The following is a 57,671-nucleotide window of genomic DNA, read 5'->3' as shown; positions in this document are numbered from 1 at the left end:
TGTGCAGTTTTTGCAAATATAACAGTGTTTCTTTATCTGATGATGTAGGAAGTTCATATATCGACTGATACTCCTCTGGTCCTTTACCAGTGATGAGAATCCACTCACCCATCCTGGCATTATCCCAGGCATTTCTGATCGCCAGGGTCCTGTCTGCAATGACTCTTCCTTTATTCATGCCAAAGCGTTCATTCAATTCCTTTAATTCACTGGCCATCTCTTTTTCAGAAATTCCGTTCAGGTCATCGAAGGTCAAGGTGAATTCATCACTCATTGCGGCTGACGCTTTGACCATATGCTCTCTTTTGGTTTTGTCGCGCTCTCCGCGGAAGCCGAATATATGCTTTATCTTAACTGCTTCATGCTCTTGGGCTGCTTGAAGACAGTATTCAATCGCATCCTTTGTATGTGCATAGTCGACAATGAAAGTAGCACCTTCAGGATGGGAGATCATTTCGAACCTTCCAGGCACGCCAGGGAAAGTTTTTAGCGCCTCAGCAATCATATCAGGACTTATACCGATTTTCACAGCTGTCAAAAAGGCCATTGCTGCGTTATAGACATTGTGGAGACCAGGTGATGGGAAAGTCAAAGGATAAGTGATTCCTCCCATTTTAATCTCAAATCTGGTTTCCCCATTCAATTTTATGTCCTCGATTTTCAAATCATGGGAGTCATCATAGCCCATTGAATATACAGGAATTCCTTTAGCTGATAATATACCAGTCAGCTTGTCTCCCCACTCTCCAAGCCTGCTTACAACCGCCGAACCATCTTTTTTCATGTAATTATACATCAATGTTTTTGCCTCGAAATAGTCCTCAATTGTCGGATGGTAGTCAAGGTGGTCATGGGATAAATTCGTGAACAAACCATAATCCAGCTCCAGCCCCTCAATTCTGTATTGCTTCAGGGCATGTGATGACACTTCCAGAACAACAAACTCATCATTGCTTTTCGAAATCAGCTCCTGTATTTGCAAAGCATCCGGAGTGGTATTGGAAGGCTTGTACACCTCATCATTTATAATATAAGACACAGTGCCGAGCAGCGAGCAGCCTTTGCCTGCAAACTCAAGAATATGCTTTAAAATATAGGAAACGGTCGTTTTTCCATTTGTCCCCGTAATCCCAATCACAGTATGCTTCCTCGACGGATGTTGATAAAATGCGCTCGCTGCCCTTCCGAGTGCCAGCCTGCTGTCAAAAACCTGAATATACGGGACAGAAAGATTAAGATCATTTTCCCCTATAACGGCTGCTGCACCATTGTCTATGGCTTCATCAATAAACTTGTGCCCATCTATTTGAAACCCTGTAATTGCTACAAATAAATCTCCTGGCTTCACTTTACGAGAATCCATCTGAATTCCAGACAATTCAGGGTCAGCATCATTCATATATTTTTTTAAACTGCCGCCGAGTGCTTCAAGCACCTTGCTTAATCTCATTTCCAAAACTCCCTTTTTAACATACCTATAAATTCCACATCCGGAATTAGAAATGTATATATTATGTCTCTTTTTATATTCCCCCAATTCATAAAACTATGCCTCGTAAATGATACAAGAAATTCTATTTTAAAAAATGAGTAAAAAGAAATAGAAAAAAAGGCCGGCAATTTAGCCAGCCTTTTACTATTCTCGTGGTTTTTCACTTGGAAAACTGGGACAAATATTTAAAATTCAGCCTGCTATGCTGTTGTAGCATAAATGCCGAGGTAGTAGAGCCTTTTTTCCGAAGTGTATTCAGGGCTTTGACCATTTCCTCAGCTGTACCAATCCCTATACCATGTCCATAATATAATCCATTTCCAAGGACAACTGCATTTTCTCCGCGCCAAATAGGTTTATCAAAATCCGGATTCATGAAATAAACGACATCGCCGGGGATAAACTCATTCCCTTCTAAAGTGATGATGGCCAAATCAGGGTCATAATTCCAATTCCAAACGAGCAGTCCCCTGAATAAATAGTTGAAATCCGACAACCTTATAGAATCCAGGACAGCTTTGTAAAAAATGACAACCATTGCCGTGGAGCACTCAAAAGCATACTCCTGACCATTTTCAAAAATATCATTGATTGCGTCAGAAGGGCGTACATTTGGATTTAACAGATAGCCCATGGGTCCTTTCGTCCAATAAACTGGATTGAATCTTGAATATTTGAAGGAAGTAAAAGCTACAGAAGCATCCTTAAGCTTTAATGCCGCTTCAATGATATTCCCGCGAAGCTTTATTTCAAAAAGAAGCTGAAAGGTTGTGTCATACTCGAACATTGTCAGGCTATTGTCTAGTTGGTCGTATATTTCCTTCTGTTTCCCAGACAGATTCTGCAGCATCTGGCCGCTTGCACCATCTGGAAACCGGATGATGATCATCACACTCCCCCTCCATATTCCCTTAGTTACGCATACATTCTAACTATATGAAGGTGAATGGCTGAAAAGACATTGGAGTGAATTTCAAAAATATAGTTCTGGATTATTTGGGCAATGACTCCACCAGGGTGGCAACGTTTGTTTTAATTATCAATAAAAGGGTATTTTTATTATTATCACAGCGACAAGGAGGCTTTATTATGACAGAAAAGAATCAAAATAAAAACGATGGTTCAGTTGAACAGGAAAATAAGAAGGCACACAACAAGGATATTGAGCCTCAAAGGGATCCAGTAAAACCTCAGGAAGAATCAAAAACTGACAGATAACCTTGAGCTAGTACGTAAATAAAGGGAGAGGTGATCACCGTGGGAAAAGAAAATAAGAAGAACATTCCAGTTGATAATACCCAAAACATGGACAATCCTGAGCAATATGAAACAACGACGAAAAGTCTTCATGACAAGTTCAAAAGTGAATTGACTGTTGATCCTATTCCGATGGAGGATCTTAATCAGGAAAAACATGAAGAAAAGGATGGCCATCACTCAAAGGATTCATCCTCAAGCGAAAAGAAATACAATGTAGATATCGACAACGAATTATAATAATCGCCCTGGTAATCCCAGGGCCTTTTTTGGTTTATGCAGCTTTAGAAAGAGAATATTAAAAACAGGTACAAAAAAAGGAGGAATCCATATGGATAGTCAAAAATTGAAAGAAAAAATCACTCAGGTTCTCGGTGAATCAAAGGTTGGCACGCTGGCGACAGTAGTGGATAACAAGCCGCACTCCCGCTACATGACTTTTTTCCACGAGGACTTGACAATGTACACACCGACAAGCAAAGAAACGTACAAAGCCGAAGAGATTGAACGAAACCCAAATGTCCATATCCTGCTTGGATATGAAGGAGAAGGGATGGGCGATGCCTATATCGAGGTCCAGGGAAAAGCCTCAATCCGTGAAGAACAGTCACTTAAGGAAAAATTCTGGAATGATAAGATGAGTAAATGGATTGAGAGTCCTAATGATCCCGACTTCATTATTCTGGAAGTCAAACCAGAAACCATTCGGTTGATGAACGATACCGGAGAACCCGAAACAATGAATTTATAATTAAGCGCTTTTCTCAAGCAATGTTGCTATTGAATACAAAATAGCATTGAATGACCTGTTTTTCTTCGCAAAGTTAACTTTAATGTGAGAAAAGAGCATGCAAACTCAATACCGACATGCAAAATGGCCTTATATACGTTAAAATCGGCTTTAGGATTTTAACAACAAGGTTTACGAAAACAACCTATAATTATTTTCAGGGGATGGAGCTATTCCATCTCCTCCTTTTTTGGATTATCTGTCAAACTTTTGTTGAATTTAAATAATAAATGCGTATTGATATAAAAATTGAAATATCGTACTCTATTGGTAGATAATATTTGTGAAATAATTCACAAAACAATACAACTGGAATTTTTTTATTTTTTTACCCCGACATGTGAATATTTTCACAATAATAACAAGAAAGAGGGAACAACGATGCAAACTCCAAAAATAGTCATTCTAGGTGCGGGATATGGCGGCCTCATAACCAGCAGACAGCTTGAGAAGAACCTGCGGAACGGCGAAGCTGATATTACTTTGATCAATAAACATGACTATCACTATATTTCTACTCAACTTCATAAGACTGGTGCGGGCACTGCCTTGGACGAAAAAATCACCTTACATATACCTGAACTTTTAAAGACAGATAAAATAAAATTCAAAAAAGGAGCTGTACACGGTGTAGACTTTACTGAAAAGAAAGTACAGCTGGAGTCTGGTGAATTTATTGATTATGACTACCTGATGATTGGTCTTGGTTTTGATGTGAGTACGTTCGGAATTCCTGGAGTGGAAGTAAATGCTTTTAAAATCAAAAGCTTCAGGAGCACGAAGGCCATATACAACCATATGCTCAGACAGTTCGCTGCGTATAAGGAGGATTACGACCCTTCAAGATTGACTTTTGCTGTAGCCGGTGCCGGTTTTACGGGAATCGAAATGATTGGCGAACTTGTAGAAGCCTTGCCCAAGCTTTGCCTTAAATATGATATCCCTAGGTCGGCAGCGAGAATAATCAATATAGAAGCTTCACCAACAGTTCTCCCAGGATTTGATAAGGAGGCCATTGATTTTACAGAAAGCTATTTAAGAAAGAATGGCGTTGAATTGATGACCTCAACGAAGATTCTTGAATGTTCTCCAACTTCCATCACATTGGACAACGGCGAAGAACTTCCGTCAAGGACATTGATATGGTCTGGCGGCGTCCGCGGCAATACCCTGCTTGAAAAGCTGGATTTACCCATTTCGAAGGGCCGCATCATCATTGATAAGTTTTTGCGGGTAAAAGGAATGGAAAATGTCTTTTGCATCGGGGACGCTGCACTGTTCTTGAAAGATGACGGAACCCCACTCCCTCCGACTGCCCAGGTGGCCATTCAACAGGCAGAGGTGTGCGGACCAAATCTAGTCGCTATCTTGAGAGGTAAGCAGCTTAAAGCATTCGAATATCACCACAAAGGTACAGTTGCTTCCATCGGCAACAAAGCAGCAGTGGGCAAAGTCTTCGGCCTGAAAATCAGCGGGGTATTCGCTGCCTTAATGAAGCAGGTAATCGAAGCCCGCTACCTCTTTGTACTTGGCGGACCTAGATTGGTCATCAAGCAATTCCTTAAGGTTGGCAATCCACATTCAGAGTTGGCTATTTCCAAACAAAAATAATTGCTTTTCAATAAATCATTGCAACCTTAAAAGCATCGGTGCCCAAAGGCCCGATGCTTTTTCTAATTTTGCGATGCTGTCAGCGCGTCTTCCGGCGGGCGCTTTCCGCGTTTCAGGTCATTGATTGTCAGGTCAAAACGCATTTCCAGGTGGGGATAATCCTTAAAGTGTTTCCAGTCTCCTCCCCACGTAAATCCGAGCTCTTTGGCAATGCCTACTACTTCCATCCAATCAGATTTCCCATTTTCATTTCCATCATAAGTAGTATCCCAAAGGGCTTTTCCTTGTTTATTCAATAAAGCGAAATCGATTGCCAGGCCAAAATTATGATATGAGTCCCCGCCTTTAGCGTGTGTCACTATTTGTCCTTCTTTTGATCTTCCCTTTTCATATAATTGATTCTGTTCCTCAAAACTCCGGAACCCATCGGTCACCAGGACCCTGATCCCTTTCTCTGCTGCCTTCTGGATCAGCACATCCTTATTTTTCTGGACAACTGGATGCAGGTCCTGCGGCAAAGGAACATTTTCATTGATTTCAGGCTTGGTTAGGAATTGATAATATAGCAGGAGCGCAGCCAAAATCAGCAGGAAAGTGATGGATGCGTTCCCAAGCAGTTTTATTTTCACGAAAAAATTCCTTTCAGCTTTTCTTTTAATCTATTATATTACGAATTTATTGCATACTTGGTTTCATGGAAGTTTTTTGAAAACCGAGAAAAACCCGGCAATGTTTTTTGCCAGGCATTATATTATTATTGAAGCAATTTTTCGCATTTCAGAGAGCTATTCGAACGTGTAACTTTCTAAAATACGGTCGGCGATCAGTTTGTAGCCTTTATCATTTAAATGCAGCGAGTCACTGAAATACTGTTTTTTATCTCTTCCTTTGAACAGGTCATTGGTTGGAATGAAAACAACCTGTTTTTCGCTTATAGAGGCTTTCCTTATTTCCTTATTCCAATCATCAACCACCGCTTCAATTTCAACGCTGTCGGGATAGGGATTATAGAGGCCAAGCATCAGGATCGGTGCTTTCTCGTTTCCTTCCGTCAAAATATTGAGAATCGCATTCAGGTTTTGCAAATATACGTCCTGCCCTTTCTCTATTTTTTCAGGCTTCAGATTTTCTAAATTACCACCATTGCTATTGATCAAGTCATTCGTCCCGATGAAAAGAATAAAATAGTCTGCTTCATCAAGCTTCCCTCTCATACTGACATTAGATAGCTGGGTAAGGATTCCAGAAGATTCAAGACCATAAATGGCTTCATTGTCAAAGTTATAATCCTCTTTGTGTTGGTAATTCAACTTGGTTTGCAGCGTATCGATATAGCCGGAGCCTTTTTGATCACCATAACCATAGGTGAGCGAATCGCCGAATGCAAGAACCAGCCTGTCTTCTTCCTCTTTTTCAGGATTGACCATACTGAAAGCAGCCAGCATGGCGATTATAATGATAAGAGATGAGATGAGTAATGTATTTTTCTTCATGTTGTACCTCTTCCCTAAGTCTTTATACCTTATTACCCAGGATGAAATGAACATGAAACAAGAAGAATCCACCATTAAACTTCTTCTTGCTAATGCTTCGCCAACGTGTTATATTTATCAAGCGATGAGCTGAATTGTGTAAGCCGACAGACGCTCCTTTATGGAAATGCACGATGTGGCGTGCAGTCAGTCGCCTCAATACGCAGAAAAGACGCCTTTAAGGCGTCTTTTCTTATTATTCTGGAATTTATTTTCTATCCTTATAGCCGTCACGATACATACCTGATGGATTATTGTAGCCGTCACGGTCTAAATCAGTCGAATTCTTAAGTGAATCACGATTGCGGTCACGGTCTGCTTCATTGACGAGACGATCGTCATCAGCCTCCAGATGAGCCTCCTCATGCTTTACACTTTCCACGACTTGTTCAGTATCTGTCACTTCTCGCTTACCGATGACAAGCTCTTCAGAAACAACCGGTTTTTTTGTAACCTCTACCTTCTCTTCCATGATTGGTACACGGATTGTTTCATCATCATCCATCGCAGCATCAGTTGCGGAAGCAGTCTCATTCACATTACGTCTTTCCACGTAAACTTCCTCACGAGTGACAGGGATGTTAACCTTCTGCTGCTCTTCTACTACTTCCTTGTGAATTTCAACTTCACCTGCCTGTACCCTTTCCTTGGATACATCCAGCTGCTCTTCTCTTAACCTTAATGTCTGCTGGTCCGTATCATCATACGTTCCTGTTACTTCTGATGTATCCGTAACATAGCCTGTTTCTTCTACATCAAGTCCAGATGCAGTCGTTTCAGCTAAAAGAATGATACGTCCGTTTCGCACATCCTCTTCATATTCTCTTGCAGCATCATCCGTTAAGCCAGCACCAACCAGACGGTCAGAAACTGAAGGCTCATTGCCGCCAAGATTTCTGTCACCATCAAAGGCTGTCATCAAGCTTTGCCAGAAGCCGCCTTCCTTACGGTCGTCAGTATCCGTTCCGATATTTTCAGTCGTTACGCCCGTTCTGCTTTCAAGTGCAGTAGTAACATCGTTCGTATCACCAATGATTGAGAAATCCTGAACGGCATAGCCGTTGTTTTTATATTCTTCAATTGCTTCAATAAGTTCTGTTTGATTATCATAAACTCCAACTACTTTTTTAGCCATTTTAAATTCCTCCATTTCAATTTGTGATTCATCCGGTTGCCCCGGTAATGTATTCTTACCCGTCTTGGACATACACTCAAACTACATAGGACTTGCCAAAATTAGCCACGGATTTTATCGGATAAAAAAAAGCCGGAATCAGTCCGGCTTTTCGTCTTCGGTAATTTTCATAACCTCTAAATAGGCAATGTGGTATTCGTCAATTTCGATAATCTTGAAAATAAATCCTCCTTCTTCTATTTCATCCCCAATCTTGGCATCAATGTTCTTTGTCATGAACCATCCGCCTATGGTGTCTACATCTTCTTCTGATATATCGATGCCTAGCAGGTCATTTACTTCGTCTATAAGTACTCTGGAGCTGAACAGATAATGATTTTCATTCACTTTTCTGACTTCGGCGATTTCATCCACGTCAAACTCATCACGGATGTCGCCAACAATCTCTTCTAGAATGTCCTCGACTGTCACAAGTCCAGATGTTCCGCCATATTCATCAATCAAGATGGCCATATGAATTCGTTCCTTCTGCATTTTCACGAGCAAATCATGGATAGGGATTGTTTCAATCACACGAATGACAGGTTTAAGAAACGAAGACAAAATCGATTCTCTTTGCAGATCCTTTTGTGTTAACTTCGCAGTCAGGATTTCCTTGATATTAATCATCCCTACTATATTATCTTTCTCTCCATCAATTACTGGATACCTTGTATATTTCTCTTTTTGAATCACATCTATAATTGTTTCAATATCATCTGAAATATCAAAGGTAGCAATTTCAGTCCGCGGTACCATGATTTCTTTGGCAATCCGCTCATCAAACTCAAATATATTATTCACATAGTTCAGTTCGTTTTGATTGATTTCACCGCTTTCATAACTCTCTGATAAAAGAATTCGGAGCTCTTCTTCAGAGTGGGCAATTTCATGCTCAGAAGCAGACTTTAAACCAAACAGTCCTACGAGAAGCCTGGCTGAACCATTCAATAACCAGATAAAAGGGTACATAATCTTATAAAACCAGATAATTGGTTTGGAAAAAGCGAGGGTAATGGCTTCTGCTTTTTGGATTGCGACAGTTTTTGGAGCCAACTCCCCGACTACAACATGCAAAAAAGTGATTGAAACAAAGGCGATTCCGAACGATAATATACCAGATAATGACGGATTCAAATGAAAATTCTCAAAAACAGGATGGAGCATTTCTTCAACCGTCGGCTCCCCAAGCCACCCAAGGCCTAAAGCTGTAATCGTAATGCCGAGCTGGCAGGCCGATAGATATTCATCGAGATGAGTGACCACGTGCTTTCCGGATTGCGCTCCTTTCCTTCCTTCAGAGATTAGCTGGTCAATTCTTGAGCTCCTGACTTTAACGATGGCAAACTCTGTCGCTACGAAAAAACCAGTTAATGCGATCAATAAAACAACTAAAAGCAAATTAGTAATAACCAATGGGGAAGCCCTACATATGTAAGGCAGTCACCTCCTAGAAAACATTTACACCATTAAAAATGGATTGATGGGCAAAGGGATGTCCCTTCTGCACCTTTTGTCCATTTTTTAAATTATACCCTTATACTAAACAGCTAACGCATTATAAAGGAAAAACGTGAATCACTCAGCCCTTATTATTGGTAATCGGGCAAAGATTATTAAGGAACAGGCTTTTTTTACATTGATTATTGCTTTTCGAACACAATTGCCTACATTACTTTCAGAAGTTAATGGGCCATAATCGCAAAAGGAAAAAAACAGAAGTACAACCCATCTGCACTTAGAAACAGATGAATCATACTTCAGGTCACATGTCACTATGATACCTTTTTGACAGTTTCCGCAGTCTTATCATTGGACAGGAACCAGCCTGCCGCAGCAATTCCTGCAAGCACTGCATAGAATGTTAGTTTCCATTCTGTTGAATGGGCAAACTCAGGATCCATTGAATATCTGTCAAATAAAAATATCCGACTAATATAGTGCTTTTTCCTTAACTAATTTCGAAAATTGCCGAAAATAACAATAATATGAGAACGATAATCAAGGTCTTTCTTAAGAAGACTATACCCAGTTGTTCTCTAAAAAACAATTCGCCTAGAAGATCAGAGGGAGTGGACAAATTGCTTTTCAAGAAGAAAACGAAAACCGCAAAAAAAGCAGGAACAAAAAAGAAATCAAGCAATAAAATTTCCAACAAGAATATGAGTCTAAAACTAAAGATTGTTTCTTTAAGCATAATCTCAATGCTCCTCCTCGCATTGGCTACTACTATCTATGCTCAATACACTATAAGAACGAGTAATCTAGAATCGATGGAAGCAGAGCTTAACACGATTTCTAGCTTGTTGTCGGACCAGATTTCAGCAGGAAAAGCGCAAACCATCATTGCGAACCCTTCAAAAAACAATCCCGGTGTAACCTCAATGCAGAAACAAATGGACCAAATACTAAAAGAAAATCCATTGATACATAATCTTTATTTGGTCACAATGGAAGGCAATAAACTTTCAATCCCGACTATGAACTCGGCCATGATGACGGCGGAGTTAACATATGGTTCACATTATACAGGCGGCAAGGAATTTGATCTGGCAGCGCTTGAAGCTTTTAAGGAAAATAAACGGACAACTACTGAAATATACAAGTCGCCTACCGGCTCAAAAATGACGGGCTTCGCACCTATCACAGATATGGCAGGAAAAACAATTGCCCTTTATGGGGTCGAATTCGATGTATCTCAGGTAAATAAAAAGATTAATGCCGAGGTTGCTGGAATTTGGATCCTCGCTCTTATAATCCTGGTCCTCTCAAGTGCCGCTATGTATCTCCTGGTGTCCAGGCTCATCAAGCCACTGAATAAAATCAGGGTTTTAACAGCAAACATCGCAAAAGGCGACTTATCGCAAGAAGATATCATCGTAAAATCTAAAGATGAAATCGGAGCTTTGGCTGATAGTATCAATACAATGACTGGCTCACTAAGAACTCTGGTTTCACAGGTGCAAACAAGCTCAAGGGAAGTTTCAAGCGAAACAGTTGGATTATCCACGATAGCCTCCAGTTCGGTGGAAGCAATCAGGGAATTGACTGCAGCTAACCAGCAGGCAGCAGCAAGCACACAGGAACAGAACGCAAATATTGAAGAGATGCAGGCGACATTAGAAGAAATCAATGCAGGCATCGAAGAAATCAACGCATCTGCTCAGCAGGCAAGCTATATCGCTAAAAACTCCACGGTTTCTTCCAAGGAAGGAACCGTCAGAATCGATGAGATGCTTGAAGGACTAGAAGCCGTAGATGAAAATACAAACCTGCTGGCTGATATTATTACGGTGCTTGAAAAACAATCAGAGAAAATCACGCAATTCGTTAAAATCATCAATACCATCTCTGACCAGACAAACCTGTTGGCATTGAATGCTGCTATTGAAGCTGCCAGGGCTGGAGAACACGGCAAGGGATTTGCTGTTGTTGCAAACGAGGTTCGGAAGCTCGCCGAGGAAAGCGCGAAATCAGCTGCCACTATCATTTCCATTGTTGGCGAGAATGTCCAAAACACCCGTACTGCCGTAGACTACATCACAAAAACCAAAGAAGCAGTACAGTACAATAAAAACCTTTCTGCGAACGCAAAAAAAACACTAAATGAAATTTATGAAACAACATTGGAGATCGAGGATAACTCCAATAATATTGCATCTGCTATTGAACAGCAGGTTATCGCAATTGAACAAATAACCAACTCGCTTGATACAGTCTCACAGGCTTCCCAGCAGATTGCCGCAGGTACCGGCCAGACAGACCAGTCCACACAGGACCAGCTCAGAATCGCAGAGAATGTAAACGAGACGACAAAAATCCTCCAGCGGACAGCAACGGAGTTAGAAAATTTGACAGGGAATTTTAAGCTATAGGCCCCTGGAAGAACTTGTTGGAATCCCAAACAAAATAGTAAAACACTATAAAACACTAATTTAAAAAGGATGCCCGCGGGCATCCTTTTTATCTTTTCCTGAATCCTTCTTCTTCTAAATATTGTTTAGCCTCATTATAAGAAAGGAATGTACCATCAAGATTCAGGCCAGCATACACATTCCACATATCATCCTCATGAACAACAATCAGGGTATGATTTTCTGAATTGATCCAGCGTTCTTCTTCATTGTCCTCTATTATGGCTGCTTCAACGGTACTGTTGCCTGAGAGGGATTCTATTGATTTTTTAATGATCGATTTAAGCTCTTCCTCAGTAAAATCACGGATATTTACCATGCCCTTGGCATCAGCCTCATATCCTTCTAAAAATTCTCCATAGACAAATCCATTCCCATTAGGATGAAGATGATATACAACATTTTTCTTTTCATAAATGCTATCTGCAAAATGAAAGTTCACACGGCCTAAAGAGACATTTTTTCGTTCAAGTTCAGAAAATGATTCAATGATTGCAAGTTTTTGTTCAAAAGTCAGCATAATTGCCTCCATATTAATCCTAAATTTTTCGATTCTGTTCATTATAACATTTGAAAGATCTTAACAAAAAATTCACAAGCATTTTGTATGTTACAAAAACAGATTTAAGATATACTTAAGTTACTTAAGGAAGTGATCCAATGAAAACGGTAAGCGCAATTAAATCCAAAAAGAAAATTATGCTGATGAAAAAATTACTTGAAAACCACTCTGCCAGGGATTACTGTTTATTTTTGCTCGGGATCAATACTGGAATTAAACTTCCAGAATTACTATGTCTGCGTGTCCACGATGTCTGCAGCAAGGATGGTGAAATAACAGAGTTTCTTACCATTCCTTCTTATAACAATCCTCCTGTTTACTTAAATGCCTCCATACGGCGGTCCCTAAAAAATTACTTAAATGAAAATTCTTTTATTGATTCAGACTATCTCTTTAAATCCAGAAAAACTGGCAATCCAATTACAAGACAACAAGCATACAGGATCATTAATACAGCAGCAAAAAATGCCGGAATTGATGAACCGGTGGGAATGACCACTCTCAGGAAAACATTTGGCTACCACGCCTACTTACAGGGTGTCGCAATTTCACTAATCCAAAAAAGACTTAAACATGCCTCTCCATCAGAAACGAAGCATTTTATTGGAGTAGGCCAGGAAACAGTCCCAGTTAAGATAAATATCAATTTATAAGGGGGAGTTTTTATTGCCAGAACATATTATTAGTACGGACTCTTTTATTATGCTATTAGCTTTCTTGTTAATTGTGGGAGTCTTGACGACGAGATTTTCAACCAGGTTGGGCGTACCCTCCCTCATCTTATTTATTATGGTTGGGATGGTGATGGGAAGTGATGTCCTTGGAATCATCTACTTCGACAATGCATCATTGACGCAGAAGATCGGAGTAATTGCGCTCATCATCATTTTGTTTGAAGGAGGCCTGCAGACAAATTGGAAGGATGTCAGGCCAGTGATCGTCCCTTCTTTATCATTGGCGACAATTGGAGTTTTAATAACCTCCGGGATTATAGCAGCAGCTGCTAAAGTGATCCTTGGCCTTGGCTGGATTGAGTCCATACTATTCGGTGCGATCGTTGGTTCTACTGACGCCGCTGCAGTGTTTGCAGTTTTGAAAGACCATAATATTTCTCCAAAACTCGGTTCCACTCTTGAAGCAGAATCGGGTTCCAATGATCCAATGGCAGTATTTTTAACAGTCGCCATGATTGAACTGATTACCATTCCAGATACAAGTATCCTGACCTTGATTGGCGATTTCTTTCTGCAAATGGGGCTTGGTTTGCTGATGGGGCTCATCTTTGGAAAGATAGCTGTAAAATCATTGAATTCCATCAATCTGGATTCCAGCGGGCTGTACCCTGTATTTGCGACCGCTTTTGCATTGCTGACATATGGGATTACAGCATACATTAACGGCAGCGGGCTTTTGGCTGTATATATTGCAGCCATTATCATCGGGAATGCTGAAATTGCCTACCGCCATTCTATTTTCCGTTTTTCAGAGGGTTTTGCCTGGATGATGCAAATTCTAATGTTCGTCATCCTTGGACTCCTTGTATTTCCCTCAGAACTTTTTACTCCTTCTATTTTAATCCAGGGGATTTTGGTTTCCTTAATCTTGATTTTAGTAGCAAGGCCTGTTGCGGTGTTTATCTCAACGATTAACATGAAGTATTCCAAAAAAGAGCGGATCTTCCTTTCTTGGGCGGGATTGAAAGGCGCCGTACCTATTATCCTTGCCACCTTCCCTTTACTTGCTGGTATTGAGGACAGCCATCAGATCTTCAATGTTGTCTTCTTCGTCGTACTGACAAGCGCGCTGATCCAGGGAGCTACCATACCCATGCTGGCCAACAAACTGGGGTTGAACGGTCCTAAAAAAACGACACCGATGCAGTCTCTTGAGCTGATTTCACTCGGAAAAGCAGATGCTGAAATGATTGAATATGAAATGGAAAGCGATAGTGCAATTGTCGGGAAAACCTTGATGGAGATTCCCTTTCCGGAAGGGACACTTGTGAATGCGCTTATCCGCCATGGCAAGCTGATTGCACCTACCGGGAATACTGTCATTATGGCTGGAGATTTCCTTTACATTCTGTCTGGGCGAAAAAACAAGCTGAAACTGAAGAAACTTTTGAAGGAAAAATCAATCTATAAACAAGATACTTTAGAACTTAAATAACGCCAGGATATTGGTCAGCAACAGTCTCTTCTGCTGAAAAATGAGAATAAAAATAAAACCAGTGAGAACTCTCACTGGTTTTATTAGTTATGACCTTAATTTTTCCAGAAACATTGTCTGCATTTCTCTTAATATCAGCTTATATTGGTAATCTTCAAGTATGGTAGCCTGCAATGTGACCCCGTTCACCATCGCCCAAAAGATGTCTGCGTAGGTTGCAGGATCAAGATTTTTTTTAAATTCACCTGCTGTCTGGCCATCTTTAATGATTCCTGTCAGCAAAGAAACAAAGAAATTCCTGTAACGCTCAGTCAACATTTCTTTTAATTTCGGATTCCGTGTTGAGTACAGCCGGAACTCATAATGGACAATCGCATGCCCTCTGTTTTTTTCTTCATTTGGGTCATTGTCGAGGTAAGCTTCAATCAGATAATTGAGTTTCTCCAGCGATGTCTCTCGCTCAGCAATCGCTTTTGCAAATTTACTTCCCGAGTTATTTGTTTGTCCTTCCATCAAGGCAAGATAGATTTCATCCTTGCTTTTGAAGTAATTATAAATCGCGCCCTTGCTCAGGCCGGAACGAGCCACAATTTCATCAACAGTGGATGCTTCAAATCCCTTTTCGGCAAAACAAACATGGGCACTCTGCAAAATTTCCTGACGCTTCTTTTCCTTATATTCCTCTGAAACAATTGGCGTCATATGTTTTACCCCATTTTCTCACTGGAATTATAGTTTGTATACCTTGCTATATTTCTCTTCCAGGTACTGTACCAGATAATCCGCATTCAATTCTTCGCCGGTAGCTTTAACAATCAGTTCATTTGGAGTATACAGCATGCCATACTGATGGATATTCTCCCTTAACCAGTCCTGGATCACTGCAAAATTGCCCTGTTTAATACTTTCATAGAAACCAGGTAAATCTTTCTTCACTTTGTGCAGAATTTGTGCTGCATACAGGTTCCCAAGGGAGTATGACGGGAAGTACCCCAGCCCTCCGAATGACCAGTGGATATCCTGAAGAACCCCTTCACTGTCAGTTGATGGTGTAATGCCGAGATAATCATTGATTTTCGCGTTCCAGATTCCAGGCAGATCTTTTGCCTCTATTTCCCCGGCAATCAATGCCTTCTCAATTTCATAGCGAACCATGATGTGAAGGTTATAAGTGAGCTCATCTGCCTCCACCCGGATGAAGGATGGCTGGACTGCATTCGTGGCACGGTAGAAATCATCCAATTCCACATTTCCTAGTTGTTCCGGAAAATGTTCCTGCAGCTTCGGATAGAAATACTTCCAGAATTCCTCGCTGCGTCCCACCATGTTTTCAAGAAAACGTGACTGGGATTCATGGATTCCAAAAGAAGCTCCTTCCTGAAGGACTGAATCCTGGAATTTAGGATTGATATTTTGTTCATAAATACCGTGTCCTGCTTCATGAATCGTTCCGAAAATAGCAGTGCGGACATTATTCTCAAGGTATCTCGTCGTAATCCTCACATCTCCCGTATTCACAGTTTGCGCAAAAGGATGGACTGTTTCATCCAGCCTCCCAGCTTCCATATCGAAGCCGATCAGCGGCAAAATGTAACGATTGAATTCTTTTTGCTTTTCTACTGAATAGGGCTGTTCAAATATCTCTACTGGCGGCTTGTATGATGACTCTTGAATCCTTCTAAGTAAATCAGAGCTAGATTCTCTTAATTTAACAAACAATGGATCGAGCTTTTCAACTGTAAGGCCAGGTTCAAACTCATCTAGCAGCGCATCATATGGATGGTTGTCATAACCGTAAATCTCTATAGCTTTCCTTTTAAACTCTACAATCTTCTCAAGGTACGGAAGATATCTTTCAAAATCATTATTCTCCCTGGCCTCTTCCCAGGCATCATTTGCTTTTGATGTAAGCACTGAGAAATCTTTAATCATTTCAGCCGGGATCCTTTTTGAACGGTTATAAAATTTCAGCCGTTCACGAACCCTGGCTTTTGCAGCTTCATCTAGTTGCTCATCTGCTTCCGGCGTCGTGAGTGTGCTTAATAGCTCCCCCATTTCCTCAGAAACAGTCAGCTTGAACGCTTCCGTTCTAAGTGTTCCGTTCGCATTTGCAAATATGGACCGTCCTTTTTTTGGTGAAATCACTTTTTGGTCCCAGCTTAACAAACCTAAAATACTATTAAAATGTGAAATCTTTTCATCTAATTCATTGAACTTTTCGAGCGCAGACATGATTGATTGATTCACTATCTTTTGTTCCATGTCATTTCCCCCTTTTTCCTGCGTTTTACCAAATGGATTCATCTTATATAAAGATGGTTTCAAGTTGAATCGTGTTGGCTGCCTTTACATTTAAATAAACTATCCAGTCGGTTTATTATATTCTATATTACATTATTTTTTCAATTATCACAAAATTATTAATAAATTATTTCTAAATTTTGCAACCTTTCATAACTTAGCTACGTCAAAGTTAAAGAAAAATTTTCCAAAGGGAGAGCATATGAAAAAGATCATTCATTACCCATTTTTATTTTTGACCTCCATTGCGGGTCTAATATTTTTCATGGCATTTCCCAGGCTTTTTGACTTCCGTCCATCAGGGAGTGCACATCTTGGTGTCCATTTATCCGGCTTTATAAAAGCAATTGAAGCTACTGCATTGCAATTTTTCAAGCCTGAAAGCTGGAAAGTATTAGAGGGCTGGTATCAAGAAACAGTCATTGACCGCTATACATATTCTCTTGAACTTATTTTCTTTAGTCTGCTTTTCACTATTCTTATAGGGAGTGTGGTCGCCTATCTATTTATGAATCTTCCTTATAAACAGCGTATCAGAGTGAAGAATATCCTGAATTTCTTTGAGGGGATTCCGGATTTGCTGGTTATATTCATGATGCAAATGTTTTTGTTCATGCTTAACAGAGAGTTCAATATTCGCCCTGTCACTATGTATGGACTTGCAGGCAAAGAGCCAATTATCTTTCCGATGATCATTAATTCTCTCCTTCCATCCTTATTTTTTGCTCAATACCTGATCAAGGTCATGGAAGAAGAATTTGAAAAACACTACATCCTTTTAGGCCAGGCAAAAGGGTTATCTAAGCTGCAGATTCTTTTTTCACACTTAACAAGGAATATCGTGACGGTAGTCTCAATCCACTTTAAGACCATCATCTTTATGGTTTTGACAAACCTGGTGCTCGTTGAACACATGTTTGTTCTTGATGGGTACATTCAGGAGCTTAATAAACTGCTGCAGATTAATAGTACTTCTCCCGTGAGTATCTTCTTTTATGTGGGAGTTTTCATGCTTCCTGTCATTCTTGTGGAGAGATTCGTTTCGTTGATCGGCAAAAAGTTCGGAAGCGTTCGGGGGATGGATATATGAGAAGGTTTAAGAGAATTTTCCCGTCTGCGGTATCGTCGATTGCCACTAAAGTAAGCGAAGGCTTAACCAGGCTTGTCAGGGAGACAAAAGAACTGAGTCCCCAGAAAGCAAAAAGGGGATTATTTCTTTTTCTGAAATCTGTCCTGAAGATGATCGTAAAAATAAGTAACTATATCAATAATCATAGACATCGGAATATGCTGGTTGGTTCAGCGATACTTGTTACATTATTCCTGATTAGCTGGAATACAGAACTGATGCCTGAGAGCAATGAGCCGCTGATTTTCGATGAGGATGGAAACTTTGTCGCTGCTCCTCCTGCTCCTCCGTCGTTAATCTTTCCGCTCGGGACAGATTTGGGTGCACGAAGCATGGTTAACCTTGTTCTCGTTGGAGTGAAATATACTCTTGGCGCTATATTGGGAATCACACTTTCGCGCCTTTTGATTGGCACAATACTAGCGCTTGTAACGACATTATTCTATCCAGGCTTTAAACGGTATTTCACTGCTTTCTTTTGGCCATTCAGATATATCCCTCAATTGCTTGTCGCGATTATCCTGATGCTTCCAGTGGCAGCATCACCAACCGGATACTCAGCAATGGTCATTTTGGAATACCAATTGATTATCATGATGCTGGTCGGTCTTCCCAGCGTCTATTACTACATCCTGGATATGATGGATGAAATCGAGAAACAGCCTTATGTGCTAAGTTCAATACTGATGGGCGGAAGCAAGTTTCACACCTTAAAAAAGCATGTATGGCCCAATGTCAAATCTCATTTGTTGTTATTGACTACACAGCAAATCTTATCAATCTTACAGCTGTTAACGTTTCTAGGAATTTTTTCATTGTATTTAGGCGGCCCTCACCCGACCGCTTTGACCGATACACCACGGCTGATTTACCGAACTATCACTAACGAACTAGCAGGAATGGCGGGTCAAAACTTCTGGCTGATCAGAAGAGCACCTTGGATGGCCTACAGTCCGATCCTGATCATTGCTTTTATCGCCATTATCGTGAATTGGATGAAAAAAGGGGTCGAGGATCATTTAGCCGGGGTGGTGCCAGTAAAACATAGGGTGGCTGCCGAGCAGGATGTCAAAGCAGAGGCCGGCCGATCCAAAAATTTTGTACTAGTCGGCGTGCCAAAGCAGCCTGAGGCAGATTATGAAAAGAAGAAGTATGTTAGTGACTTTATTCGTGAAAAACTCAGGATGGCCCGTGGGTACTTGCTCCGTTACAAAGTTTACCGGATCATTGACAAGCTTGCGATCAGGACTTCTGAACATATTTCAGAATACCCTAAGCCTGCATTTACCGCGTTATTGACGGTATCCTTCGTGCTATGGGCTGGTGTATTTTCATATGCGGAGTTTTTCGAAGATGAAAATACGAAGAAAGAGGAAACTAATGTTGATGCATCAACTGAACCAAAAGAGGCTAAAGACTTATTTAGCTACAGCTATACCAACAAAGAGCATGTGCCGGTCAAATATAAGGCCGACCTGACTTATCAGGATGAAGAAGCCACACTGCAGGGAACACTGAAAGTCGCAACAACCAATACAACCGGTGCCGATCAGGATAAAATCTATTTCCACCTGTACCCTAACCAATTTAAAGAACCGATTGATGGTCCGGATTGGGAATTCGTTCGCGGTCCTTCACCAACACCTGGCTGGATCGATATTCAAGACATTAAAGTAAATAATCAAAAAGCTGATTTTAAAGTTGAAGGAACTATACTAGAAGTACAAATGGATAAGTGGGAAGCTAAGGCTATTGCCGAACTGGACATTCAATTCAACTTCCAGCTGCCATCGAATTACAGCAATGCAAGCTATGATTATGCAGCAGTCTGGCTCGGCAACTTCCTGCCCAAGCAGGCAGTATATGATAAAAACGGCTGGAATCTGGATCCGTATACACCAATCGGCTACCCTTTTTATAGCGAAACCGCTGACTATGATGTTACTTTGAACGCTGCTGCTAAATACGAGATTCTTTCGAATGCAGAAGAACATAATGCTAGTATTGAAAACACAGGTGAAAGTCAGAAATATCACGTCAACCTGGATAATGTCCGTGATTTTTCAATCGTCTTATTGGATAAACAATATTATCAAACTGAAAGATTCATGAACCAGAATGAAACGCTTGTGAACGTATGGTACCGCCCTTCCACTGACAAACAGCAGACCGCAAACAGGAACGCAATGGGCGCCGGTCAATCGATTGATTATTTTGAGGAGTTTTTCGATTCAACATTACCTTATAAGGAACTCGATATTATCCGAACCGGTGAAGGCAACCCACAAATGGCTTACCAGGGAATGATCTTCACAGCTGGATATAATTTTTCTGATAGCAGCTTTACTTCTCTCAGCATGACAGACGGCGTGATCCGCCAATGGCTGTCAGGATTGGTCGGAAGCCAGGGATATAAGGAACCATGGGTAAATGAAAGTCTCGTAAGCTATTCATTTAAAACCTATATGGGTGAAAAAGGCTACATGGCCAAGAGCTCCGCAGAAGATCAACTAAAACAGCAGGAAGAGATTGCAAGGATCCAAAAAGAAGGCCAGTATTTAAGCAGCCCATTAAGCGAATTTAAAAACCTTAATGACTATATCGTTATGATGAATCTGCATGGCTACAATTTGTACGCTGAGCTGGACTATTTAGTCGAGGGAGGAAAAGTGAATAAAGCTTTGAAGACATATGTCAACGAGTATACAAATAAAAATGCCTCCGGACATGATGTAATCACCATCTTTGAAAAGGCAGGCCACCCAGAGGCCAAAGGTTATTTCGAGGGGTGGCTGAAACCTGAGGTAATAGAATAGTTTAGATTTCGCCTGAGCTGCTTTGATAGTGAGCTCAGGCGATTTTACTGATTTAGTTGTATCTCTGAAAATGTTGCTGAAGTGTCAGCCGTGGTATTGCTTTAAGAATATCCGGATGAACTTGGCGGGTTTGGCCGGGTATTCAACTACCTCATACAAAAATGGAGTGGAGTTCAGAACTTATAGCTACTTCAGACAAAATCGTGGCTTTGCCTCCCTGTTTTGTCCGAACCTTGACCTACTTCGGACAAAATCGTGGCTTTGGCTACCTGTTTTGTCCGAACCTGCTCCTACTTCAGACAAAATTACGGCTGCGCTTCCTTGTTTTGTCCGAACTTGCACCTACTTCGGACAAAATTACGGCTTTGGCTCCCTCTTTTGTCCGAACTTGCACCTACTTCAGACAAAATTACGGCTGCGCTTCCCTGTTTTGTCCGAACCTGCTCCTACTTCAGACAAAATCGTGGCTTTGCCTCCCTGTTTTGTCCGAACCTTGACCTACTTCGGACAAAATCGTGGCTTTGGCTACCTGTTTTGTCCGAACCTGGATCTACTTCAGACAAAATCGTGGCTTTGGCTACCTGTTTTGTCCGAACTTGCACCTACTTCAGACAAAATTGTTGCATTGCCTCCCTCTTTTGTCCGAACCTGGACCTACTTCAGACAAAATTATGGCTGCGCTTCCTTGTTTTGTCCGAACCTGCTCCTACTTCAGACAAAATCGTGGCTTTGCCTCCCTGTTTTGTCCGAACCTTGACCTACTTCGGACAAAATTACGGCTTTGGCTCCCTCTTTTGTCCGAACTTGCACCTACTTCAGACAAAATTACGGCTGCACTTCCCTGTTTTGTCCGAACCTGTAGCTACTTCAGACAAAATCGTGGCTTTGGCTACCTGTTTTGTCCGAACCTGCACCTGCTTCAGACAAAATTACGGCTGCACTTCCCTGTTTTGTCCGAACCTGTAGCTACTTCAGACAAAATCGTGGCTTTGGCTACCTGTTTTGTCCGAACCTGCACCTACTTCAGACAAAATTACGGCTGCACTTCCCTGTTTTGTCCGAACCTGCACCTACTTCAGACAAAATCGTGGCTTTGCCTCCCTGTTTTGTCCGAACCTGCACCTGCTTCAGACAAAATTACGGCTGCGCTTCCTTGTTTTGTCCGAACTTGTAGCTACTTCAGACAAAATCGTTGCTTTGCCTCCCTGTTTTGTACGAACCTGGACCTACTTCAGACAAAATTACGGCTTTGGCTCCCTCTTTTGTCCGAACTTGCACCTACTTCAGACAAAATTACGGCTGCGCTTCCTTGTTTTGTCCGAACCTGCACCTACTTCAGACAAAATCGTGGCTTTGGCTCCCTGTTTTGTCCGAACCCCATCCCTCCTCTTTGCTGCTAGTGTGCCTTTTAGAGAATATCTCGATCATTTCATTCGTAATAAGTATCCGATGTATTCCCGACTGCTTTATAGTACTTCTTTAACACTCTGGTTATCCTTCTTTTATTTATCGTCCTGTTGCACCATTCGTAGATGCTTTGTGTCGTTATTTTTCTTTCAGGAAACAATAGCCTGAATTCCTCTATGTTCTGTACGATTGCTTGTTCCACTCGTTCGGAGTTCCCACACCTGCCACAGACTAAACCCTGCATTTCAATGGAAGTATTAAACGACCCACACTCCCTGCAATGCATGCCCTTTTCCAATTGTTCATAATCGTATTCATGTAAAGTGGTATACGGATTTTTATCATGGTGTAATGAAAGCAATTTTTGGGCGAGTATTTTATGATTCTCGTCCATCTTGGAAGGTGCATCGTTAAGTTCTTTTAAAAAGCGATTAATTTGGGTTGGTAAAATGATTGGCAGGTCCATCGGGGCTTGATAAAGGGTGAATTCTGGGTTGTTGAAAACGACTGAAGCCTGGACGAGGTAATTTAATTTGAGGTTTTGAAGCAGTTGGCGAAAGAGCGTCTCGCTTCGCTTTAATTGTATGACTGGATTTTTGTATTCTTTGCCACTCGCCACGGAGTAGAATTTGTCTGATTCCAGGTAAAAATCACCTTCGTGATATTTCACATCCAATAGATGGATCAATCCCCCAGAGATTATTACCTTATCAATTTGGAAATAAGAATGATTTACCTGTAGCAGTAGGTCATCTATAATATACCTTTCCTCAGAGAGGTTTTCAGTCAGCCGATCAAATTCAACCTCCCCTCTATACCCCTTTTCCAAATTCGCAAGATGAAATTTATCCTTTGCAGAGAACTCCATTCGCATGTTCAGATAGCGCATTACAACTAATTCCTTCGATTCACTTCTTTTTTTAAGTAACATAGTCCACTTCCTTCCTTTAAGCTTATTCTAATCCAAACTGCCTTCGTTTTTTGTGAATATTTTGTTAACTTTTTCAGTTTCCTATCTCGCTTCAACGCAGGGACCTAATATACTTCCAGATTACAAGCGATATCAATCGTTAATTTTTAAGTTAAAAGGCGTTATCAATCGTTAACTCCTAAATAAAATACCGTCTCATTCGTTGTTATGCCCCCTGAATGTAAATGCAAAAACCCGCCTGAAATTGGTTTTAAACCGTTCCGTTTTGAGGTGCATTTTAATTAAATGACATACAAATTGGCACAGGAATTGACCTGTGCCGTTTTCCTTTTATACAAAGGTTTTATGGGCTTTTATAGAAAAATGACAGTTGAAATGACATAATAAAATTACTAGACAATGATTGTTGTCAACTTAGAATTCACTGTCAGATAAAGTGTCAGTTGGGGTGTCAATTCAGATGACACTTTAAGAGAAATAAACACATATACTTTGTTTAAGTCTATGCGGAGTTAGAGGAGGATAATATGTTTATTAATACAATTAGAAAGGCTCTTACAACGGATTCAGGAATGCATTGTGTTTGGGATTTTTCGAGTTTTGCAAGTGTTAAAGATTTTGATTCGTGGGAGGAACAACTTCTCGAAGACAGAGATATTTTGGAGCATATTAGAAGAGGTAGTTTGGTGCCGATCAATATTAATTCAGATGGTGCTTTTGAATTCGAAATGAGAATAGGTACCATAGAGTCCCATCAACAACTAACTGAACGCGAAAGAAAGTATCTTACAGTTTCCTCTGAAAAATACCGCCTTGTTAGCAATGGTTCAGTATGTATTAGTGGGATAGAATATGTTTGCAATAACCTAGATGAAAACATTGGAGAGTTGCGCATTCCAAGAGGAACTTACAGTGCAACCGTTCATTTGATTGCTTGGGATGATGAACCTAACATGAAGAAGGCTGATGGAACCCCTAAAAATGAAGCTTTGCCAGACTTTGTGATTATTGTAAATCCTGAAATAGACGGAGAATCATATAGGGTAGATATTAATACCTTTCCAGCATCAAATTAATAGTGTCAAAAAAACCATAAAAACAAAAAATGGCGTGTGAAAACTGTTGTCAGTTTACACGCCATTTTTGTTGTCCTTTATAGGATATGCACCTCAAATCGGAACGGTTTAAATTGGTTTCCAGACGGGTTTCCCTTCTATTCTTCCTGCTTTATTACAGCTTCAATCCTGTTTTCAGGCTTGTTTTCGCGAATCTCATCTGTCAATGCATCGATACTGTGTCTTACATTTGCTTTTCCTGAGAAGTTTTCGATTAAGTCTTTCACATCGATTCCTGATGAAGCTTTAAGGGTCTCTTGAAGTGTTGCCATTAAATTAGTCGCATAGCCTGTGACCTTGTTTGCTCCGCCATTAGAGTCACTGCCGCCAGTATCGACAACGGTGATCTTATCAATGTTTCCAAGTGGTGCGGCAACTTGCTTCGCGTATTCAGGAAGCATTTTCAAGATCATGTCGAGAATTGCGGCCTGGCCGAACTGTTCGAACGCTTCGGCGATTTTTTCCTTTGCTTCTGCTTCGGCAAGACCTTTCAGGCGGATGATTTCAGCTTCTGATTCACCCTTCGCCTTTTCTGCTTCCGCTTTCGCAAGACCATCCATACGGACTTTTTCTGCCTCCGCTTTAGCCATTGCTTCAATACGGTATTTATTTGCATCTGCTTCAGCGATTTGCTTCGCCTTATCTGCTGCTGCGGATTGCTCGACAGCATAACGGTCCGCATCGGCTTTCTTCTTGACCTCGGAATCATACTGGCGCTCACGGCGCAGAATTTCTTTTTCCTCGAGCTCGATTTGCTTTTGACGCTCGATGATTTTGACCTGCATTTCCTGTTCGGTAACTTCTTGCTGCGTACGCGCCATTTCCAAATCATAAGCCTGGTCAGCTCTCGCCTTGGCACTATCCTGCTCGCGGCGGTATTCAGCAACTTTCAAACCATTAATTTTTTCTGCTTCGGCGATTTCAGTCGCGCGTTCAAATTCAGCCTTTTTCGCTTCTTTATCTGCTTCCGCTTTCTTGATACGTGTTTCTTTTTCCGCGTCTGCAGTGGCGATGTCAGCGTCACGCTTTACCTGGGCAATACGAGGTTTACCAAGGGAATCAAGGTACCCATTTTTATCACGCACATCCTTAATCGTGAATGACACTATGACAAGTCCCATTTTTGCAAGATCCTGTGAAGCAACACGCTGAACTTCCTGCGAGAACTTATCACGGTTCTTATAGATTTCTTCTACAGTCATCGATCCTAAAATCGAACGCAGATGCCCTTCTAATACTTCCTTTGCTTCATTCTCGCGGTCTTCTTTTGACTTTCCAAGGAATTGCTCAGCAGCAGTAGCAATTTCACTGATGGAACCTCCGATTTTAATAATCGCCGTTCCATCTGCCATGACTGGAACACCCTGTTCTGTGTACACTTCAGGTGTAGTGACTTCAAGCTTGCTTGAGAGCAGGCTGAGCGGACGGGATTGCTGGAATACCGGGAAGATGAACGTGCCGCCTCCACGAATAATTTTTATCCTGTTGCTCGACTCATCCGTATGAACATTGCGGCTGCCAAGGAAGCTGCCGGTAACAATCAAAGCTTCATCTGGTCCAGCCGTTTTATACTTGGTGATGAAAACGGCTATCATAGCGATAACAAGGAATACAACAAAACCAATAACTATAAACATAAGATCCATACCTTTTCCCCCTAAATATAAGTCTCTAACTCTTCATACAACTTGACCTGCAGGACTCCATCTTCAATATCGATAATCAATACTTTTTTTCCATAAGGTATTTCTGTTTTTGTAAAACTGACTGCCGGCTTAGAGATACGGCCGCTGATATTCTCAATCATGACTTCACCATAGCCGTCGCCCGGAATACCAGTGATGACGGTTCCGATTCTCCCTCTTAAATCACTCTCTTTGTACACGAGGGATTCCTCGGCATTGGATAGTGGAATCAGCACAAAAACATTCAGCAAAGTTACTAGAATAAGAGCAATAATTGCAGAAGCAGCCGCAATCAGAACACTGTGCAGCTTTGTAAAAACTTCACCTAAATACCCACCTGCTGTAAAAATCGCAACAAAGGAAAAAATTAATGTTGGATTCACAATAGGAATTGCTTCTGTCAGTCCCTCAAGAGCATCACCAAAAAACAAATAAAGAATCGTGACCGCACCTGAGATGACCAGTCCATAAAAATAGATTGTTTCTAATGGCAGGCCAAACAGCTCCATTTTCCTCACCCCTTGCTAAAATCGTACAAAGCATCCTCCTTATTCCAATTATTTCTTGATATGTAATACGTTTGTCATAAGTTTTAGTTTCAAAAGTTTTAAAATATTTTGTAGAAAAATAGCGCAGACATTATTAGGGCCTTATACTAGCTCATCAATAATTTTTTACTTATTAAAGTTTGATTAATACAGAAGCAAATTATATAACTAAGTCTGCTGATTCTTTTTCCTCATTACCTTGTGTAAAAATGAATTCATTATAAAAGTTAGCATTGGTTGTTGATATATATGGTGATAGCCATAGGAATCCTACTCCGAGCGTGAAAATCGCGATAAATACCCAGCCAATGAAACTCAAGTTCATCAGAAAGAACTTCCATTTATAACCTTTCATCCTCTTTTTGCTCTCCGTTATTGCTTCCAGCGCTGAATATTCCGGATTGTCCTTTAACAAGAAGAACGATTGTGAGTAGGAAATGCCTTTTATCAGTCCAGGAATAAATAATAACAACATCCATAACATTGTAAAAATGCCCACCAGGATAGCTGTTCCAATAACTTTCAGGGATAGTTCCCAGTCTTTATAAACAGCGAACACCTGTGAAATCTTTGGGTCATTCCACCTGGCAATCACAAGATAAAACCAATAACTCGCAGCCGACAGAGGAATAAATAGTAAAGAAAAAAAGATGTTGGTCAGGGAGGCTATACCCGAAGTTTCTGTCTGGTTGGCCCAAGTCATGAATCCTCCGCTAGCGACTATTTCAGCAATCATCGGTACAAAGGTCGTTATCAAAAATACCAGGAACGTTAGGAGCACTGCTATGCCCCACTTCCCTTTTAATGCTTCCAGAGATTTCTTTTTTAATTGATTAATAGTTAAGTCCATTCATTATCCCCCTTCATTCAATAAGTCTATCGGTAATAATCCCCAAATATAAAGTACTTTCCATTATATTCCCTATTTTTTCAATACATACATAGAAGATTGATGTTGGGATACAAAAAAACGCTGCCAGTTTGCAGCGTTTCAAGTTTATCATTTGTCATTATGAAAAAAAGTGGAAGCCCAGCGGTAATTTAAAACCAAGATAAAGCAATATGGCCAAGACAAGAGAAAACTGAATCCATAAATGTTTAACACTTTCATTTCTCTTACCCTTTACAAGGATCATTTCAAGTACGGCAATCATCCACATTCCTAATGCTGTCTTCAAAATATATAAAAATGAAATCTGATATAATTCAAAAATGAGCATAAGGCCAGTTCCTAGTGTCACAATGTAGACCACCCGGAGAATCATATGCAAAACCTTCGTGTTCTTGTCTTTCTGTTTCAAAAATCTAATTACTATGAATATTATAAGGGCTAACACCCATGCGGTAATATGAGTGTGGATCATTTGTTACTTCCTTTCTCTTTATGCTTTAAAGCGATAGCCCGCACCCCAAATGGTTTCAATATATTCAGGATTGGATGGATCAATTTCGATTTTTTCTCTTATTTTTCGAATATGAACAGTTACAGTTGAGATTTCACCCATGCTGTCATACCCCCAAATCCGATCGAACAGGTGATCCTTGCTAAAAACCTGATTAGGGTTAGTCGCCAGGAATGTCAGTACATCAAATTCTTTTGTCGTAAAAACAGTCTTCCGATTGTTTACATACACCCTGCGGTCTGACCGGTCAATATGCAGTCCACGAATATAGATATCCGTATGTGCCGGTTCGCGATGCTTTGCCACCAGCCTTTCATATCTGGCTAAATGGGCTTTGACTCTCGCAATCAATTCATTTGGACTAAAAGGTTTGACCACATAATCATCAGCCCCCAATCCAAAGGCCCTGATTTTATCAATGTCCTCTTTTCTTGAAGTCACGAGCATGATTGGAACATCCTTCGTTTTTCTGATTGTTTTGCACACTTCAAAACCATCTATATTTGGAAGCATGACATCAAGCAGTATTAAATCATATTCATTGGCCAAGGCCATCTGCATGCCTTTATCACCGGCATTTGCTATATCAGCTGTGAAACCATTGATCTCTAAGTAATCCCGTTCAAGTTCAGCTATACTCATTTCATCTTCAACGATAAGGATTCTTTTCATGATCTCACATACCTTTCCAAAGAAATAATGATTTTTGTCCCGAAACTGCTTTCAGCCTTGATGGTGCCTCCATGTTCATCAATGATCATGCCAGCGATAGACAATCCAAGACCGCTGCCGCCTGTTTGTTTGTTACGAGATCCCTCTTCCCGGTAAAATTGCTGAAAGATGAATGGGAGTGACTCATTACTGATTCCTGGACCGTTATCAGCCAGTTCAAGGATGACTTCATTTTGATCTTGATAAAGAGAAATGATGATTGCTCTCTCTTCCTTATCCATGTATTTAAGACTATTATCAATGATATTTGAAAACACTCTTTTCAACTTTTCACGGTCGATGCTCACCTGATATGATTCCGCAGCGTTACATTCAAAAAATAGCTTCACATTCTTCTTTTCCAGATCAAAAGCCAGTTCCTCAAGATAATCTATCAAATAATCCCTTAAATCGACTTCCTCAAAATCAAAAGACAGTTTTTTTAAATCAAGTTTTGAATAAAGAAATAATTCATTGATCAAAGAATCCATATCAATTGATTTCTGGTGGATCGTTTGAAGATAGCGCTCCAGTTTTTCAGGAGAGTTTGTAACTCCATCCCGAATCCCTTCTACATACCCTTTAATGGATGTGATCGGCGTTTTAAGGTCATGAGTGATATGCGCTATTAATTCCTTCCGATTCTTTTCATATTGGGCTTGCACCTCTGCAGATTCTTTCAGCTGCTTTCTCATCTCTTCGAAGTCTGCACTCAACTGAGCAAGTTCATCTCTGCCATTTACGATAATGGTATGGTCAAGATCTCCCTCTTTGATTTTCTTGGCTGCTTCCTTCAACTGTTCAATTGGCTGGATGATGCTCTTGGATACACAATAGGTTAGTAATCCGTTCGTTATAATAAGGATTAGTATCAGCATGACAAAAAGAATTGGATAAAATGTACGCATCAGCCTGGTGAGTGGGCTGGCGTCCTTTATTAAAAATAACGAAGCACTCCCTTGTTCAGGAATGTAAAAATCATGCTGTCTCAGATAATAACTATCATTCCTGATTTTTTCGATATTACGGGAGGTTGAGGATACTCCATATCCAGGAAGATCAGAAGCAGACAGGTGAGCAGTTTTATTTGATGAATAAATGATCTTATTTCCCTGACGCAAGACAGTGAAAATACCATCTTGTTCTAATTCAGCAGATATATCTGATAAATACTCAACACTAGCCAGCCCTTTTGGATCAACAAAGGATTTTTCCTTCAATTGACCAAATAGCTTTGCATCCTCGCTGGTCGTTTCTTTATAACCATGACTTTCCGGCATCAGGTCACTGACCTCGCGGATATCACCAAGGAATAGAAACATTAGAAGCAAGCCCGCCAGAAAAAAAAGAATCATAGGCACAAAGATCATAGCCAGATAGGATAATATCAGTCGATATTTAATAGTCATGTTAACACCTTCACTATAGTTCCTTTGTTTTAAACATATAATAGCCGACAGTCAAAAACAATGAACTGAAGGAGAACAAATAGATGAAAGATTGCCCAAGCCATAAAACATTCACATTTCCAAGCCACTGCTGATACCAGTCCATATAAGCTGTTGGAAAAAGATGCAAGAACTTTGGAAAGGCAAATGGCAATACAGCCATTAAACCATACAGAAAAATACAGCTTGCCAATGAGGCAGGACCGTTCTTAAACCACTGGGAAATGAATGCAGCGAAAGAAACGATCGCCCCCAATGGTATAATTGAAACAAGCAAAGAGATGAATAGTATACCTGCCTCGTTCCAAACAATCGTTTTTTCCAGAGCAATGGAAGTGATTAGAGAAGAGACCCAAACTACTAGCAACTGCATATAAGTCAGCACCGTTATAGCTGAAGCTTTGGAAAGGTATATCTCCATTCGGGTTATTGGCCTGACTTGAAACAATGATCCTTTTTCCCATTCTCCTGCAAATAGTTCCGAACTGGACATAAAGATAAACAGTGGAAGAACGACAAGCAGGAAACTATTTATAATAAAAAAATTGACGCTAAGAGAAGTCAAGGTGATCATATCATTTGCCTGGATTCTTATGGATGCAACTCCTATTAATATTGGCAGGATTGCCGCAAGTACAAAATAATATTGTACACTTCTCTTTGCAATAAGTTTATCGATTTCATTACGAGTATTGCTAGCAAATTCCCGCAATACGAACGCCTCCTATCTTTTCGACATAGAGGTCTTCAATAGATTTTCCTGCCGGTATTAAATCTTTTTCAATAATACACTGTAGCTCCCCGTCGATCAGGATGCCAAAATGGGTGCAGAATTTATCAAGCTCAGCGGTGAGATGGCTGGATATAAGGAAAGTGACTCCTGTTTCCGACAGCTCTTGAACAACATTCCTGAAAATGATCATCCCATCTATATCAAGACCATTTGCGGGTTCATCGAGAACAATCAGCTTAGGATTTGGAAGCAGGGCGGCAGCTAACCCTAGGCGCTGAAGCATTCCCATTGAGTAAGATGATGCCTTTTCATGTTTATATTGGCTCAAGCCTACTGAATGCAATACTTCATCTATTCGGGAAAGGGGCATCTCCGGATAAAACCTGATGATCATTTTCAGGTTCTGCCAGGCGGTCATATGTGAATAAATGCTCCCGGAACCTATATTTGCTCCTACATCCCTGATCGCAGACTTAAAGTCTTCTTCAAGATCCCTGCCAAAAATCATTATTTTACCAGAATCAGGTTTTAGAAGACCAGTTATAGCCTTCAGCAAAGTAGTCTTGCCAGCACCATTGGGACCAATCAGGCCAAAGACGTTGCCTTCTTTAATCGAGAAGTTGACTTCGTTTATTCCACGCCCATTTTTAAACCTTTTGCCAATATCGGACACTTTAAGAACTGTTTCCATACATCTCACCTTCTGCAGCAAGTTATTAATGATGTGCTTTTCCGTGTTTCACTTCTTCAATGGTCAAATTCGTTAGGTCAAGCGTCCCTACTTTGGTTGAATTCACATTTTTCAGGTCCAGGCTGATTGCTAAACTTACTTGATGGACTTTTCCTTGTTCATCCTTGCCTGTCACTAACACTTTTACATCTTGTGCATCTACAAAGTTCTGGGTGCTTATTCTAGCTTTGACATCGGCTGACTTAATGACAATATCTTCTTTTAACTCAGGAAACTTCATTTTCACATCATGAAAGCTTGATTCCATAAATTCCGTACGGTCATTCATCATGGCAGCATGCTTAAGCATTAAGGACGTAACAACATTGGCTGCCATTGGTATTTCAGATTCTGACAGGTTAAGGATTACTTCCTTGGAACCACTTTTGCCATCTTTGACAATCATCTTTTGCTGAAGGTCTTTTGTCAGGACATCCACCAGCTTTTCCAGGTCTTCCTTGAGTTCCAGCCTGTCTGACCCTGTTCCATGAACCCGGCCATTTGATGTCATTGAATACACTTTATTTTCGTTGTCCTTTTTTACCAGGAATTTCCCGTCTTGTCGATATATCTCATAAGATCTTGCGGTTTCACCATTCGAAACAGTGGTTCTTCCTTCCATTGTTTTTCCAAGACGGTTTGTCATGAGTGTCGTGTCTGAACTATAAATTTCCTTGCTATTTTCCATTAGGTCCATACTGAATTCCGTCGTCGTGCTTTCCAATTGATGTGTTTTCTTTAAAGCATCTTTGTACAACTCATACCCTGACGTATTCGCCGAAATCGAATACACACTGCCGAGCATGACTGCCCCGCTAATTCCTATTACAGCCAGCGCCTTCATGTTCATTTCTTTAACCTCCTCAAAATCGTTAAATCATCTTACAAGCAAAGGGTAACCATTAATTCTAAACTGTTTCTAAACTAATTCTTAAATTTTTCTTAAATCACAATTAAGCTTAAAGAAAACACAGGCGCTTGGGGAGGATACACAAATGAGTGAACAAGTTTCATGCGTTCTTACCATTACAAAAAAAACGGAGTCTCCATCATGGAGGCTCCGGCTAACTTCGTCATTTTACTTTTCCTTTGTATCCTTGCTCGCTGCCTTCTCTAATCTCCTGAATCTCCTTAAATCTGCCGGTCTTATTGGCAGCGGTTCTTTTTTCAGCAGTTTAAGAATCGCGAACATCAGCAGCAGAAGCAAGACTGTAAAGGGAAGTGCGGCAATCAATGAAGCGGTTTGCAATGCTTCGAGCCCGCCAGCGTATAGCAACACGGCAGATATGGCTGCCATTAGTGAACCCCAGACGATTTTCGCGAATCTTGGAGGGTTCAAACTTCCTGATGTCGTCATACTTGCAAGAATATAGGTAGCTGAGTCTGCGGACGTGACCAGGAAGGTGAAAATCAAAATGATCGATAAGATCGATAAAATTGACGTCATGGGCAGAACTTCAAAAGTCTTGAATAAAGCAGAGGTTAAATCTTCGTTTACTGCTGCAGCAATCCCTGTATCGTAATTCAGGTCATTCCATAAAGCAGTTCCACCGAAGGCTGCAATCCAGAGGCAGGCAATTACAGGCGGAATCACCATGACTCCAAAAATATACTCCCTGATTGTCCTTCCCTTTGAAACACGGGCAACGAACGCTCCAACAAAAGGAGACCATGCAATCGCCCATGCCCAATAAAAGATTGTCCAATCCCTTGTCCAGGTACCTTCCTGATATGGCTGAAGCCTAAGGCTGTATTGGATGAAATTTGCGAAATAGTCACCAATTGCCAGTGTAAAGCTTTCCATGATAAAAACTGTAGGACCAGCAATCAATACGAATAACAAAAGCACAATCGCAATCCCGAGATTCAAGTTGCTGAGCATTGCAATCCCTTTATCAAGCCCGGTTGAAGATGAAATCATATAGGCAATGAAAATGACTAAAATAATGATCATTTGAATGCCAATCGAGTTTCCAGTATCGAACACAGCGTTCAAACCGCCATTCATCTGCAGGACACCAAGCCCGACAGACGTTGCGATCCCCATTACAGTTGCCACTACGGCCAGTGTATCTATTGTATTTTTAACAGCGGGTTTTGTGCCGGTAATCGGCTCAAGAGCTGTAGATACCAACCCGTTTCTTTGTTTGCGGAACTGAAGGAATCCGATTACTAACCCCACAATTGCAAAAACCGACCATTGGCTGACTCCCCAGTGGAAGAATGAGTAGCCCATTGCGACTCTGGCTGCATTCCTTGATTCTCCTTCTATATCAGCAAATGGAGTGTTGAAAAAGTGGCTCATTGGTTCAGCAATTCCCCAGAAAACGAGCCCGGCTCCAAAACCGGCTGAGAAAAGCATGCCAATCCAGGTAAAGAAAGAAAACTCAGGCCGTTCCCCTTCACCGCCAAGCCTGATGGCACCATATTTACTGACAGCCAGTCCTATTAAGAACAAAACAATAATAAATACTGCTAGCAAGTAGAACCAGCCAAAATTAACAGTTGTAAAACTAAACAACTCTCCAGCCACTGCACCAAACTTCTTTGGCACAATAGCCCCAACTACGACGAACAACAAAATCACCGCAGCTGACACAGAAAAAACAAAGTTTGATAAAATATTCTTGATCATGTCAGCCTCCAATAAATATGCATTTTTTCAGATATGTAAATAAATTTCATGTACGTTCAGGGTAAGTAAGTAGATTGGAAAAGGGGATGAAAGCATGTCTTGAAATATTGCCATGTAATTATTCTGCAATCTTTTTCCCTCAATTATCCATCGTGAAACACGTTTTACGTTTCTTTCACCGCAAAACTAAGCCTTTAATAAGTTAAAAATGAACGCTTAGAGAACCTAAGCGTCCGCTCATTAAAATGTTTTGCTTAAAAACTCACGTGTACGTTCTTCAACTGGATTTTCAAATATTTCTTCAGGATGACCAACTTCTACGATCCGTCCTCCGTGCATATAGACAACCCAATCAGCTACCTCGCGTGCGAAGCCCATTTCATGTGTGACAACTACCATTGTCATGCCTTCTTCTGCAAGTTCCTTCATGGTCGCCAGTACTTCCCCGACAAGTTCCGGATCAAGTGCAGATGTAGGTTCATCGAACAACATGATATCAGGCTTCATCGCCAGTGCTCTCGCAATCGCCACCCGCTGCTTCTGACCGCCGGAAAGCTTAGATGGATAGACCTTTTCTTTATCTGAAAGGCCAACTTTTCCCAGCAGCTCCCTTGCTTCCTTGATCGCTTGCGACCTGCTGACACCCTTTACATGGACAGGTGCCTCAATAATATTCTCAATCACATTTTTATGAGGAAACAGGTTAAAGTGCTGAAAAACCATGCCGATTTTCTGGCGCACTTCATTCAGGTCATGAGATTCTGCGTTAATTTCTTCACCTTCAACGATGATTTGTCCATTGTCCTTGATTTCCAGGAAGTTCAGGCAGCGCAGCAAGGTACTTTTACCTGAGCCGCTAGCCCCAATCAGGCATACAACATCGCTTTCTTTTACCGTTATATCAACATCCTTCAATACATGAAGGTCGCCGAATGATTTATTCAGTTTTTTCACATTGATCATATCTCTTCCATCCAAAACAAATTCCCCCTTAATCACTTACCGAAAGTTTCTTCTCAAGCAGTCCAACCAAAGCAGATATCAAGTAAACAAGGAATAGATAGTACACAGCAACAATAAGCAAGTATGTCATATTGTCAAAATCGTTTGCACCTTTTGTTGTCGCAACATTGAATAATTCATACATTCCGATAAAAGCTGCTAATGATGAATCCTTGAGGCCAATGATGAACTGATTCCCTAGCGGCGGCAGGGCGCGGCGGAATGCTTGTGGAAGGATGATTCTCCGCATGGTAAGAACTCTGCTCATTCCCAGTGAACGGCCAGCTTCCATTTGTCCCTTGTCAATAGACTGGATTGTTCCCCTGAAAATTTCCGCGATATAGGCACCGTTATGGAATGCTAGTCCAAGGGCAACGGACCAGAAAGCGGAGATATTTAAATTGGTCATTCCAAAGTAGAAAATAAAGATCTGGACGATCAATGGGGTTCCTCTGACCAAATAGATATAGGCATTTGCGATCCATTCCAATACTTTAATGCCAGAGATTTTAAGAAAGGCAAAAAACAATCCTATGAAAATAGCAATTAAAATTGAAACTGCTGTAACTTGCAATGTGAGCAGCATGCCTTTGAGGAATATATCATACGTGTCAAAAAAGACTTCTATAACATGCGATAGACTTGGCAAAATTCATTCAACTCCCTGTGGGCTCTATTATCGTTCTTGGTAAACATCATTTTTAAGCAGAAACGAATGTGCAGTTATACCGCACATTCGCTCCAGATGACAACTTATTACTCCGGTTTAACTGTAATGTCTTCACCGAAATATTTTTCACTGATTTCTTTCAACGTTCCATTTTCTCTTAAAGTTTCCAATGCCTCGTTGACTTTCTCCAGTAATTCATCGTTGTCTTGGGCTATGGCAATTGCCTGCTCGCTTCGGCCAAGAAGCTCTTTGCCTTCAATTTCAAGACCAGCACCAATCGCTTCTTTCCCTGTAATAAAGTCCGTTATAACAGCGTCGTGTCTTCCATTGGCTAACGCTTCTAAAGCAGTTACGTCACTGTCATAAAGCACAATATTATCTGTCACTTCTTCAGCAGTCTTTGCATAGGTAGAACCTTTTGAAACGGCAATTTCCAGTCCCTCAAGGTCATTAAGTTTTTCAGCATCGCTATCTGGTCTGACGAAAATCTGAGGTCCAGAATAGTAGTATGGTGTGGAGAAATCCACGTGCTTCAAGCGATCTTCATTAATGGTATGGCTCGCAACAGCCGCATCGAAACGCCCTGACTTTACACCTTCAACAATACTGGCAAACTTGAACTTTTTCTGGTTTGGTTCCAAACCAATTTCCTTTGCCACTGCTTCGGCAACATCGATGTCAAAACCTGTCATCTGGCCCTCACCGTTCGTGACGCTGAATGGCTTGAATTCACCAGATGAAGCAAAAGTAAATTTGCCTTCCTCAGCCAATTTCATGCCGCCGTCGCCGGATGCTTTTTCATCACTGCCACATGCAGCCAGGAGACCTGCAATGGTCACCATCAAAATGAATAAAGTTAAAATTTTCTTCACTGTTTAAAACTCCCCCTCGTAATCTCTACTTCTTTAATATTTATTCTGTTAAACGGTCCTTATAACCTATGTATAAAAAAAACCGCAACATTCGCCCTAAAGCTTTTATACCCACTTCCCAAACATTTAAACTATTAATGTCGGAATTCATTCATATTTCCTATTCCTCTGAATATTGCCCTCGGATGTGAATATTTGTTTATGCAGATAATTGTAACAATATTGTAATATTCAATCAAAACGTAAATTATCTGATAATTCACGAAATACTCCTGTTTGCAAGGCTCTCGCCTACTCAGCTAAGCGAGCCTCCTTTTTCCCGGCATATCCTCTGGCATACTCCGTATTCTTGCTTGTCCGACACTATACGCGAAAAAAATACATTATACTAAGAAAAGCCAGGAACCGAATTACGGCCCCTGGCTTTTAGTCCTTTTGCTCTATAAAAAACTTAACGAAAATATATACATCAATATTCCACTAAAGGAGAATTTAATCAATAATTCTTTCGGGACAGGAATACACATTGAAGGATTTTCCACGGATAAATCCTACAGCGGTTATATTTAAATCCTTAGCCAGTTTGATCGCAAGGTCTGTTGGCGCTGATTTAGACAGGACGATTCCTACCCCGATCTTCGCAGCCTTCAATAGTACTTCTGAAGAAATCCTGCCACTGAATACAATGATTTTATTTCGTACTGGCACCCTATTTAAAATGCTATATCCATATAATTTATCCAATGCATTATGCCGCCCAATATCCGTGCGCACTGCAATCATTTCATCAGGTGAACAAAGAGCTGCATTATGCACTCCTCCAGTTTCCATAAAAACCTGTGAGCTGTTCTGCATCTGGTTCATCAGTGCAATGCTCTGAGTCGCTGATATGGTTGTTTTGGACATTGAAGTTTTTGCTGTCCGGGCATCATTGTGAAAATAAAATTGACGACTCTTCCCGCAGCAGGATCCAATAAAGCGTTTTGAATAATACTCCTGGTTTGTCGTCATATTCACTTTTAGCATAACATAGGCATACCCTCTGCTTTCATCGATGCTAAGTGAATGAATGTCATTGTAGGAACGGATAACCCCTTCAGATGCCAGAAAACCGACAACCATCTCCTCAAAATGTGTAGGAGTGCAAACCATGGTTGCAAACTCCATGTCATTAACATAAATGGTCAATGGGAATTCATTTACGATGCTATCTTCTACATCCAGAAATTGTCCATCCTGATATTTTGTTATGGTATATTTATCACTCATATTTTCTAACATAGCCGTCACCTGAATTTTAAGAATTTGAGAATACTTAAAATCTAAACACATTCTTTTCTTTTTCACAAGAAAAATTTACAACACAACAATAGTGTAAAATTGATTTAACAACCTAAAATATATTGCATCTGAAGTTCTAAGATGATAAAATTTTCCCGAAGTTCACTATTCTGTCACATTTTGATTCGAGATAGCGACCCTGTCATCGGTTAAGGTGTAACGGAAATGTAAGCGATTAACTGTTGGTCCGTAAGTAGCGATACCTGCTTAGTACTAACCGTCAATTTTTCTGTCAATGTCCGTTTTCTTTATGGCGGGCTTGGAAAGATTGACGGTTTTCTGTTTTCAAGGTGCTCGCTCTGCAAGAGAACGGCAATAGTATACATATCGAACTTGGAATCAAGAGCTTTGCAGTTTAAAAGATTCCAGCCACTTCATTGTTGCAGTTATTGGCCATATGCAAAAACAAACAAAGGAAAGGGGAAAAAGCATGAAAAAAACGAAGAATCGATGGCTTATTGCAGCCTCAGCAGTGGGAATCCATATTTCCATTGGGTCTGTTTATGCCTGGAGCAACTTTACGAACCCATTAATCGAGGAGTTCGGTTGGACTTCCAAGCAAGTACAATTTACATTCAGCCTTGCCATTTTATTTTTAGGTTTATCCGCAGCGTTCCTCGGGCATTTTGTTGAAAAACACGGTCCAAGAAAAGCTGGACTCCTGGCAGCAGCCTTTTTCGGAGCAGGTATTTTAGGCTCAGGCCTGGCGGTCAATCTCGGTTCATTGCCATTATTGTATATTACATATGGTGTTTTAGGCGGTATAGGCCTGGGAGTGGGTTATATAGCCCCGGTTTCCACTTTGGTAAAATGGTTCCCAGACAGACGTGGACTTGCCACAGGACTTGCCATCATGGGATTTGGTTTCGCAGCCGCGATCAGCAGCCCAATCATGGATTCTCTGATTAAATCCGTAGGTACTGCCAATACATTTTACATTCTCGGTGCGGCTTATTTTATTATCATGACACTGTCATCCCTGTACCTCGAAAGGCCGCCTGTTGATTGGGCTCCAAAAGGCTTTAGGGAAAAAGCTGAATCAGGAAAAGTGAAAGTCAAGAAAGATCTTTCCCAGCTTACAGCGAATGAAGCAATAAAGACTTCGCGTTTTTACTATCTATGGGTCATGCTCTTCATCAATGTTACTTGCGGCATCGCGATCCTGTCAGCTGCAAAACCTTTAGCTCAAGAGAGTATTGGCTTAACTACTGCAGAGGCAGCGGCACTGGTTGGAGTATTAGGTCTCTTCAACGGATTTGGACGAATCGCATGGGCTTCGATTTCTGACTATATCGGCCGCCCCAACACATACACAATTTTCTTTGCAACACAGATTGTCTTGTTCATGCTGCTGCCGCATACAAAGGAAGCATTCTTATTCCAGGTCATGCTTGCAGTAGTTTACACAATGTACGGCGGCGGTTTTGCAGCCATCCCAGCATTCATTGGTGACATATTTGGAACAAAACAGCTAGGCGCGATACACGGCTATATCCTGACTGCATGGGCGGCTGCAGGATTGGCTGGACCAATGTTCGCAGCATGGATGAAGGATACAACTGGAAGCTATGGAACAAGCCTGACTTTCTTTAGCGGACTGTTCGTTGTTGCACTGGCGGTGTCTATTTTAATCCGCCGCGACATCAATAAGCTTCGAAAACAAATTGAAGCAAATGAAAAACTTGCTGGTTAATACTTTTAATAGTATCTGAAGAATTATATATCACTTAAAGAATTGTCTAGCTCCAGCGCTTTTCTAATTGCCTCTCTATATGGTAAAATACCTATCGTCTTATAACCTGTATAGATGACAGGAGGATAATATGAATAAATACGAGGCAGAATTCAGCAATCTGGTCCGATCCTTTCGCAAAAAGCATATGGGCAAAGGGCCAAGCAAAATAACCACTACCTTCTGTAAGAAATGGGCAATCTGCGAAATGGAAGGAAACCTTTCACCCGTAGAAAAGTTCATTGCATCGGCCAATGAAGGAAAACAGGCACTTAGGGCCGCAAGAACAGAAATGGTTAAAGAAATGTACCGAAAGAATCCTCCAGTGGAAATGGAAGAGTTTCTCGGCTGCAAGTTGGTAGAACTTTTTGTAGATATAGATATCGATCGTGATTTTGGAATGTCCATCTTTGTTTTTGATGAGGACATTCAAGAAAAATTCAGTAACTTATAAGGTATGGCACTTGGCAGCGAACCTGCTAAAGACTAACCACCGTTTGAACCTGGAGCATCGGCTTCGGGTTTACGGTGGTTTTTTTTATAGACTTAAAGATTGTTATAAATGGGAGTGTTTCAAATTGGGTAAAACAAAACATCCAGGACCACAGAAAAAAGCGGCAATGCCTGCACCAAAGCACTGGGTAAGTCCGATTCCTTTCGGGCTTGGCAAGGTGAAGCCGAAACATATAAGAGATACCATGAAAACCCTTTGGGACAATCGGGATAACTTCGGCTACGCGACCAACATCCTGACCAAAGGAGTATGTGATGGTTGTGCACTAGGTGTATCAGGGTTGCAAGACCAGACTTTGACAGGCCCGCATATTTGTACGACAAGATTGAATGTCCTCAGGCTGAATACTGCCGGGGCAATAAAGCCGGAGATTCTTCATGCTGATATAGATGAACTAAGAAAATATGACAGCACCCAGCTGCGTAAGCTGGGACGTATCCCTTATCCAATGATCCGCAGGAAGGGTGAGCGGAAATTTTCCCGCATTGCCTGGGATGATGCAATGGATATGATTGCAGAGAAAGCGAAAAAGCTGGACCCAAAACAGTACGCTTTTTACCTGACAAGCCGAGGGATTACCAATGAATCTTACTATGTAGCCGGAAAAGTCTCCCGCTTTCTTGGTACGAATAATATTGACAATGCAAGCCGGATTTGCCATTCGCCTTCAAAAACAGCTTTAAAACGCTCGATTGGTGTTGGGGCTTCCACTTCAAATTACCAGGACTGGATTGGTACTGATGTCTTGTTGTTCTGGGGAAGTGTTGCATCGAACAGCTCTCCGGTTTCTTCTAAGTACATGCTGGAAGCAAAGAAAAAAGGAACAAAAATCATCGTCGTCAATCCGTATAAAGAACCGGCAATGGATGAGTACTGGATTCCTTCAAATCCAGAATCCGCTCTTTTTGGCACGAAAATTGCGGATGATTTTTACCAGGTCAATATCGGCGGGGACATTGCTTTCATGCATGGAATCATGAAGCACTGGTTTGATATGGAGGAAATCAGGCACGGTTCAGCCATTAATCATGAATTTGTTCAAGAGCATGTGAACGGTTTTGAGGAATTGAAAGCGAAGGTTCAGGAGCAAGAATGGGAAGATATTGTCACATCTTCTGGCATTTCTAAAGAACGCATTATCGAGTTGGCGGAACTGCTCGCTAACAGCAAGAATGCAGTTTATGCCTGGGCACTTGGTTTGACGATGCATTCTTTCGCAACAGACAATATTTCACAAGTGGCGAACCTTGCGCTGCTTCGGGGACACCTTGGCCGAAAGTTCGCAGGCCTGATGCCTTTCCGCGGACACTCTTCTGTTCAGGGCAGCGGCGAAATGGGTGCTGATCCTTTCGTTCTTCCAGGAGGAGATTTTTATGGTGAAAATATTAAGCGAATTGAGGACCTATGGGGATTCGAGCTTCCGATTTGGCAAGGCGATATCGTCGGGGTGACCCTCGAGAATATTTTGCTTCCTGAAGAGCATGAACGCAAAATCAAAATGTATTACTTATCTGGAGGTAATTTCCTCGAAACAATGCCAGACCCACACTTTGTGGAAAAAGCATTGTCTGAACTCGAGATTCGTGTCCATCAGGATATCATCCTGAATACTTCTACCCTTGTTGATGCAAAGGAAGCCGTCATTATCCTCCCTGCGAAGACTCGTTATGAACAGGAAGGCGGCGGAACATCCACTTCAACTGAGCGAATGGTATATTTCAGCCCGGAAATCGAAGGCAACAAGAATCAGGTTGAAGAAGCTCGCGCTGAGTGGAAAATTTACATTGATTTAGCTAAGCGGGTAAAGCCTGAAACTGCGCATTTGGTTGATTTTAAAGATGCACAGGAGATACGGAATGAAATCGCACTGGCGAATCCTAATTATGACGGCATACAACATCTTAAAAAAGCAGGAGATGTGTTCCAGTGGGGCGGAGCCTGGTTATGTGAGGATGGAATCTGCCCTACTTCTGACGGAAAAGGAAATCTGATTTCAGTTGATATCCCTGAACTAGGTAAAAAGGAAGGACAATTCATCGTTACCTCTCGCCGTGGAAAACAATTCAATTCCATGGTCTACAATGAAGTAGATCCGCTTAACGGCGCCGGACGCTATGATGTCCTGATGAATGCAGAAGACGGACAGGACCTTAGCATTGCCGAAGGTGAAGGAATTGTTCTATACAACGGCTTCGGCGTCTTCCAGGGCAGAGCTAAATTCGTAGACATTTCACGGGGTAACGTCCAGGTCCACTTCCCCGAAGGAAACTTCCTGCTGCCAAGAGGCCGCTATGAAAAATATGCCGGTATTCCGGACTACAACATAACAGTAACCTTGGAAAAAGCTGATCGCTTCAACGCCCGCAAAGACGTCGAACACCATGAAAAACGCGTTGAAGATGATGAACTTGACGCACCGGCGTAAGGATTAATTAAACAGCTTGCAGACAATAATGGTCTGCAAGCTGTTTTTATATAATAATGAAGTTTCTATTGTAGAAGTTTCTATTGTAGAAGTTTAGTATTGGATAGTTTAATCTATCGGACACTTTCTCAGCTTTCTGGCTTCGGTATGTCCGTTTACGACATTGTATCATTCTAAATGACATATTCTTAGTTCTAGTATTTGTATTTATGATTGCATCCTTCAGTTTGTCAGTTATAGATTAACCGGGTAAGCATTCCACCTGGTGATTCACCATTATTGGTTTTATGAAAAGGCTTCGTTCCATTAACCGGCCAAACACCTGGATTTGCTGATATAAATTCAATATCAAACCGTTTACCTGAAGGCAGATTGATTGTATCCATCATCCTTTTCTTTCTCTTGAACGCATCCTCTGCAACAATCGCAAAATCATGTCCGTGAATATGCATAGTATGGGACATGTTCGCATTATTAATGAACCTTAACCTTACCCGTTCTCCATACTTTGTTGTTAATGGAGATGTATCAGGAAAGGACTTTCCATTGATCGTAAAGAAATTTGGGTTCCTGTTAAAGTTTTTTGGCGTGAACAATCCGGGTTCTATCTTGCCAACTGGAGGCTGATCAATTTCCCACTGCTGGATCAGCAGCAGGTAGTCCCGGTGTGGAATTTCAACTTGGTTCTTCGGCAGTACAACAAATCCCCCAATCAACCCATTACTCTCCTGTAGCGGATTTGATGAATGATAAAAGAAACTTCCGCTTTGCCATGCGATAAATTCATACCTAAACGATTTTCCTGGCTCAATAAAAGGAGTAGGCTCTATTTCCGGCATACCATCCATAACATTCGGCTTCGATAAACCGTGAACATGAAGCGCTGTTTTTTCACTCAATCGATTTTCCACTTCGATAAAGACCTTATCCCCTTCATTCACTATAATTAAAGGTCCAGGTGAAGAATTATTATACCCAACGATATCTAGAGTAACTTCCTTTAAAATTTTCTGCTGCAGGGGGCTCACTGTCAATTTAAAATATCGGCCGCCCGGTACCAGCTTATATTTTGCCTTGTTCAGACCCGGTGCTTGGAGTATTTCCTCCCAGTGATTCATTGCATAACCTCCCTAATTGTGCCAATTACACTCCAATATAACTGTATGGTCATATTGGCAACTACATGCAATTTATTCATTAAGAACTGGGTGGGGTTCTATAGTGCTATTGAAAAAAGATATTCGTGGAGAAAGAAAAAAAAGCCTAACGGATCATTTGCCTAAATACCTCCATTTCAATAATCAGACCTGGAAGCAGATCCTGAAACATGGAGACGATTCCCAGTATTCCTGCAATATCCCTTGGATAATAGTATTGGGCAAGATCATTTGTACTAAAAGATATTGGAAACCTCATGGAGTTATGGACAGATTCAATCGATTTTGTTTTAATTCTTTCTTTTAATAATGTATATTCTTTTGAACCAATATAAGGCTTCAGTGCATTCCAGCCAATGGACAAGAACTGAGGGTAATTTGCTAAAGCGCGGTAATCACTGGCAGCATCGTAGGCATGATGCTGTTTAATAATATCAAGAAGCAAAGACTGGACTTGAGGAGCTGCTTTTTCAATCTTAACCATCCTTATTTTAGGGAGCCCAGGAATAATTCCTGGTTGTATAAATCCACTGCTCATCCCAACCCCTTCAATCGGTCTGCTGCCCAAGCTTTCTGACCAGGCACTCGCGATTAGCAGTAATTTAGGGTTTACATAATTGAACGTAAAAATAATCTTTCTGATTTTTTGGATAGTCTCATCATCATAGATTTTCCTCCAATCAACTGAAGGTAACTTCAAAGAAACATCAGGGTACCTGATTTCATGTGCAGCCTCTTCCATCTCAACGGTCAGCATATTAGGCCGAACCTGCTGCCAGGCGATACCAAGAAAGTCCTCATAAAATGCTAGTGTTCTAAAAATAAAATTAACCACTGGCACTTTCAGGACATGCTGAATATCCTGGTACACAGTCGCTAAATAACCCTGTGCTTCATGTTCAAATATCTCCGGCAGACCGAACTCATGTCCAGACAATATAGATTCCTCCTAATATTAGAATCTTTGATAATATATGCCCTTGCATTTGTTTGAATCCCAATGAATCACTATATCTCCTTTTGCTTGATCCTTGCCGAATACAGTCACCAAGTTAAGCTTGTTGATAACAAAAAATAGGGCACCACAAAGATCAATAGCGTCTAAAAAAAACAGGTACCTATATTCAGGGTTTATGTGACCCGTTTCCTCTTCTTGGACAGAGACTGGGCACATATTCAGGTTTTATGTGACCTGTTTCCTCCTCTGAATAGAATGGTGCACCAATAAGGCTCGTTACCCAAAACTGCTTGTCATTAGACTATCGTTTAAACAAAAAAACAGGAAAGGCCAATTTAAATAGCATTTCCTGCAATTATATAGAACATTGAATTTTTCAAGTCGCTCGTTTTTCTAAAGCCACCTTGGCCCTCTGTGTCCTTCATTTCTTCCCTCAACTGAACTGCTCTCATGCTCAATGTGTTTCTCTTCACCCAATTCACGACCATGCCTTCTTCTATGACCAAAGAAATCCAAGGGATGCCTTCTTCCCTCATGGTGTTCCCTTGACCTTTCCTGAATGATTTCAACCTCTTTGGCATGAATTGTAAGCTTATCTACATGGATAACCTTTCCTTTTTCACGTGACATATTTTCCCCTCCCGCCTTTATTTATTCTATATTATCCTATTCGGTCTTCCAGGAAGGGTATAGGCGCTTTTAATTTTATGTTTCAGTGCCCGAAGGAGCGGCATCCGAGCCTGAAAGGGAACGGAAAAAGCGTGTCAAGTGCCCGAAGGAGTAATTCCCCAGCCTGAAAGGGAACGGAAAAGGCGTGTCAGTGCCCGAAGGAGTGACTCCCCAACATGAAAGGGAACGGAAAGGCGTGTCAGTGCCCGAAGGAGCGGCACCCCAGCCTGAAAGGGAACGGAAAAGGCGTGTCAGTGCCCGAAGGAGCGGCATCCGAGCCTGAAAGGGAACGGAAAAGGCGTGTCAGTGCCCGAAGGAGTGACTCCCCAGCCTGAAAGGGAACGGAAAAGGCGTGTCAGTGCCCGAAGGAGTGACTCCCCAGCCTGAAAGGGAACGGAAAAGGTGTTTCAGTGCCCGAAGGAGCGGCACCCCAGCATGAAAGGGAACGGAAAAGGCGTGTCAGTGCCCGAAGGAGCGGCATCCGAGCCTGAAAGGGAACGGAAAAGGTTCTTCTCCATTAACCAGAAAAAGCGCCATATAAAAATTGCACCTCCATTGTTTGTTTTGTTTCTAACAATGGAGGTTCAATTCTAAACGTTATTTTAGATTAATTACTTTGTGACAAATCTTCGACTAGAGTCAATGTTGCAGCTTCTTCATTTCCATCCCTGAAAAAAGTCACTGCAACTTCATCTCCAATCTCTTTCTCGGTATATAAGTATTTACGAAGTTCTCCTGCAGTATTTACTTCTGTATCATCCAGTTTTGTGATGACATCGTATTCCTTTAACCCAGCTCTTCCTGCTGGTGATGTCGGAACTACTTCCTTGACGACAATTCCATTTTCCACACCCTCTGGCAGGTTCAACGTCTCACTGTAATATTGTGATGGGATGTCGGCCAGGGAAATTGGGACAATTCCAATATAAGGCCTCAGCACTTCTCCGTGTTCTTCGAGATCTTTTAAAATTGGCAAAGCCACATCAACTGGTATTGCAAAACCGATTCCTTCAACAGCTTCCTGGGCAATTTTTGATGAATTGATGCCAATCAATTCGCCCTGGATATTAATCAATGCGCCGCCGCTGTTACCTGGATTAATTGACGCATCTGTTTGGACTACTTCTGACTGCCAATCAATACTTCCATCCTGATCTATATCGACCGGCATCACCCGATCGGGTGCGCTGATCACACCGGCTGTAATAGTACCGTGCAAAAAGCCCAAGGGATTTCCAATAGCAATTGCAGTTTCTCCTGGCTCCAGTTTTTCCGACTTGCCAAGTTCAATAACATCTTTAATCTCATCGCCATTTACCTCCAATACTGCAAGGTCAAGCAATGGGTCAGAGCCTAGGAGTTTTGCAGGCAGCTTCTTTTCGTTTCCAAGACTAATTTCAATCTGGCTTGCTCCAGAAACAACATGGTGATTGGTTACTACATATGCTTTGCTATCCTCTTTTTTGTAAATAACTCCTGAACCAGAACCAGCTTTTTGCGGCTCGGTTCCTTCCCACATACTTCCGCCTTCGTATTTCACTACGCTGACAACCGTATCCATACTTTTGTCTACTGCTTCCTTTATAGTGGGATTCTCTTCGCCCTCATCAGCACTGACTTTTGCAGTAAACTTTCCCTCTGAATCATTCTTGGCTGTAGACACTAAATCTTTTTCAGACGAAAACGGGCCAAGCAAGAATATAAGAATAGCTCCTACAACTAAACCAGCAATGCCAGTCAAAATCAATGATCTAAAATTACTTTTTTTACGGTTATCCATTTTTCACCTGTCCTTTCCAGCTTATAAGTTGGTTAAGTTGTCTATTTGTGTAAAAAGTTGAAAATAATAAGGAAATGTGTAATATTTTTCAACTTATATGTTCGTTTAGGTTACTTGGCCATGGGTAAAATCTGTACATTGATTATAAAAAACATTCTTAAGATAGGAGGTCTCTAATCATGTTCGGCTTTTCAGACTTCATTGGCTTTCTTCTGGCACTGTTATTTATTTATCCAGTAGTTTCACTAATTCATGAGTTAGGGCATTCCTTCTTCGCATGGATATTTGGAGGGAAATTCAGTTTCTCCCTAGGGCGCGGAAAAAGAATTTTCAAAAAAGGACCCTTCAGTTTAAACAGCATGTATTTTTTGGACGCTTTTAGTGAGTATGAGCACCTTAAATGGAATAATCGGTTAACTCATTTCCTTGTCCATGCAGGTGGAATCATTTTTAATCTTGGATCAGTTCTGGTGCTTAACATCCTCATCTCACAGGGCTTTTTAGAACCTCATACTATATTTGTCCGCTATTCCTATTTTTCTGTCTGGCTGGCAACCTTTTCATTGGTTCCAGTCGATTACGGAAATGGCAATTATAGTGACGGGCTGGCCATTTACCATGTCCTGCGTTATAAAAAGTGGCCAAAGCTTACCGGATGACTTCTCTTCATTAGCAGCACCTGTTCTACTGGAACAGGTGCTTTTTGTGACCTTCATGCAAAACCATTTATCACCCATAAAAAAGAGGCATTCCTATCCAAAGGAATGCCTCTTGCCCTCCAGCTTAGGAAGTCACATACATATCAGTGTTTAATGAATTAGAGTCTCTAAAAGTGGTATGGATTTCCTCTCTTCTTTCCTCCTCCACTTCGACTAACACCAGGATATTGCCTTCCTTCAAGTATCTCTCATATTCCTTGGCGTCATCTTCCGTTACTCCGGCGCCTGTCAATGCACCAACAATTCCGCCACCTGTAGCTCCAATGGCTGCACCACTCAAGGTGGTCGCTAGCGGACCAGCGGCAGCAAGGACACCAATCCCAGGAATTGAAAGCAAGCCAATTTCGGCAATCAGACCAGCGATACCTCCAAGTACTCCACCCGTTCCGGCTCCAATTCCTGCGCCTTTGCCAGCATTTTTGCCTCGACCAGAATCATTTTCAATAACATCGACATCCGTTTGATTTTCGATGTCGTCGAGTTTATCATCGTCCTTTGCCAAGATCGATAAGTCGTTCGTATCAAATCCCATTTCCTTAAGTCTTCTAATTGCACCAATTGCTTCGTCTGAATCCCTAAATACTCCACCTACGATTGTCTTTTCCATTGACTATTACCTCCATTCTAGTTTTTACACTCTTTTGAGCGTAATGGTTTCTGTTGCGGCATTCATAGTCTCATAGCTGAGATTCTCTAAACTAAGATATATATGCCAATACAACTATTTACCATTTAACATATTGTGTGATTTTGCCTACATAGAACTATTACCCGTCACATTTTTGCATAAACATAGAGTTCTTCACCAAAAAAATTCGAAAGAGAAAAGATGGCCTAAAAGCCATCTTTTTTCTTTCTATTTACCTTTGTTTCCGTTTTCTTCTCTGTACTTATTTTCAGCCTTTACTGCTCGAGAGAATTCCTTTGCGTAAAGCACTTCCTGAGTATCAGTCAAACCATTGTTCTGTTCCGTATTCAACCCTTTGTTGGGAGCATTTTTTTTATTCATTACTTATCCCTCCTGAGATCGAATTTAGATGTTATCCATCTACTATCTTTGTACCCTGTGAATGCAGCAGTAAACGAAACCGATAGAAATGGTAACATTTCCAAGGAGATATTCCTAATAACATAGTAATGGTTTGTCCTTGCCTTTCATATGATGGTGAAAAGGAGGCTTGCGATGATTATATTTAATGCTTATGTTCTTTTTAGCCTTACCGTTACACTCCTGATTTCCATTATGCTTGTCCTGCGAAACAGAGATCGATTGACAGGCATGAATGGGATGATTATTTCAATGTTTCTCGGCATGAATATAGGATTGACTAGTGGAGTTTTATTTGGAACTGTTTATCGCGGTGATTTATTTCTCTCTACCATTCTGTCAATGCTGATAGGGGCAGCGGCTGGCACGATAACAGGTGCTTTATTCAGTTCTGCTGCAGCAATCGAAGGTCTTATGTCCGGTATTATGGGCGGCATGATGGGGGCAATGCTTGGAGAAATGCTGGTGCCTGAAAAATCGCTGATCTTGATCAATATCTTCTTAACGATTTCAGCAGCTAGCTTATTCCTTTTTAAAATACTTCCAAAAACTGAGTCATCCATTAAATCAAAAAAATATATCGTAAAACCAGTCCTTATTTTTACATTGTTTATCATCTACCTATACTCAGGAAGTCTTCTTGGGGATGACTGGATAAATGACTTGCATTTAATCAAAGACCAAGAACAGCACCAGCATCATCCCTGATTCTGTTACCGGCACTTACAATGATATAAACGAAAGGATAGGCTGATCCCATCCTTTCTAAATTATATTTGATAGAAACTTTTCACCTGGTTGTACAAACTGTTGTAAACATCTTCAACCCTGACCTTCTTAATGGCCGCAATTTGCTCGACCACCTGGTGAACCAATGAAGGCTGAGTCAGCTTATCTTGAAAAATCCCTTCAAATGGCCAAGGTCCATCTGTTTCTGGCATGATCATATGTAATGGATAAAACTCTGCAACCTCTTTGGTTTCGATTTCGTATAGGATATCTGGAGTGAATGATAAAAAATACTCGTTCTCCACCATTCTCTCCATTGTTTTTTTATCCCCTTTAAACCAATGAAAATGAGCCTTCCTTACATTATGTTTTTCCAACAGGTCACATACTGCAGATGCATCATCATAAATTGCATGAAGGATGATCGGTTTATCCAGCTTCTTGGCCAAAACAATAAATTGCTCTAAAACTTCCACATAACCCTGATAAGGAAACCTGCCTTTTGCCTTCTTCCGCAGATAATAAGGCAGTCCAACTTCACCGACAGCGACCATTTTTTCTTGATTTGCTTCAATCCAATCCAACAGTTCTGCAACTTCACTATCGGCCGGCAGAGGCTGTTCGGGATGCCATCCAAAAGCGGGATAAATATTCGGATGTTGGTCAGCGAATTTTAGATTTTCTTTGCTGGATAAAAGGTTCATAGAGACTGTTATCATACCTTCTACCTTATTTTCTGCTAACGTTTTGATAATTTGATTTTGATCTCTTTCGGTATACTTATCAAAATGAATGTGAGCATCAAACACTTTCATGCAGCCCGCCTGCCTTTAAATCTCTGTATATTTCCCGCTTCAGCTCGAGAAACTCGGTTTCCATAAGCAATGTGTCTGTTCGCGGCCTATTAAAAGATACTTCAATCTCACGAATGATTTTAGCTGGCCTAGGGGATAAGAGATAGATCCGGTCAGATAAAAAAATTGCCTCTTCAATATTGTGGGTAATAAACAGAACTGATTTCCGTTTCGCTTCCCAAATCGATAACAACCACTTTTGCATATCAAAACGGGTGAACTCATCCAGTGCTGAAAATGGCTCATCAAGCAGCAAAACAGATTGTGGGCTTAGAAGCGCCCTTAAAAAAGCGACCCTTTGCTTCATCCCACCTGAAAGCTGGCGGGGATAAGCATCTTGATAGTCTGATAGGTTTATTTTCCTTAACCAATTTTGAGCCTCTTGTTTATCAGGCTTCTGAAACAGTTCCTGGCCTAGCAAAACGTTATCAGTTACCGTCCTCCAGGGCAAAAGCGAATTCTGCTGGGGCATATATGCTATATTCCCTGTTTCCCCATTAATTTTCCGGTCATCAAGAAACAATATGCCTTCCTCAGGTTCGATCAAGCCGCCAATACATTGAAAAATGGTGCTTTTACCACTGCCAGAAGGTCCAATAATGGAAACAAATTCTCCTTCTTTCACATAAAAAGACAGATCATCAAGCACTAACCCTGTGTCTTTGAAGGATTTACTGACGTTTTCAAGTCTGATTTTCACTTCCATCATTCCTCACTTTTGACATTCCATTTTATTACATTCTTTTCAATCATCACAATTACACTGTAGAGCAGCATGCTGAAAAAGATAATAATGAAAATGGCAATAAACACACGATCTGTCCTGAAGGCTGAGGAAGATAGTGTCATAAATACGCCAATTCCCTTCTCAGCTCCCAGCCATTCTGAAATAACCGCACCCATGACGCTGTAAGTCGCTGCTATTTTCAATCCAGAGAACAGAGGGGACAGTGCATTAGGGAGTTCAAGCTTCGAAAATGTCTGGAACCGTGTGGCGCCTGACATCCTCATGTAATGAAGAAGTTCTCCCGGAACATTGCTGAAACCATCCAATGAAGCAATAGTGACCGGGAAAAAACAAACTAGAATGATAATGAGCAACTTGGGCAAAAAGCCGAAACCAAACCAAATGACCAACAGAGGGGCTAAAACGATAATCGGTACATTTTGCGATAGAATCAACAATGGATAAAATGCATTTCTCATAGAAGGTATCAAGTGGAGTATCATGGCAATCAAAAATCCGATGGTTGATCCCAGCAAAAGCCCGGTAATCGCCAATGTCAGGGTTGCTCCTATATCCGGCAAAAATAAAGGATAACTCCCTGCCGCTTCCTTAAAGATGACAGAAGGAGCAGGCAGCAGCCATGCCGGTATCTCTTGTACAAGAGTAATCATTTCCCAAAACAAGAAGAAAAGGAGGAGGACCATAAATGGCCGCCATCCTCTATTCCATAATGTGTTCATTGCCGATATTTCTCCGTCAGCCTGCCCATCGTAATTCCCTCTGGCTGATATAAGACTTTCACCTGGGATATGACATTCGGAGCTCCAAGTTCAATCATCTTTTTGTTCATCTCAGCTATCACCGCTAACAGTTGCTCCAGTTCACCCTCCATTGTTGTTTCCAGCGGATGGACTTCATAATTTACACCAGACTTATCAATGATTTTGATTGCCTCATCCACCAATCCAATGACCTCCTCTGCAGAAGAAGCTTTAGGTATGATTTGTACACTCACTAACGCTGTTGCCATCATCAGTTCCCCCTTTCTGGTAAAAATTCATTGGTAAAGGCTTTTTCAGCTTCTAATTCCTTCTCCAAAAGGTCATTCTCAAACATCCAATCACTATAATTCTGCCAAACCTCCAGCTTTTGCTCACCCCAGCGCTCAGCGTCATCCTGGTATCTAGGGGATAGCCATTCTTGGCTTCTCTTCACCAGTTCTTCATCCAAATCAGGTACCGCCTTAATCAAAATATCTGCACTGTCAGCTGGATGCTCAATCGCAAATTCATAACCCTCTGTTAGTGCAGCCATAAATTCTTTGACTGTTTCCGGATCATCTTTGATCATTTTTTCATTCGTGGTGATGACGGGTGTATAGTAGTCCAGTTTCTTTGAGAAATCTGTTAGATAAACCATATTGATCGATTCATTACGAATTTCCGCCTCAACTCCTGTCCAACCATAATAAATCCAGGCAAAATCAATATCACGATTTACCGCTGTAAAAAAGTCAGAGTCTCCCATATTAACAATCTTCACTTTCTCGACATCGGCATTTTCTTGCTTCATCAATGAATTGATTACAGCTTTTTCAATTGGCGATCCCCAGCCGCCATATGTTTTGCCTTCAAAATCCTTTGGTGAAACTATATTTTTAGCCTTTGGAGAGGCAAATCCAGATGTATTATGCTGAATAACAGCCGCCAGTGAAACAAGCGGTATCCCCTGGATTCTAGCCTGCGTGATTCCTTCCTGGTAACTTACTCCGAATTCCGATTTTCCTGATGCGACAAGCTGGTCTGCTCCTGCTTCCCCCGGGAGGATTATATTTACGTCCAAACCGCGATTCTTGAAATAGCCTTTTTCTTTTGCGACATAGATTCCCGTATGGTTTGTGTTCGGCGTCCAATCAAGCACAATTGACACCTTCTTCAATTTGTCTTCCTTCTCCATTGATGACTGACTTGAAGAACAGGCAGCCAGACCCCAGACTAACAAAAATGCAGAAAACAAGATTAATAATTTCTTCATGTTTTTCCCCTCTTCTCTATTTGTTTGACAATGAAGGCGGAAAAGAAGGCTAAAGTAAAGTTAATAAAATAAAAAATGCGCTCAGGGAATCCCAAGCGCATGAATAAATCCATAATAAACGAAAAACGTCTATCAGAAGATGTTCCCTACGCTGGTACTAACCAGATCAGGTTAAAGGGTCAGCATCTATGGACACTTTCTCAGCCGGCACTTCCGGCTCCCCTACATTTCCTATTCTCCAATTGTCATCTCTACTATATAGAATGTTTTATGATTCGTCTAGAAAAATAAACCGTTTTCTTCTTCATATAGTTAAACATATCTTAATCAATGATAGAAATAATCTTCTTCGCAGAAGCGGCAAGTTCCAGCTTTTCAAGTGTCTGGCAGTAATCATATTCTATATTTCCAATAGAAGGTTCTTCTATCCCGGTAAGATAATTCAATACTTTATAATCACCGAACCATTCTCCAGCCTCTGCTTCAGGATGTGTAACGTTTTTCCAGGTGTTTTGAAGTTTTGGGCTGTAGATTCTTCTTGCCCCTGGTTTTAGCTTGCATGAACTCAATTTAATTTGATAGTTAAGTCCGGGAATTCCTTCATGCACATCGTTGAAGATATGAGGCCAGTAATTTTTTCTTGAACCTGTATGAGAATGTGCCGTGGCCCACTCTTCCACTTTTTTCAATACTTCTGTATCAAAAAGGATGGCATACAGTCTTTTTCCTAATTGGATTCGTTCATGCAATGATTGAAACTGATTCACTGTCTGCCCAGCAAGTTTAGTCACACCATAGTCATTGTAGGGGAAAAGAATTTGATTGAAGGACAAAAAATCCTGTATCTCAAACTCCAGGGTACTGAATACATCCTTGATATAGTTCTGGTTTTGGATGACTCTATTTTCAATATAGTTCTGTTCATTGATAATTAAACCAATTGTGAGCAGGGGTGAATTAGATGATACCCAATAATAATCCCATATCGTCTCAATAAAGACCGAAATATTAAAGTGGGGAAGCAGCCTGAATAACGGTTCTTTCCTTTTAAGACTTTCTTCATAAAGCAGCAGCTGTGGAAATGCATCCTGGAAGATAAGCCAATTCCCTCGTTCAAGGAATGAGAAAAACGAGCTTTTTTCTTTTTTGGGTAACAGCCTTGTTAATAGCTCTGCTTTTAAATCTGTCATGCTCCATCCGGCATTCCTTGAGACCATATGGGCCAGTAATGCCCAATTGATTTCCGGGTGCTTCTTATAAAAGTCCAGGTAGGCTTTCGTTCTAGTAATATTGTTTTTATTTAGTTCCTTGGTCTTCAACTTTATCTCTTGGATGATTTTTCTCTCTTCTTCTAAGGGGTTCTTAGTCAAGTTCATTTTTTGCCTTCTTTGTAATTTTTCATGAATCACTTCAATAGGCGACTTTACTTTTCTCTTAAAAAAGGATATTGTTCCTCCCCCCTCATTCTGGATTTCGATTAAACCATCACCACAAATAAGATCCTTTTCCATTCTATTTCTTTCTTATTAAATAAATGAGCTAAACACAAAAGAAATACAAACCTGGAATTCCCCTCAGTTTTGCAGGTCCAAGTTCCTTAAACTGAAATCGCCCATATCATAGCAGTGGAGTGTGAATTTCGTTTTGGGGAGGAATACGATGTTTTATCACGTTAAGGAATTACAGTATCAAGCGAAACCGGAAAGGCCAGACCCTGTCTACGCCAAAAAGCTGCAGGAAGTTATTGGCGGACAATTCGGGGAAATCTCTGTTGCAATGCAATATTTATTCCAGGGATGGAATACGCGCGGTGACGGAAAATATCGGGATCTCTTGATGGATACCGGTACAGAAGAGCTGGCCCATATTGAAATGCTTTCTACCATGGTCGCCAGGCTGTTAGATGGAGCTCCTGTTGGCGCACAAGAGGAAGCAGCAAAGGATCCGGTGATGAAAGCGATTTTAGGGGGCATGAATCCACAGCATATCATCGTATCAGGTTTGGGAGCAATGCCGGCTGACAGCGTTGGAAACCGTTGGACGGCAGATTACATCATCGCGAGCGGCAATCTTCTCGCAGACTTCAGGGCTAACCTGAATGCTGAGTCCCAGGGCAGGCTCCAGGTCGCCAGACTTTACTATGAAACGACAGACCGCGGCGTAAGGGATATGCTATCCTGGCTGCTGGCAAGAGACACAATGCACCAAAACCAGTGGATCGCTGCTATAAAGGAATTGGAAGCAAAGGAAAACGTAGTGGTGCCAAGCACCTTCCCGAAACACCTGGAAAAACAGGAAGTTTCCTACGTGCTGTTTAATCTTTCAGAGGGAGACGAAAGTGCGGCTGGCAGATGGGCAAGCGGAACCAGCATGGACGGCCTTGGCACATTCCAGTACGTCCAAAATCCTGCTCCATTTGGGCCAAAGCCAAAGCTCAAACCAGCACCTCCTTATATTTTTGATACACCACCAGCTGTGATGAGGAATGAGCAAATACCACCAAACTTGATGTGAGAGATGAAAGAACAAAAAAAGCTTCAATCCTTTAGAAAAGGATTGAAGCTTTTTAGTATGATTCCTACTGGGTTCGAACCAGCGACCTCTACCCTGTCAAGGTAGCGCTCTCCCAGCTGAGCTAAGGAATCTTATTAAGTTTGTCCTATTTAGTGAGGACATTTACTAATATATACTGGATTGATAGGATTGTCAATAATGTTTGCATAAAAATCATGATTTATAAATTCTTAATTGCCCTAAGTACACTTTCAATATATACATCCTCATGTGGAACAAAGTCGTGTTTCTTCACAAGCATGCTATGCGATTTCTTTTCATGATCCCCGCTCACCAGGAAACCTTCAACTTTTATTTCCTCAACCGTCCCAAACCATAAATTTTCAAATACAGTCAGGCTTGCCATCATGATGCCCGCAACTTCTTCTCTTTGCAGCCTGTATTGATCAAAAGACTTATGCTGGTCATACAAAAAAACATGGCATAATTCATTATCAATAAATCCTGGAATGTTCAATGAATCTTTGATTACCCCTAAAGAATGCAAATCCTCCAAGGCCAATTCAATCCCAAGTTCCTCTTTCACTTCTCTTAAGCCATCCAGAGGACTTTCATCAGCAAGTATGTGTCCTGCTGCAGTGATATCCAACAAATCAGGATAATCCTTTTTAGCCGAACTGCGGACTTGAAAGAAAAGAAAATCTTCATTGCCTATTCTCTCTGTTAACCAGCAATGAAAGGTTTCATGCCAATATCCTGCTTTATGTACTTCTGTTCTCGTACCCGTTCCCATCCAATTTCCCTGTTCATCAAACACCTTAAGCATTTCATTTTCCACTCATAACACCTCCCTCCTAAATCATACCATATATTCTCCGAAAAATATTACGAACAAGCGTTCTAAAAAAGATTGAATAAAGAACGAATGTTCGGGTATAATGTAATTAGAAATTATAAGGAGTGGAAAACGCATGAATGGCCTTCTTGAACAATCATTTAATGAAAACCTTCCTGTCGAGATGATCTATCTTGCAGCAAATAACCAGATTACCCAGCGGAGAGTTATTGTAAAAGAGTTGCACGATCGTTATTTTAAAGCATATTGTTTTCTCAGAAAGGCAGACCGCCTGTTCAAAAAGGAACACATACTTTCAGTTATGCCTGTAAGACGCAAGTTGCTTAAATCAAGCTAAAAAAAGAAGCCCTTCAGTAAGGACTCCTTTTATATTGATTAGTTTGCAGTCTTTGGTTTCACTGAGTCTTTATCCTTGATGATCACTTGGAGTGCAACAAGGAGAATGAATAGGCCAAGACCGATTATATCTGTCATACCTTCTGGGTAGATCAGCATAATACCTCCGACGATTCCCAGCACTCTTTCCCACCAGAATAATTTCCTCAGCCAGTATCCGATTATGCCAGCACCAATCGCCAGCATACCTGAAATGGCAGTGAATACCACCCAAATTAATTCTGTCCAGCTTGTGTCGATCATCAGGAGTTCAGGAGACAACACGAACATATAAGGGATGATAAAAGCGGCGATTGCCAGCTTGGCCGAATTCACACCGGTCCGCAGCGGTTCTCCGCCGGAAACACCTGCCGCCGCGAATGCTGCAAGCGCAACAGGAGGAGTGATATCGGCAATAATACCGAAATAGAAAACAAATAAGTGAGCAGACAAATCTGGTACACCCAACAGGATGATCGCAGGTGCTGCAATTGTTGATGTGATAACATAGTTAGCCGTGGTTGGCGAACCCATACCCAAGACGATTGCTGCAAGCATCGTCAACATCAAAGTTGGTATCAAATAACCGCCTGAAAGATCAA

At 41.2% G+C, this 57,671-nt stretch carries 56 protein-coding genes, 1 tRNA gene, 2 pseudogenes and 1 riboswitch (2 of these 60 cut by a window edge); of the genes and pseudogenes, 19 read left to right on the top strand and 40 right to left on the bottom strand.

Going from position 1 to position 57,671, the window contains the following annotated elements; genetic code table 11:
* On the bottom strand, positions 1-1,450 hold the 5' portion of the coding sequence (locus J7E37_RS15160; protein ID WP_214777643.1) for a UDP-N-acetylmuramoyl-L-alanyl-D-glutamate--2,6-diaminopimelate ligase. Its footprint begins 23 nt before the window's first position; the window shows 1,450 of its 1,473 coding nt (coding positions 1-1,450); the start codon lies at positions 1,448-1,450; its stop codon lies off the left edge, out of view.
* A 202-nt stretch (positions 1,451-1,652) separates the two neighbouring features.
* A complete protein-coding gene (locus J7E37_RS15155) occupies positions 1,653-2,381 on the bottom strand; it encodes a protein-glutamine gamma-glutamyltransferase (protein ID WP_214777644.1) in 729 nt (242 codons plus the stop codon).
* A 200-nt stretch (positions 2,382-2,581) separates the two neighbouring features.
* Here J7E37_RS15155 and J7E37_RS22310 point away from each other — a divergent pair, with 200 nt between their 5' ends.
* From J7E37_RS22310 to J7E37_RS15140, 4 genes are all read left to right on the top strand, one after another.
* On the top strand, positions 2,582-2,710 hold the full coding sequence (locus J7E37_RS22310) for a hypothetical protein (protein WP_264647658.1): 129 nt from the start codon (positions 2,582-2,584) through the stop codon (positions 2,708-2,710).
* An 87-nt stretch (positions 2,711-2,797) separates the two neighbouring features.
* Positions 2,798-2,989: a hypothetical protein gene (locus J7E37_RS15150; RefSeq protein ID WP_192472973.1), complete on the top strand. Its 192-nt coding sequence runs from the start codon at positions 2,798-2,800 to the stop codon at positions 2,987-2,989.
* Positions 2,990-3,080: 91 nt separating this feature from the next.
* On the top strand, positions 3,081-3,500 hold the full coding sequence (locus J7E37_RS15145) for a pyridoxamine 5'-phosphate oxidase family protein (RefSeq protein WP_215024784.1): 420 nt from the start codon (positions 3,081-3,083) through the stop codon (positions 3,498-3,500).
* 420 nt (positions 3,501-3,920) lie between these two features.
* Positions 3,921-5,150 carry an NAD(P)/FAD-dependent oxidoreductase gene (locus J7E37_RS15140; protein ID WP_215024781.1) on the top strand — a complete coding sequence of 410 codons (1,230 nt, stop codon included), beginning with the start codon at positions 3,921-3,923 and terminating at the stop codon, positions 5,148-5,150.
* Between the two features lie 62 nt (positions 5,151-5,212).
* Here the strand turns inward: J7E37_RS15140 and J7E37_RS15135 are convergent, their stop codons facing one another.
* From J7E37_RS15135 to J7E37_RS22305, 5 genes and pseudogenes are all read right to left on the bottom strand, one after another.
* Positions 5,213-5,779: a M15 family metallopeptidase gene (locus J7E37_RS15135; protein WP_215024779.1), complete on the bottom strand. Its 567-nt coding sequence runs from the start codon at positions 5,777-5,779 to the stop codon at positions 5,213-5,215.
* 156 nt (positions 5,780-5,935) lie between these two features.
* On the bottom strand, positions 5,936-6,643 hold the full coding sequence (locus J7E37_RS15130; RefSeq protein ID WP_215024776.1) for a GDSL-type esterase/lipase family protein: 708 nt from the start codon (positions 6,641-6,643) through the stop codon (positions 5,936-5,938).
* Positions 6,644-6,890: 247 nt separating this feature from the next.
* The gene (locus J7E37_RS15125; RefSeq protein WP_214777655.1) at positions 6,891-7,817 is read right to left on the bottom strand and encodes a YsnF/AvaK domain-containing protein; all 927 of its coding nucleotides are present in this window, start codon (positions 7,815-7,817) and stop codon (positions 6,891-6,893) included.
* Between the two features lie 138 nt (positions 7,818-7,955).
* Positions 7,956-9,272, bottom strand: coding sequence for a hemolysin family protein (locus tag J7E37_RS15120; protein ID WP_214777657.1), 1,317 nt, complete (start codon positions 9,270-9,272; stop codon positions 7,956-7,958).
* A gap of 359 nt (positions 9,273-9,631) precedes the next feature.
* Positions 9,632-9,751 (bottom strand): annotated as a pseudogene (locus tag J7E37_RS22305) (TerC family protein); the annotation flags it as partial.
* Between the two features lie 93 nt (positions 9,752-9,844).
* Between J7E37_RS22305 and J7E37_RS22630 the strand changes: the two are divergent.
* Together J7E37_RS22630 and J7E37_RS22625 are read left to right on the top strand one after the other, a co-directional pair.
* Positions 9,845-10,789 (top strand): annotated as a pseudogene (locus J7E37_RS22630) (HAMP domain-containing protein); the annotation flags it as partial.
* Positions 10,784-11,731 carry a methyl-accepting chemotaxis protein gene (locus J7E37_RS22625; RefSeq protein WP_483297218.1) on the top strand — a complete coding sequence of 316 codons (948 nt, stop codon included), beginning with the start codon at positions 10,784-10,786 and terminating at the stop codon, positions 11,729-11,731. The pseudogene J7E37_RS22630 and the gene J7E37_RS22625, both read left to right, overlap by 6 nt.
* A gap of 88 nt (positions 11,732-11,819) precedes the next feature.
* Here the strand turns inward: J7E37_RS22625 and J7E37_RS15110 are convergent, their stop codons facing one another.
* Complete coding sequence (locus J7E37_RS15110) at positions 11,820-12,290, bottom strand: hypothetical protein (protein ID WP_214777763.1); 471 nt, start codon at positions 12,288-12,290, stop codon at positions 11,820-11,822.
* Positions 12,291-12,430: 140 nt separating this feature from the next.
* Between J7E37_RS15110 and J7E37_RS15105 the strand changes: the two genes are divergently transcribed.
* Entirely contained in the window at positions 12,431-12,985 is a 555-nt protein-coding gene (locus J7E37_RS15105; protein ID WP_214777661.1) for a tyrosine-type recombinase/integrase, read from the top strand.
* A gap of 13 nt (positions 12,986-12,998) precedes the next feature.
* The gene (locus tag J7E37_RS15100) at positions 12,999-14,501 is read left to right on the top strand and encodes a potassium/proton antiporter (RefSeq protein ID WP_215024770.1); all 1,503 of its coding nucleotides are present in this window, start codon (positions 12,999-13,001) and stop codon (positions 14,499-14,501) included.
* Between the two features lie 87 nt (positions 14,502-14,588).
* Here the strand turns inward: J7E37_RS15100 and J7E37_RS15095 are convergent, their stop codons facing one another.
* Both J7E37_RS15095 and J7E37_RS15090 read right to left on the bottom strand, forming a co-directional pair.
* Positions 14,589-15,203: a TetR/AcrR family transcriptional regulator gene (locus tag J7E37_RS15095; RefSeq protein ID WP_214777665.1), complete on the bottom strand. Its 615-nt coding sequence runs from the start codon at positions 15,201-15,203 to the stop codon at positions 14,589-14,591.
* Positions 15,204-15,230: 27 nt separating this feature from the next.
* Complete coding sequence (locus J7E37_RS15090) at positions 15,231-16,763, bottom strand: carboxypeptidase M32 (protein ID WP_251009685.1); 1,533 nt, start codon at positions 16,761-16,763, stop codon at positions 15,231-15,233.
* Positions 16,764-17,004: 241 nt separating this feature from the next.
* On the opposite strand from J7E37_RS15090, the gene J7E37_RS15085 reads away from it, so the two are divergent.
* Together J7E37_RS15085 and J7E37_RS15080 are read left to right on the top strand one after the other, a co-directional pair.
* Complete coding sequence (locus J7E37_RS15085; RefSeq protein WP_215024767.1) at positions 17,005-17,892, top strand: ABC transporter permease subunit; 888 nt, start codon at positions 17,005-17,007, stop codon at positions 17,890-17,892.
* Entirely contained in the window at positions 17,889-20,747 is a 2,859-nt protein-coding gene (locus J7E37_RS15080; RefSeq protein WP_215024764.1) for a hypothetical protein, read from the top strand. The genes J7E37_RS15085 and J7E37_RS15080 overlap by 4 nt, the downstream gene beginning before the upstream one ends.
* Positions 20,748-22,176: 1,429 nt before the next feature.
* Here J7E37_RS15080 and J7E37_RS15075 read toward each other — a convergent pair.
* Positions 22,177-23,085, bottom strand: a complete 909-nt coding sequence (locus J7E37_RS15075; RefSeq protein ID WP_215024761.1) for a nuclease-related domain-containing protein — start codon at positions 23,083-23,085, stop codon at positions 22,177-22,179.
* 527 nt (positions 23,086-23,612) lie between these two features.
* On the opposite strand from J7E37_RS15075, the gene J7E37_RS15070 reads away from it, so the two are divergent.
* Positions 23,613-24,161: a hypothetical protein gene (locus J7E37_RS15070; protein WP_215024758.1), complete on the top strand. Its 549-nt coding sequence runs from the start codon at positions 23,613-23,615 to the stop codon at positions 24,159-24,161.
* A 137-nt stretch (positions 24,162-24,298) separates the two neighbouring features.
* On the opposite strand, the gene J7E37_RS15065 is transcribed toward J7E37_RS15070, so the two are convergent.
* From J7E37_RS15065 to fdhD, 14 genes are all read right to left on the bottom strand, one after another.
* Positions 24,299-25,846 carry a flotillin lipid rafts scaffold protein FloT gene (locus J7E37_RS15065; RefSeq protein WP_215024755.1) on the bottom strand — a complete coding sequence of 516 codons (1,548 nt, stop codon included), beginning with the start codon at positions 25,844-25,846 and terminating at the stop codon, positions 24,299-24,301.
* Positions 25,847-25,857: 11 nt separating this feature from the next.
* Entirely contained in the window at positions 25,858-26,394 is a 537-nt protein-coding gene (locus J7E37_RS15060) for an NfeD family membrane protein (RefSeq protein WP_215024752.1), read from the bottom strand.
* Between the two features lie 199 nt (positions 26,395-26,593).
* A complete protein-coding gene (locus J7E37_RS15055) occupies positions 26,594-27,283 on the bottom strand; it encodes a DUF975 family protein (protein WP_215024748.1) in 690 nt (229 codons plus the stop codon).
* 160 nt (positions 27,284-27,443) lie between these two features.
* The gene (locus J7E37_RS15050) at positions 27,444-27,797 is read right to left on the bottom strand and encodes a YisL family protein (protein ID WP_215024745.1); all 354 of its coding nucleotides are present in this window, start codon (positions 27,795-27,797) and stop codon (positions 27,444-27,446) included.
* An 18-nt stretch (positions 27,798-27,815) separates the two neighbouring features.
* Entirely contained in the window at positions 27,816-28,508 is a 693-nt protein-coding gene (locus tag J7E37_RS15045; RefSeq protein ID WP_214776515.1) for a response regulator transcription factor, read from the bottom strand.
* The gene (locus J7E37_RS15040) at positions 28,505-29,956 is read right to left on the bottom strand and encodes a sensor histidine kinase (RefSeq protein WP_215024742.1); all 1,452 of its coding nucleotides are present in this window, start codon (positions 29,954-29,956) and stop codon (positions 28,505-28,507) included. The genes J7E37_RS15045 and J7E37_RS15040 overlap by 4 nt, the downstream gene beginning before the upstream one ends.
* A 13-nt stretch (positions 29,957-29,969) precedes the next feature.
* Entirely contained in the window at positions 29,970-30,707 is a 738-nt protein-coding gene (locus J7E37_RS15035) for an ABC transporter permease (RefSeq protein WP_215024739.1), read from the bottom strand.
* Complete coding sequence (locus tag J7E37_RS15030) at positions 30,691-31,419, bottom strand: ABC transporter ATP-binding protein (RefSeq protein WP_215024736.1); 729 nt, start codon at positions 31,417-31,419, stop codon at positions 30,691-30,693. Before J7E37_RS15030 ends, J7E37_RS15035 begins: the two co-directional genes overlap by 17 nt.
* A gap of 25 nt (positions 31,420-31,444) precedes the next feature.
* Entirely contained in the window at positions 31,445-32,308 is an 864-nt protein-coding gene (locus J7E37_RS15025; protein WP_215024733.1) for a hypothetical protein, read from the bottom strand.
* A 228-nt stretch (positions 32,309-32,536) separates the two neighbouring features.
* Positions 32,537-34,093, bottom strand: a complete 1,557-nt coding sequence (locus J7E37_RS15020) for a BCCT family transporter (RefSeq protein ID WP_214776521.1) — start codon at positions 34,091-34,093, stop codon at positions 32,537-32,539.
* Positions 34,094-34,333: 240 nt separating this feature from the next.
* Complete coding sequence (locus tag J7E37_RS15015) at positions 34,334-35,056, bottom strand: amino acid ABC transporter ATP-binding protein (protein ID WP_214776704.1); 723 nt, start codon at positions 35,054-35,056, stop codon at positions 34,334-34,336.
* A gap of 28 nt (positions 35,057-35,084) precedes the next feature.
* On the bottom strand, positions 35,085-35,744 hold the full coding sequence (locus J7E37_RS15010; RefSeq protein WP_041968211.1) for an amino acid ABC transporter permease: 660 nt from the start codon (positions 35,742-35,744) through the stop codon (positions 35,085-35,087).
* A 107-nt stretch (positions 35,745-35,851) separates the two neighbouring features.
* Positions 35,852-36,607 (bottom strand): transporter substrate-binding domain-containing protein, encoded by a 756-nt coding sequence (locus tag J7E37_RS15005; protein ID WP_214776706.1) that lies wholly within the window; start codon positions 36,605-36,607, stop codon positions 35,852-35,854.
* 522 nt (positions 36,608-37,129) lie between these two features.
* A complete protein-coding gene (fdhD, locus tag J7E37_RS15000) occupies positions 37,130-37,918 on the bottom strand; it encodes a formate dehydrogenase accessory sulfurtransferase FdhD (RefSeq protein WP_214776522.1) in 789 nt (262 codons plus the stop codon).
* Between the two features lie 490 nt (positions 37,919-38,408).
* Here fdhD and J7E37_RS14995 point away from each other — a divergent pair, with 490 nt between their 5' ends.
* The 3 genes from J7E37_RS14995 to J7E37_RS14985 all read left to right on the top strand — a co-directional run bounded on the left by J7E37_RS14995 (position 38,409) and on the right by J7E37_RS14985 (position 42,649).
* Complete coding sequence (locus J7E37_RS14995) at positions 38,409-39,671, top strand: L-lactate MFS transporter (RefSeq protein WP_214776523.1); 1,263 nt, start codon at positions 38,409-38,411, stop codon at positions 39,669-39,671.
* 130 nt (positions 39,672-39,801) lie between these two features.
* Complete coding sequence (locus J7E37_RS14990) at positions 39,802-40,164, top strand: Na-translocating system protein MpsC family protein (RefSeq protein WP_214776524.1); 363 nt, start codon at positions 39,802-39,804, stop codon at positions 40,162-40,164.
* A gap of 124 nt (positions 40,165-40,288) precedes the next feature.
* Positions 40,289-42,649: an FdhF/YdeP family oxidoreductase gene (locus J7E37_RS14985; protein ID WP_215024730.1), complete on the top strand. Its 2,361-nt coding sequence runs from the start codon at positions 40,289-40,291 to the stop codon at positions 42,647-42,649.
* 230 nt (positions 42,650-42,879) lie between these two features.
* On the opposite strand, the gene J7E37_RS14980 is transcribed toward J7E37_RS14985, so the two are convergent.
* The 3 genes from J7E37_RS14980 to J7E37_RS14970 form a co-directional block, all read right to left on the bottom strand.
* Positions 42,880-43,767 (bottom strand): multicopper oxidase family protein, encoded by an 888-nt coding sequence (locus J7E37_RS14980; protein WP_215024727.1) that lies wholly within the window; start codon positions 43,765-43,767, stop codon positions 42,880-42,882.
* 145 nt (positions 43,768-43,912) lie between these two features.
* On the bottom strand, positions 43,913-44,743 hold the full coding sequence (locus J7E37_RS14975) for a halocarboxylic acid dehydrogenase DehI family protein (protein ID WP_214776527.1): 831 nt from the start codon (positions 44,741-44,743) through the stop codon (positions 43,913-43,915).
* Positions 44,744-45,157: 414 nt separating this feature from the next.
* Positions 45,158-45,394, bottom strand: a complete 237-nt coding sequence (locus J7E37_RS14970; protein ID WP_214776752.1) for a hypothetical protein — start codon at positions 45,392-45,394, stop codon at positions 45,158-45,160.
* A 474-nt stretch (positions 45,395-45,868) separates the two neighbouring features.
* Between J7E37_RS14970 and J7E37_RS14965 the strand changes: the two genes are divergently transcribed.
* Positions 45,869-46,027 (top strand): hypothetical protein, encoded by a 159-nt coding sequence (locus J7E37_RS14965; RefSeq protein ID WP_214776528.1) that lies wholly within the window; start codon positions 45,869-45,871, stop codon positions 46,025-46,027.
* 13 nt (positions 46,028-46,040) lie between these two features.
* On the opposite strand, the gene J7E37_RS14960 is transcribed toward J7E37_RS14965, so the two are convergent.
* The gene (locus J7E37_RS14960; protein ID WP_214776529.1) at positions 46,041-47,213 is read right to left on the bottom strand and encodes a S1C family serine protease; all 1,173 of its coding nucleotides are present in this window, start codon (positions 47,211-47,213) and stop codon (positions 46,041-46,043) included.
* Positions 47,214-47,392: 179 nt separating this feature from the next.
* On the opposite strand from J7E37_RS14960, the gene J7E37_RS14955 reads away from it, so the two are divergent.
* Positions 47,393-47,872, top strand: a complete 480-nt coding sequence (locus J7E37_RS14955; RefSeq protein ID WP_214776530.1) for a hypothetical protein — start codon at positions 47,393-47,395, stop codon at positions 47,870-47,872.
* Positions 47,873-47,996: 124 nt separating this feature from the next.
* On the opposite strand, the gene J7E37_RS14950 is transcribed toward J7E37_RS14955, so the two are convergent.
* Both J7E37_RS14950 and J7E37_RS14945 read right to left on the bottom strand, forming a co-directional pair.
* Complete coding sequence (locus tag J7E37_RS14950; RefSeq protein ID WP_214776531.1) at positions 47,997-48,539, bottom strand: general stress protein; 543 nt, start codon at positions 48,537-48,539, stop codon at positions 47,997-47,999.
* Between the two features lie 249 nt (positions 48,540-48,788).
* Positions 48,789-48,941: a YfhE family protein gene (locus J7E37_RS14945; RefSeq protein ID WP_214776532.1), complete on the bottom strand. Its 153-nt coding sequence runs from the start codon at positions 48,939-48,941 to the stop codon at positions 48,789-48,791.
* Positions 48,942-49,115: 174 nt separating this feature from the next.
* On the opposite strand from J7E37_RS14945, the gene J7E37_RS14940 reads away from it, so the two are divergent.
* Positions 49,116-49,688: a hypothetical protein gene (locus tag J7E37_RS14940; RefSeq protein WP_214776533.1), complete on the top strand. Its 573-nt coding sequence runs from the start codon at positions 49,116-49,118 to the stop codon at positions 49,686-49,688.
* A 62-nt stretch (positions 49,689-49,750) separates the two neighbouring features.
* Here the strand turns inward: J7E37_RS14940 and J7E37_RS14935 are convergent, their stop codons facing one another.
* From J7E37_RS14935 to J7E37_RS14910, 6 genes are all read right to left on the bottom strand, one after another.
* Complete coding sequence (locus J7E37_RS14935) at positions 49,751-50,524, bottom strand: TatD family hydrolase (RefSeq protein ID WP_214776534.1); 774 nt, start codon at positions 50,522-50,524, stop codon at positions 49,751-49,753.
* Positions 50,511-51,269, bottom strand: coding sequence for an ABC transporter ATP-binding protein (locus tag J7E37_RS14930; protein ID WP_214776535.1), 759 nt, complete (start codon positions 51,267-51,269; stop codon positions 50,511-50,513). The genes J7E37_RS14935 and J7E37_RS14930 overlap by 14 nt, the downstream gene beginning before the upstream one ends.
* Positions 51,269-52,030 (bottom strand): ABC transporter permease, encoded by a 762-nt coding sequence (locus J7E37_RS14925; protein WP_215024724.1) that lies wholly within the window; start codon positions 52,028-52,030, stop codon positions 51,269-51,271. Before J7E37_RS14925 ends, J7E37_RS14930 begins: the two co-directional genes overlap by 1 nt.
* Entirely contained in the window at positions 52,027-52,320 is a 294-nt protein-coding gene (locus J7E37_RS14920) for a thiamine-binding protein (protein WP_214776537.1), read from the bottom strand. Before J7E37_RS14920 ends, J7E37_RS14925 begins: the two co-directional genes overlap by 4 nt.
* Positions 52,321-52,322: 2 nt before the next feature.
* Positions 52,323-53,324, bottom strand: coding sequence for an ABC transporter substrate-binding protein (locus tag J7E37_RS14915; RefSeq protein WP_214776538.1), 1,002 nt, complete (start codon positions 53,322-53,324; stop codon positions 52,323-52,325).
* 126 nt (positions 53,325-53,450) lie between these two features.
* Positions 53,451-53,558: riboswitch (TPP riboswitch) on the bottom strand.
* A gap of 89 nt (positions 53,559-53,647) precedes the next feature.
* Positions 53,648-54,700 (bottom strand): DUF2515 domain-containing protein, encoded by a 1,053-nt coding sequence (locus J7E37_RS14910; protein ID WP_251009684.1) that lies wholly within the window; start codon positions 54,698-54,700, stop codon positions 53,648-53,650.
* A gap of 283 nt (positions 54,701-54,983) precedes the next feature.
* Between J7E37_RS14910 and J7E37_RS14905 the strand changes: the two genes are divergently transcribed.
* The gene (locus J7E37_RS14905) at positions 54,984-55,838 is read left to right on the top strand and encodes a manganese catalase (protein ID WP_215024718.1); all 855 of its coding nucleotides are present in this window, start codon (positions 54,984-54,986) and stop codon (positions 55,836-55,838) included.
* A gap of 58 nt (positions 55,839-55,896) precedes the next feature.
* On the opposite strand, the gene J7E37_RS14900 is transcribed toward J7E37_RS14905, so the two are convergent.
* Both J7E37_RS14900 and J7E37_RS14895 read right to left on the bottom strand, forming a co-directional pair.
* Positions 55,897-55,969 (bottom strand) — tRNA-Val (locus J7E37_RS14900).
* An 89-nt stretch (positions 55,970-56,058) separates the two neighbouring features.
* Positions 56,059-56,676 (bottom strand): NUDIX hydrolase, encoded by a 618-nt coding sequence (locus J7E37_RS14895; RefSeq protein ID WP_215024715.1) that lies wholly within the window; start codon positions 56,674-56,676, stop codon positions 56,059-56,061.
* Positions 56,677-56,809: 133 nt separating this feature from the next.
* Between J7E37_RS14895 and J7E37_RS14890 the strand changes: the two genes are divergently transcribed.
* Positions 56,810-57,031: a hypothetical protein gene (locus J7E37_RS14890; protein WP_214776542.1), complete on the top strand. Its 222-nt coding sequence runs from the start codon at positions 56,810-56,812 to the stop codon at positions 57,029-57,031.
* A gap of 38 nt (positions 57,032-57,069) precedes the next feature.
* Here the strand turns inward: J7E37_RS14890 and J7E37_RS14885 are convergent, their stop codons facing one another.
* On the bottom strand, positions 57,070-57,671 hold the 3' portion of the coding sequence (locus J7E37_RS14885; protein ID WP_214776708.1) for a TRAP transporter permease. Its footprint extends 1,339 nt past the window's final position; 602 of the gene's 1,941 nt are visible here — the last part of the coding sequence; its start codon lies beyond the right edge, outside the window; its stop codon occupies positions 57,070-57,072.

Origin of the sequence: Bacillus sp. ISL-39 (assembly GCF_018613295.1) — a bacterium.
Classification (GTDB): domain Bacteria; phylum Bacillota; class Bacilli; order Bacillales; family Cytobacillaceae; genus Mesobacillus.
This window is presented reverse-complemented; position numbering and strand designations above follow the sequence as displayed.

Excerpts from the sequence above, each read along its gene's own strand:
- J7E37_RS15155 (WP_214777644.1), bottom strand. The coding sequence starts at position 2,381 with ATGATCATCATCCGGTTTCCAGATGGTGCAAGCGGCCAGATGCTGCAG.
- J7E37_RS22310 (WP_264647658.1), top strand. The coding sequence starts at position 2,582 with ATGACAGAAAAGAATCAAAATAAAAACGATGGTTCAGTTGAACAGGAA.
- J7E37_RS15150 (WP_192472973.1), top strand. The coding sequence starts at position 2,798 with ATGGACAATCCTGAGCAATATGAAACAACGACGAAAAGTCTTCATGAC.
- J7E37_RS15145 (WP_215024784.1), top strand. The coding sequence starts at position 3,081 with ATGGATAGTCAAAAATTGAAAGAAAAAATCACTCAGGTTCTCGGTGAA.
- J7E37_RS15140 (WP_215024781.1), top strand. The coding sequence starts at position 3,921 with ATGCAAACTCCAAAAATAGTCATTCTAGGTGCGGGATATGGCGGCCTC.
- J7E37_RS15130 (WP_215024776.1), bottom strand. The coding sequence starts at position 6,643 with ATGAAGAAAAATACATTACTCATCTCATCTCTTATCATTATAATCGCC.
- J7E37_RS15125 (WP_214777655.1), bottom strand. The coding sequence starts at position 7,817 with ATGGCTAAAAAAGTAGTTGGAGTTTATGATAATCAAACAGAACTTATT.
- J7E37_RS22625 (WP_483297218.1), top strand. The coding sequence starts at position 10,784 with ATGACTGGCTCACTAAGAACTCTGGTTTCACAGGTGCAAACAAGCTCA.
- J7E37_RS15110 (WP_214777763.1), bottom strand. The coding sequence starts at position 12,290 with ATGCTGACTTTTGAACAAAAACTTGCAATCATTGAATCATTTTCTGAA.
- J7E37_RS15105 (WP_214777661.1), top strand. The coding sequence starts at position 12,431 with ATGAAAACGGTAAGCGCAATTAAATCCAAAAAGAAAATTATGCTGATG.
- J7E37_RS15095 (WP_214777665.1), bottom strand. The coding sequence starts at position 15,203 with ATGACGCCAATTGTTTCAGAGGAATATAAGGAAAAGAAGCGTCAGGAA.
- J7E37_RS15090 (WP_251009685.1), bottom strand. The coding sequence starts at position 16,763 with ATGGAACAAAAGATAGTGAATCAATCAATCATGTCTGCGCTCGAAAAG.
- J7E37_RS15085 (WP_215024767.1), top strand. The coding sequence starts at position 17,005 with ATGAAAAAGATCATTCATTACCCATTTTTATTTTTGACCTCCATTGCG.
- J7E37_RS15080 (WP_215024764.1), top strand. The coding sequence starts at position 17,889 with ATGAGAAGGTTTAAGAGAATTTTCCCGTCTGCGGTATCGTCGATTGCC.
- J7E37_RS15075 (WP_215024761.1), bottom strand. The coding sequence starts at position 23,085 with ATGTTACTTAAAAAAAGAAGTGAATCGAAGGAATTAGTTGTAATGCGC.
- J7E37_RS15070 (WP_215024758.1), top strand. The coding sequence starts at position 23,613 with ATGTTTATTAATACAATTAGAAAGGCTCTTACAACGGATTCAGGAATG.
- J7E37_RS15065 (WP_215024755.1), bottom strand. The coding sequence starts at position 25,846 with ATGGATCTTATGTTTATAGTTATTGGTTTTGTTGTATTCCTTGTTATC.
- J7E37_RS15060 (WP_215024752.1), bottom strand. The coding sequence starts at position 26,394 with ATGGAGCTGTTTGGCCTGCCATTAGAAACAATCTATTTTTATGGACTG.
- J7E37_RS15055 (WP_215024748.1), bottom strand. The coding sequence starts at position 27,283 with ATGGACTTAACTATTAATCAATTAAAAAAGAAATCTCTGGAAGCATTA.
- J7E37_RS15050 (WP_215024745.1), bottom strand. The coding sequence starts at position 27,797 with ATGATCCACACTCATATTACCGCATGGGTGTTAGCCCTTATAATATTC.
- J7E37_RS15045 (WP_214776515.1), bottom strand. The coding sequence starts at position 28,508 with ATGAAAAGAATCCTTATCGTTGAAGATGAAATGAGTATAGCTGAACTT.
- J7E37_RS15040 (WP_215024742.1), bottom strand. The coding sequence starts at position 29,956 with ATGACTATTAAATATCGACTGATATTATCCTATCTGGCTATGATCTTT.
- J7E37_RS15030 (WP_215024736.1), bottom strand. The coding sequence starts at position 31,419 with ATGGAAACAGTTCTTAAAGTGTCCGATATTGGCAAAAGGTTTAAAAAT.
- J7E37_RS15025 (WP_215024733.1), bottom strand. The coding sequence starts at position 32,308 with ATGAACATGAAGGCGCTGGCTGTAATAGGAATTAGCGGGGCAGTCATG.
- J7E37_RS15020 (WP_214776521.1), bottom strand. The coding sequence starts at position 34,093 with ATGATCAAGAATATTTTATCAAACTTTGTTTTTTCTGTGTCAGCTGCG.
- J7E37_RS15015 (WP_214776704.1), bottom strand. The coding sequence starts at position 35,056 with ATGATCAATGTGAAAAAACTGAATAAATCATTCGGCGACCTTCATGTA.
- J7E37_RS15005 (WP_214776706.1), bottom strand. The coding sequence starts at position 36,607 with ATGGTGACCATTGCAGGTCTCCTGGCTGCATGTGGCAGTGATGAAAAA.
- fdhD (WP_214776522.1), bottom strand. The coding sequence starts at position 37,918 with ATGTTAGAAAATATGAGTGATAAATATACCATAACAAAATATCAGGAT.
- J7E37_RS14995 (WP_214776523.1), top strand. The coding sequence starts at position 38,409 with ATGAAAAAAACGAAGAATCGATGGCTTATTGCAGCCTCAGCAGTGGGA.
- J7E37_RS14990 (WP_214776524.1), top strand. The coding sequence starts at position 39,802 with ATGAATAAATACGAGGCAGAATTCAGCAATCTGGTCCGATCCTTTCGC.
- J7E37_RS14980 (WP_215024727.1), bottom strand. The coding sequence starts at position 43,767 with ATGAATCACTGGGAGGAAATACTCCAAGCACCGGGTCTGAACAAGGCA.
- J7E37_RS14970 (WP_214776752.1), bottom strand. The coding sequence starts at position 45,394 with ATGTCACGTGAAAAAGGAAAGGTTATCCATGTAGATAAGCTTACAATT.
- J7E37_RS14965 (WP_214776528.1), top strand. The coding sequence starts at position 45,869 with ATGAAAGGGAACGGAAAAGGCGTGTCAGTGCCCGAAGGAGCGGCATCC.
- J7E37_RS14960 (WP_214776529.1), bottom strand. The coding sequence starts at position 47,213 with ATGGATAACCGTAAAAAAAGTAATTTTAGATCATTGATTTTGACTGGC.
- J7E37_RS14955 (WP_214776530.1), top strand. The coding sequence starts at position 47,393 with ATGTTCGGCTTTTCAGACTTCATTGGCTTTCTTCTGGCACTGTTATTT.
- J7E37_RS14950 (WP_214776531.1), bottom strand. The coding sequence starts at position 48,539 with ATGGAAAAGACAATCGTAGGTGGAGTATTTAGGGATTCAGACGAAGCA.
- J7E37_RS14945 (WP_214776532.1), bottom strand. The coding sequence starts at position 48,941 with ATGAATAAAAAAAATGCTCCCAACAAAGGGTTGAATACGGAACAGAAC.
- J7E37_RS14940 (WP_214776533.1), top strand. The coding sequence starts at position 49,116 with ATGATTATATTTAATGCTTATGTTCTTTTTAGCCTTACCGTTACACTC.
- J7E37_RS14935 (WP_214776534.1), bottom strand. The coding sequence starts at position 50,524 with ATGAAAGTGTTTGATGCTCACATTCATTTTGATAAGTATACCGAAAGA.
- J7E37_RS14930 (WP_214776535.1), bottom strand. The coding sequence starts at position 51,269 with ATGGAAGTGAAAATCAGACTTGAAAACGTCAGTAAATCCTTCAAAGAC.
- J7E37_RS14925 (WP_215024724.1), bottom strand. The coding sequence starts at position 52,030 with ATGAACACATTATGGAATAGAGGATGGCGGCCATTTATGGTCCTCCTC.
- J7E37_RS14920 (WP_214776537.1), bottom strand. The coding sequence starts at position 52,320 with ATGGCAACAGCGTTAGTGAGTGTACAAATCATACCTAAAGCTTCTTCT.
- J7E37_RS14915 (WP_214776538.1), bottom strand. The coding sequence starts at position 53,324 with ATGAAGAAATTATTAATCTTGTTTTCTGCATTTTTGTTAGTCTGGGGT.
- J7E37_RS14910 (WP_251009684.1), bottom strand. The coding sequence starts at position 54,700 with ATGAACTTGACTAAGAACCCCTTAGAAGAAGAGAGAAAAATCATCCAA.
- J7E37_RS14905 (WP_215024718.1), top strand. The coding sequence starts at position 54,984 with ATGTTTTATCACGTTAAGGAATTACAGTATCAAGCGAAACCGGAAAGG.
- J7E37_RS14890 (WP_214776542.1), top strand. The coding sequence starts at position 56,810 with ATGAATGGCCTTCTTGAACAATCATTTAATGAAAACCTTCCTGTCGAG.